Source organism: Arthrobacter sp. T2-23 (assembly GCF_055398325.1).
Map to the genome: position 1 here is coordinate 3,318,472 of NZ_AP027917.1, position 56,739 is coordinate 3,375,210.

General features: G+C 68.5%; 47 protein-coding genes, 4 tRNA genes and 2 pseudogenes (2 of these 53 cut by a window edge). 35 read left to right on the forward strand and 18 right to left on the reverse strand.

Annotation, left to right across the window (positions count from 1 at the left end; genetic code table 11):
- The 5 genes in view from ACZ5Z0_RS15490 to ACZ5Z0_RS15510 are tightly spaced (at most 8 nt apart) and all read left to right on the forward strand, a layout consistent with a single transcriptional unit that may run on beyond the window.
- Nucleotides 1-572: the 3' portion of an NUDIX hydrolase gene (locus tag ACZ5Z0_RS15490; RefSeq protein WP_464110802.1), read on the forward strand. Its footprint begins 145 nt before the window's first position; only the last 572 of its 717 coding nucleotides appear in the window; its start codon lies beyond the left edge, outside the window; the stop codon is at nt 570-572.
- A complete protein-coding gene (gene nadA / locus ACZ5Z0_RS15495) occupies nt 569-1,879 on the forward strand; it encodes a quinolinate synthase NadA (RefSeq protein ID WP_464109188.1) in 1,311 nt (436 codons plus the stop codon). The genes ACZ5Z0_RS15490 and nadA overlap by 4 nt, the downstream gene beginning before the upstream one ends.
- Nucleotides 1,876-3,687, forward strand: a complete 1,812-nt coding sequence (locus tag ACZ5Z0_RS15500; protein WP_464109189.1) for an L-aspartate oxidase — start codon at nt 1,876-1,878, stop codon at nt 3,685-3,687. Before nadA ends, ACZ5Z0_RS15500 begins: the two co-directional genes overlap by 4 nt.
- Nucleotides 3,684-4,601 carry a carboxylating nicotinate-nucleotide diphosphorylase gene (nadC, locus tag ACZ5Z0_RS15505; protein WP_464109190.1) on the forward strand — a complete coding sequence of 306 codons (918 nt, stop codon included), beginning with the start codon at nt 3,684-3,686 and terminating at the stop codon, nt 4,599-4,601. The genes ACZ5Z0_RS15500 and nadC overlap by 4 nt, the downstream gene beginning before the upstream one ends.
- Nucleotides 4,602-4,609: 8 nt before the next feature.
- Nucleotides 4,610-5,764 carry a cysteine desulfurase family protein gene (locus ACZ5Z0_RS15510; RefSeq protein ID WP_464109191.1) on the forward strand — a complete coding sequence of 385 codons (1,155 nt, stop codon included), beginning with the start codon at nt 4,610-4,612 and terminating at the stop codon, nt 5,762-5,764.
- Between the two features lie 5 nt (nt 5,765-5,769).
- On the opposite strand, the gene ACZ5Z0_RS15515 is transcribed toward ACZ5Z0_RS15510, so the two are convergent.
- Nucleotides 5,770-6,258 (reverse strand): GtrA family protein, encoded by a 489-nt coding sequence (locus tag ACZ5Z0_RS15515; RefSeq protein WP_464109192.1) that lies wholly within the window; start codon nt 6,256-6,258, stop codon nt 5,770-5,772.
- Nucleotides 6,259-6,262: 4 nt separating this feature from the next.
- Nucleotides 6,263-6,939: pseudogene (locus ACZ5Z0_RS15520) on the reverse strand (DUF1684 domain-containing protein).
- 84 nt (nt 6,940-7,023) lie between these two features.
- Between ACZ5Z0_RS15520 and ACZ5Z0_RS15525 the strand changes: the two are divergent.
- The 3 genes from ACZ5Z0_RS15525 to ACZ5Z0_RS15535 all read left to right on the forward strand — a co-directional run bounded on the left by ACZ5Z0_RS15525 (nt 7,024) and on the right by ACZ5Z0_RS15535 (nt 10,137).
- Nucleotides 7,024-8,391 (forward strand): M20/M25/M40 family metallo-hydrolase, encoded by a 1,368-nt coding sequence (locus ACZ5Z0_RS15525; RefSeq protein WP_464109193.1) that lies wholly within the window; start codon nt 7,024-7,026, stop codon nt 8,389-8,391.
- Nucleotides 8,392-8,421: 30 nt separating this feature from the next.
- Nucleotides 8,422-9,246 (forward strand): hypothetical protein, encoded by an 825-nt coding sequence (locus ACZ5Z0_RS15530; RefSeq protein WP_464109194.1) that lies wholly within the window; start codon nt 8,422-8,424, stop codon nt 9,244-9,246.
- 84 nt (nt 9,247-9,330) lie between these two features.
- A complete protein-coding gene (locus ACZ5Z0_RS15535; protein ID WP_464109195.1) occupies nt 9,331-10,137 on the forward strand; it encodes a transglutaminase-like domain-containing protein in 807 nt (268 codons plus the stop codon).
- Between the two features lie 33 nt (nt 10,138-10,170).
- Here ACZ5Z0_RS15535 and ACZ5Z0_RS15540 read toward each other — a convergent pair whose 3' ends face one another.
- Nucleotides 10,171-10,632 (reverse strand): MarR family winged helix-turn-helix transcriptional regulator, encoded by a 462-nt coding sequence (locus tag ACZ5Z0_RS15540; protein ID WP_464109196.1) that lies wholly within the window; start codon nt 10,630-10,632, stop codon nt 10,171-10,173.
- Nucleotides 10,629-11,732 (reverse strand): LLM class flavin-dependent oxidoreductase, encoded by a 1,104-nt coding sequence (locus tag ACZ5Z0_RS15545; protein ID WP_138768955.1) that lies wholly within the window; start codon nt 11,730-11,732, stop codon nt 10,629-10,631. Before ACZ5Z0_RS15545 ends, ACZ5Z0_RS15540 begins: the two co-directional genes overlap by 4 nt.
- A gap of 225 nt (nt 11,733-11,957) precedes the next feature.
- Here ACZ5Z0_RS15545 and ACZ5Z0_RS15550 point away from each other — a divergent pair, with 225 nt between their 5' ends.
- Nucleotides 11,958-13,430 carry an MFS transporter gene (locus tag ACZ5Z0_RS15550; RefSeq protein WP_464109197.1) on the forward strand — a complete coding sequence of 491 codons (1,473 nt, stop codon included), beginning with the start codon at nt 11,958-11,960 and terminating at the stop codon, nt 13,428-13,430.
- A gap of 19 nt (nt 13,431-13,449) precedes the next feature.
- On the opposite strand, the gene ACZ5Z0_RS15555 is transcribed toward ACZ5Z0_RS15550, so the two are convergent.
- The 6 genes from ACZ5Z0_RS15555 to arsB all read right to left on the reverse strand — a co-directional run bounded on the left by ACZ5Z0_RS15555 (nt 13,450) and on the right by arsB (nt 22,754).
- Nucleotides 13,450-16,686, reverse strand: coding sequence for an efflux RND transporter permease subunit (locus ACZ5Z0_RS15555; RefSeq protein WP_464109198.1), 3,237 nt, complete (start codon nt 16,684-16,686; stop codon nt 13,450-13,452).
- 82 nt (nt 16,687-16,768) lie between these two features.
- Nucleotides 16,769-18,271, reverse strand: a complete 1,503-nt coding sequence (locus ACZ5Z0_RS15560; protein WP_464109199.1) for a malate:quinone oxidoreductase — start codon at nt 18,269-18,271, stop codon at nt 16,769-16,771.
- A gap of 79 nt (nt 18,272-18,350) precedes the next feature.
- Nucleotides 18,351-20,003: an ABC transporter substrate-binding protein gene (locus tag ACZ5Z0_RS15565; RefSeq protein ID WP_464110803.1), complete on the reverse strand. Its 1,653-nt coding sequence runs from the start codon at nt 20,001-20,003 to the stop codon at nt 18,351-18,353.
- 272 nt (nt 20,004-20,275) lie between these two features.
- Nucleotides 20,276-20,953, reverse strand: a complete 678-nt coding sequence (locus ACZ5Z0_RS15570; RefSeq protein WP_464109200.1) for a fasciclin domain-containing protein — start codon at nt 20,951-20,953, stop codon at nt 20,276-20,278.
- A gap of 258 nt (nt 20,954-21,211) precedes the next feature.
- Nucleotides 21,212-21,634 carry an arsenate reductase ArsC gene (locus ACZ5Z0_RS15575; protein WP_464109201.1) on the reverse strand — a complete coding sequence of 141 codons (423 nt, stop codon included), beginning with the start codon at nt 21,632-21,634 and terminating at the stop codon, nt 21,212-21,214.
- 22 nt (nt 21,635-21,656) lie between these two features.
- Nucleotides 21,657-22,754 carry an ACR3 family arsenite efflux transporter gene (arsB, locus tag ACZ5Z0_RS15580; protein WP_464109202.1) on the reverse strand — a complete coding sequence of 366 codons (1,098 nt, stop codon included), beginning with the start codon at nt 22,752-22,754 and terminating at the stop codon, nt 21,657-21,659.
- A 135-nt stretch (nt 22,755-22,889) separates the two neighbouring features.
- Here arsB and ACZ5Z0_RS15585 point away from each other — a divergent pair, with 135 nt between their 5' ends.
- Together ACZ5Z0_RS15585 and ACZ5Z0_RS15590 are read left to right on the forward strand one after the other, a co-directional pair.
- Nucleotides 22,890-23,240 carry an ArsR/SmtB family transcription factor gene (locus ACZ5Z0_RS15585; protein WP_464109203.1) on the forward strand — a complete coding sequence of 117 codons (351 nt, stop codon included), beginning with the start codon at nt 22,890-22,892 and terminating at the stop codon, nt 23,238-23,240.
- Between the two features lie 261 nt (nt 23,241-23,501).
- Nucleotides 23,502-23,741 carry a hypothetical protein gene (locus tag ACZ5Z0_RS15590; protein WP_464109204.1) on the forward strand — a complete coding sequence of 80 codons (240 nt, stop codon included), beginning with the start codon at nt 23,502-23,504 and terminating at the stop codon, nt 23,739-23,741.
- 36 nt (nt 23,742-23,777) lie between these two features.
- Here ACZ5Z0_RS15590 and ACZ5Z0_RS15595 read toward each other — a convergent pair.
- Both ACZ5Z0_RS15595 and bcp read right to left on the reverse strand, forming a co-directional pair.
- Nucleotides 23,778-23,859, reverse strand: a tRNA-Leu gene (locus ACZ5Z0_RS15595).
- Between the two features lie 136 nt (nt 23,860-23,995).
- Nucleotides 23,996-24,469 carry a thioredoxin-dependent thiol peroxidase gene (bcp, locus tag ACZ5Z0_RS15600; protein WP_464109205.1) on the reverse strand — a complete coding sequence of 158 codons (474 nt, stop codon included), beginning with the start codon at nt 24,467-24,469 and terminating at the stop codon, nt 23,996-23,998.
- A gap of 95 nt (nt 24,470-24,564) precedes the next feature.
- Between bcp and ACZ5Z0_RS15605 the strand changes: the two genes are divergently transcribed.
- From ACZ5Z0_RS15605 to ACZ5Z0_RS15615, 3 genes are all read left to right on the forward strand, one after another.
- Complete coding sequence (locus tag ACZ5Z0_RS15605) at nt 24,565-25,044, forward strand: MarR family winged helix-turn-helix transcriptional regulator (protein ID WP_464110804.1); 480 nt, start codon at nt 24,565-24,567, stop codon at nt 25,042-25,044.
- Nucleotides 25,045-25,170: 126 nt separating this feature from the next.
- Complete coding sequence (locus ACZ5Z0_RS15610) at nt 25,171-25,305, forward strand: hypothetical protein (RefSeq protein WP_464109206.1); 135 nt, start codon at nt 25,171-25,173, stop codon at nt 25,303-25,305.
- Nucleotides 25,306-25,383: 78 nt separating this feature from the next.
- The gene (locus ACZ5Z0_RS15615; protein WP_464109207.1) at nt 25,384-25,917 is read left to right on the forward strand and encodes a hypothetical protein; all 534 of its coding nucleotides are present in this window, start codon (nt 25,384-25,386) and stop codon (nt 25,915-25,917) included.
- 196 nt (nt 25,918-26,113) lie between these two features.
- Here the strand turns inward: ACZ5Z0_RS15615 and ACZ5Z0_RS15620 are convergent.
- The 3 genes and pseudogenes from ACZ5Z0_RS15620 to ACZ5Z0_RS15630 all read right to left on the reverse strand — a co-directional run bounded on the left by ACZ5Z0_RS15620 (nt 26,114) and on the right by ACZ5Z0_RS15630 (nt 28,376).
- A tRNA-Lys gene (locus ACZ5Z0_RS15620) sits at nt 26,114-26,189 on the reverse strand.
- 118 nt (nt 26,190-26,307) lie between these two features.
- A pseudogene (locus ACZ5Z0_RS15625) lies at nt 26,308-27,269 on the reverse strand (PQQ-dependent sugar dehydrogenase).
- A 180-nt stretch (nt 27,270-27,449) separates the two neighbouring features.
- Nucleotides 27,450-28,376: a sunset domain-containing protein gene (locus ACZ5Z0_RS15630; protein ID WP_464109208.1), complete on the reverse strand. Its 927-nt coding sequence runs from the start codon at nt 28,374-28,376 to the stop codon at nt 27,450-27,452.
- Between the two features lie 105 nt (nt 28,377-28,481).
- Between ACZ5Z0_RS15630 and ACZ5Z0_RS15635 the strand changes: the two genes are divergently transcribed.
- From ACZ5Z0_RS15635 to ACZ5Z0_RS15710, 16 genes are all read left to right on the forward strand, one after another.
- Nucleotides 28,482-29,420: a LysR family transcriptional regulator gene (locus ACZ5Z0_RS15635; RefSeq protein ID WP_464109209.1), complete on the forward strand. Its 939-nt coding sequence runs from the start codon at nt 28,482-28,484 to the stop codon at nt 29,418-29,420.
- Between the two features lie 139 nt (nt 29,421-29,559).
- A complete protein-coding gene (gene ilvD / locus ACZ5Z0_RS15640) occupies nt 29,560-31,281 on the forward strand; it encodes a dihydroxy-acid dehydratase (RefSeq protein WP_464109210.1) in 1,722 nt (573 codons plus the stop codon).
- 422 nt (nt 31,282-31,703) lie between these two features.
- Entirely contained in the window at nt 31,704-33,602 is a 1,899-nt protein-coding gene (locus ACZ5Z0_RS15645) for an acetolactate synthase large subunit (protein ID WP_464109211.1), read from the forward strand.
- A gap of 2 nt (nt 33,603-33,604) precedes the next feature.
- Nucleotides 33,605-34,117, forward strand: coding sequence for an acetolactate synthase small subunit (gene ilvN / locus ACZ5Z0_RS15650; RefSeq protein ID WP_138768975.1), 513 nt, complete (start codon nt 33,605-33,607; stop codon nt 34,115-34,117).
- Between the two features lie 88 nt (nt 34,118-34,205).
- Nucleotides 34,206-35,231, forward strand: a complete 1,026-nt coding sequence (ilvC, locus tag ACZ5Z0_RS15655) for a ketol-acid reductoisomerase (RefSeq protein ID WP_138768976.1) — start codon at nt 34,206-34,208, stop codon at nt 35,229-35,231.
- Nucleotides 35,232-35,361: 130 nt separating this feature from the next.
- Nucleotides 35,362-36,957 (forward strand): phosphoglycerate dehydrogenase, encoded by a 1,596-nt coding sequence (gene serA / locus ACZ5Z0_RS15660; protein ID WP_464109212.1) that lies wholly within the window; start codon nt 35,362-35,364, stop codon nt 36,955-36,957.
- 202 nt (nt 36,958-37,159) lie between these two features.
- The gene (locus ACZ5Z0_RS15665) at nt 37,160-39,949 is read left to right on the forward strand and encodes an ABC transporter permease (protein WP_464109213.1); all 2,790 of its coding nucleotides are present in this window, start codon (nt 37,160-37,162) and stop codon (nt 39,947-39,949) included.
- Nucleotides 39,946-40,713: an ABC transporter ATP-binding protein gene (locus ACZ5Z0_RS15670; protein WP_464109214.1), complete on the forward strand. Its 768-nt coding sequence runs from the start codon at nt 39,946-39,948 to the stop codon at nt 40,711-40,713. The genes ACZ5Z0_RS15665 and ACZ5Z0_RS15670 overlap by 4 nt, the downstream gene beginning before the upstream one ends.
- Nucleotides 40,714-40,722: 9 nt before the next feature.
- A complete protein-coding gene (gene metG / locus ACZ5Z0_RS15675; protein ID WP_464109215.1) occupies nt 40,723-42,282 on the forward strand; it encodes a methionine--tRNA ligase in 1,560 nt (519 codons plus the stop codon).
- A 176-nt stretch (nt 42,283-42,458) separates the two neighbouring features.
- Complete coding sequence (locus ACZ5Z0_RS15680; protein WP_138768982.1) at nt 42,459-43,511, forward strand: 3-isopropylmalate dehydrogenase; 1,053 nt, start codon at nt 42,459-42,461, stop codon at nt 43,509-43,511.
- A gap of 154 nt (nt 43,512-43,665) precedes the next feature.
- Nucleotides 43,666-44,778 carry a branched-chain amino acid aminotransferase gene (locus ACZ5Z0_RS15685; protein WP_464109216.1) on the forward strand — a complete coding sequence of 371 codons (1,113 nt, stop codon included), beginning with the start codon at nt 43,666-43,668 and terminating at the stop codon, nt 44,776-44,778.
- 131 nt (nt 44,779-44,909) lie between these two features.
- Nucleotides 44,910-45,284: a DUF1304 family protein gene (locus ACZ5Z0_RS15690; protein WP_464109217.1), complete on the forward strand. Its 375-nt coding sequence runs from the start codon at nt 44,910-44,912 to the stop codon at nt 45,282-45,284.
- A gap of 26 nt (nt 45,285-45,310) precedes the next feature.
- Nucleotides 45,311-46,102 carry an MBL fold metallo-hydrolase gene (locus ACZ5Z0_RS15695; protein WP_464109218.1) on the forward strand — a complete coding sequence of 264 codons (792 nt, stop codon included), beginning with the start codon at nt 45,311-45,313 and terminating at the stop codon, nt 46,100-46,102.
- Nucleotides 46,103-46,173: 71 nt separating this feature from the next.
- Nucleotides 46,174-46,950, forward strand: a complete 777-nt coding sequence (locus ACZ5Z0_RS15700) for a fumarylacetoacetate hydrolase family protein (protein ID WP_464109219.1) — start codon at nt 46,174-46,176, stop codon at nt 46,948-46,950.
- A gap of 119 nt (nt 46,951-47,069) precedes the next feature.
- Entirely contained in the window at nt 47,070-48,605 is a 1,536-nt protein-coding gene (gltX, locus tag ACZ5Z0_RS15705; RefSeq protein WP_464109220.1) for a glutamate--tRNA ligase, read from the forward strand.
- On the forward strand, nt 48,605-49,342 hold the full coding sequence (locus tag ACZ5Z0_RS15710; RefSeq protein WP_464109221.1) for an HAD family hydrolase: 738 nt from the start codon (nt 48,605-48,607) through the stop codon (nt 49,340-49,342). The genes gltX and ACZ5Z0_RS15710 overlap by 1 nt, the downstream gene beginning before the upstream one ends.
- Nucleotides 49,343-49,430: 88 nt before the next feature.
- On the opposite strand, the gene ACZ5Z0_RS15715 is transcribed toward ACZ5Z0_RS15710, so the two are convergent.
- Entirely contained in the window at nt 49,431-50,819 is a 1,389-nt protein-coding gene (locus ACZ5Z0_RS15715; RefSeq protein WP_464109222.1) for a hypothetical protein, read from the reverse strand.
- Between the two features lie 344 nt (nt 50,820-51,163).
- Here ACZ5Z0_RS15715 and ACZ5Z0_RS15720 point away from each other — a divergent pair.
- The 4 genes from ACZ5Z0_RS15720 (at nt 51,164) to ACZ5Z0_RS15735 (ending at nt 54,958) form a co-directional block, all read left to right on the forward strand.
- Nucleotides 51,164-51,235: transfer RNA gene (locus ACZ5Z0_RS15720), tRNA-Gln, on the forward strand.
- 142 nt (nt 51,236-51,377) lie between these two features.
- Nucleotides 51,378-51,453 (forward strand) — tRNA-Glu (locus tag ACZ5Z0_RS15725).
- A gap of 119 nt (nt 51,454-51,572) precedes the next feature.
- Nucleotides 51,573-53,345, forward strand: coding sequence for a dynamin family protein (locus tag ACZ5Z0_RS15730; RefSeq protein ID WP_464110805.1), 1,773 nt, complete (start codon nt 51,573-51,575; stop codon nt 53,343-53,345).
- Complete coding sequence (locus ACZ5Z0_RS15735) at nt 53,342-54,958, forward strand: GTPase (RefSeq protein ID WP_464109223.1); 1,617 nt, start codon at nt 53,342-53,344, stop codon at nt 54,956-54,958. Before ACZ5Z0_RS15730 ends, ACZ5Z0_RS15735 begins: the two co-directional genes overlap by 4 nt.
- Before the next feature lie 38 nt (nt 54,959-54,996).
- Here the strand turns inward: ACZ5Z0_RS15735 and ACZ5Z0_RS15740 are convergent, their stop codons facing one another.
- Nucleotides 54,997-55,542: a DUF1697 domain-containing protein gene (locus tag ACZ5Z0_RS15740; protein ID WP_464109224.1), complete on the reverse strand. Its 546-nt coding sequence runs from the start codon at nt 55,540-55,542 to the stop codon at nt 54,997-54,999.
- Between the two features lie 34 nt (nt 55,543-55,576).
- Nucleotides 55,577-56,296 (reverse strand): IclR family transcriptional regulator, encoded by a 720-nt coding sequence (locus tag ACZ5Z0_RS15745; RefSeq protein WP_138768991.1) that lies wholly within the window; start codon nt 56,294-56,296, stop codon nt 55,577-55,579.
- Nucleotides 56,297-56,454: 158 nt separating this feature from the next.
- Here ACZ5Z0_RS15745 and leuC point away from each other — a divergent pair, with 158 nt between their 5' ends.
- A protein-coding gene (gene leuC, locus ACZ5Z0_RS15750; protein WP_464109225.1) for a 3-isopropylmalate dehydratase large subunit crosses the window boundary here: on the forward strand, nt 56,455-56,739 show its 5' portion. Its footprint extends 1,170 nt past the window's final position; only the first 285 of its 1,455 coding nucleotides appear in the window; its start codon is at nt 56,455-56,457; its stop codon lies beyond the right edge, outside the window.

Here is a 56,739-nt window from a genome sequence, read left to right on the forward strand (position 1 = left end):
GCGAGCCCTTCAAGAACCAGTGGGCCCTCCCCGGCGGCCCGCTGACACATGCGGAATCGCTGCAGGACGCAGCCTCCCGCAACCTGCGCGAGACCACCGGGCTGGCGCCCAGCTACCTCGAACAGCTCTATGCCTTCGGCGGCCTGCACCGCTCGCCCACCCAGCGGGTGGTCTCGATTGTCTACTGGGCGCTGGTCCAGCCCACCGAGGCCGCGCTGGCCGACGAATCCGAAAATGTCCGCTGGTTCCGGGCGGGCCGGCTTGGCGACCTGGCGTTCGACCACAACGCAATCGTCGACTACGCGCTCTGGCGGCTGCGGAACAAGATGGCCTACGGCTCGATCGCCTACCACCTGCTCGGCGAGTACTTCACCCTCGCTCAGGTCCGCGAGGTCTACGAAGCAGTCCTGGACCGCGAACTGGATCCGGCCAACTTCCGCCGCCAGGTCAAGGCCACCCCGGAAATCGAAGAAACCGACGAATACCTCCAGGGCGGCAAGCACCGCCCACCCCGCCTCTACCGCTTCACCGGCCGCCCCGGCCTCGATCCAGACAACAGGAGCACACCATGAGCAGCGTCAACACGGCGATCCAGCTGATTACGCGCGAACAGGCCGCAGGCCAGGCACCAGCCGCCGCGGCAGGTTCCACCTGCAGCCCGGCCCTGGCCCGCGGCCCGTGGGACTTCGATCTCGCCGAGGCCCTGGCCGGCGTCCCGGCGTACGGCCCGGGCGCCTCCGTGGCCGACGTCGCCCCGGCCTCGACCCCGCGGCAGGGGCAGCTGCCGGAGGAATACCGCCTGGCCGGCGAAGCCGAACTGGACGCCCGGATCCGGGCGGCGAAGGCGGCGTTGGGTGACCGGGCCGTCATCCTGGGCCACTTCTACCAGCGCGACGAGGTGATCCAGTACGCCGACTTCGTGGGCGACTCCTTCCAGCTCGCCAACGCGGCCCTGACCCGGCCGGACGCAGAGGCGATCGTCTTTTGCGGCGTGCACTTCATGGCCGAGACCGCGGACATCCTCTCCGCGCCCGAGCAGGCCGTGATCCTGCCCAATCTCGCCGCCGGCTGCTCGATGGCGGACATGGCGGACATCGATTCGGTGACCGAGTGCTGGGAGCAGTTGGAGGAGCTGTTCGGCACCGAGCCCGATGCCGACGGCCGGGTCCCGGTCATCCCGGTCACCTACATGAACTCCTCCGCAGCGCTCAAGGGCTTCTGCGGCGAGCACGGCGGAATCGTCTGCACCTCCTCGAACGCCGCCACGGTGCTGGAATGGGCCTTTGAACGGGGCCAGCGCGTGCTGTTCTTCCCGGACCAGCACCTGGGCCGCAACACCGCCAAGGCGATGGGTGTGCCGCTGGAGCAGATGCCGATGTGGAATCCGCGCAAGGAGTTCGGTGGCAATGACGAACGCGCCCTGCAGGACTCGCGGGTGATCCTGTGGCATGGCTTCTGCTCGGTCCACAAGCGCTTCAACGTGGCCCAGATCGAGAAGGCGCGCGCCGACTTCCCGGGCGTGCAGGTCATCGTGCACCCCGAATGCCCCATGCCGGTGGTGGACGCGGCCGACTCGGCCGGCTCCACGGACTTCATCCGCAAGGCCATCGCCGCCGCCACCGAACCCACTGTCTTCGCCGTCGGCACCGAGATCAACCTGGTCAACCGGCTGGCCGCGGAATACCCGCAGCACACCATCTTCTGCCTCGACCCCGTGATCTGCCCCTGCTCCACGATGTACCGCATCCACCCCGGCTACCTGGCCTGGGTGCTGGAGGCCCTTGTCCGCGGCGAGGTGGTCAACCGGATCACGGTGGCGGACGACGTCGCGGCCCCCGCCCGGGTGGCCCTCGAACGCATGCTGGCGGCGCGGCCGTGACCAGGCGACTCGTCGTCGCCGGGAGTGGGATCGCCGGGCTGTATGCGGCGCTGCTCGCCTCCGAAGCGCCGGACGCCGAGGTGGTGCTGCTGACCAAGGGCTCGCTCGAGGCGAGCAACACCTTCTACGCCCAGGGCGGTGTGTCCGCGGTGCTGGCGCCGGGCGAGGCCGCGGCGGGGGACTCGGTCGAGGCCCACATTGCGGACACCCTCGCGGCCGGGGCCGGGCTGAACAATCCCGACGCCGTCCGGATCCTGTGCACCGAGGCCGTGCGGGACATCGCCGGGCTGCGTCGCTTTGGCGTGAACTTCGACGTCCGGTCGGACGGCGGACCGGCCCTGGGCCTGGAAGCCGCGCATTCGGCCGCCCGCATCCTGCACGCCGGCGGCGATGCGACCGGTGCCTGCATCGCCCGAGGCCTCGTGGCCGCCGTGCTGGAGCGCGCCGTCCAGGGTCGGCTCCGGGTTGAGACCGGCGCCTTTGTGACCGCACTGCTCACCGACGGCGACGACCCTGCGGGCGGCGCGGCTTCGGGGGCCGTCACCGGGGTCGCCTACCTGGCCGGCGGACAGCGGAGACGGCTGGAGGCCGACGCCGTGCTGCTCGCCACCGGCGGCGCCGGGCGGCTGTTTGCCCGCACCAGCAACCCCGCCGTTGCCACCGCCGACGGCCTCGCCCTCGCCTGGCGTGCGGGCGCAGCGGTCCGTGACCTGGAGTTCTTCCAGTTCCACCCCACCACGCTGGCTACCGCCGAGGCACCCGGCGGGCCGCCGTCGCTGCTGATCTCGGAGGCGGTGCGCGGTGAGGGGGCCATGCTGCTGGACGCCGCAGGCCACCGCTTTATGCCCGACTACCACCCGGACGCCGAGCTGGCCCCGCGCGACGTCGTCTCCCGCAGCATTGCCCTGCACCTGGCCGCAACCGGGCAGCCGGCGGACAGCCCGGCGTTCCTGGATGCCCGGGGGATCGAAGCGAGCCGCGGGGCCGGGTTCCTGGCCCGTCGCTTCCCGACCATCACCGCCCGGACCCGGGCGGCCGGCTATGACTGGACCGCCGAAGCGCTGCCGGTGTCCCCGGCAGCCCACTACTGGATGGGCGGGATCGCCACCGACCTCTGGGGCCGCACCTCGGTGCCGGGGCTCTACGCCGCGGGCGAGGCCGCCTGCACCGGGGCGCAGGGAGCCAACCGGCTGGCCAGCAACTCGCTGCTCGAAGGGTTGGTGTTCGGACGGCGGGCCGTGGAGGACTTCCTCGGGGGCGAAACTGGCTGGACGTCAGTTGGGGCGTCGTCCGACGCCGTTCCTCCGCGTGCTCCCCACGATCGCCCTAACCTCGCAAGCTCGGCCAGGGAACCCGGATCGTGTGGGCCCACGGCCGCAAGCGGCCTCCCCTTGACGCACGCTTCCGGAACGCCATCGAACGACGGTGGCCAGCCTTCCGTAAGTGCCAGCCGGGAACACCACCAGGCCAGCTTGCCCGATGGTGTTGGGAAGACTGGGTCGGGTCCCGGGTTGTTTTCTCGGGCGGCTCTGGGGCGGTTGATGACTCGGGCTGCCGGGGTGTTGCGCAGTGGCGTTGAGCTCGATGCTGCGGCTGCGCAGCTTGCCGACTGGGCCGATGTGGTCCGCCCTAGGACCGCGCCGGACTCGGAAGACCCGCGGGAGCACGAGGACCGCAACCTGCTGCTGGCTGCTCAACTGCTCGTGGAGGCCGCCCGGAACCGGACGGTATCCGTGGGCGCCCACCACCGGGCCGATACCGACCCGGCGTCCGCCCGAACCCCCTCCATGCAAAGGATTTCCTCATGACCACCACCACCCAGGACACCCCGGGGCTGACCGGCGTCGAGCTTGCCGGCTCCCTGCCGGCGGCCGCCGTCGACGCCGTGCTCCGTGCGGCCCTGCTGGAGGACGCCCCCTACGGCGACATCACCTCGCAGACCCTTATCCCGGCCGATGCCCGCGCCACCGCGGTGCTCGCAGCCCGGGTGCCCGGGGTGTTCAGCGGCGGGCAGGTGTTCGCCGCCGCGATGAAGCTGGCGGACCCGGGTGCCGCGGTGGAACTGCTCGTCGCCGACGGGGAAGCCTTCGACGCCGGCACGGCGCTGGCCCGGGTGACCGGCAACGCCCGCGGCGTGCTACTGGCCGAACGGGTGGCGCTGAACCTGGTCCAGCGGATGAGCGCGATCGCCACGCGTACCGCGCAGTTCGTCGCGCTGGTGGCCGGCACCGGCGCGCGGATCACCGACACCCGGAAGACGACGCCGGGGCTCCGTGTGCTGGAGCGCTACGCGGTCCGCTGCGGCGGGGGAGCGAACCACCGCTTCAGCCTCTCGGACGCGGTCCTGGCCAAGGACAACCACCTTGCGGTGCTGACCGGGGGAGACCCGGCGAAGCTCACCGCGGTGCTGCGCGGCGCCAAGGCCCGGCTGGGGCACACCACGCACTTCGAGGTGGAGGTGGACAGCATGGAGCAGATTGAGCCTGTGCTGGCCGCCGGCGTGGACACCATCATGCTGGACAACTTCTCACCGGAAGAACTGGCAGCCGGCGTCGAACTGGTCGGCGGGCGGGCCCGGGTCGAGGCCAGCGGCAACGTCAGCCTCGCCACCGTGGCCGGGGTTGCCGCCGCCGGCGTGGATATCATCTCGATTGGTGCCCTGACGCACAGCGTCACCGCCCTGGACCTGGGCCTCGACGTCGAGCTGGAACCGGCCGGCTGAGGCGCACCGTGATCTTCCTGGACGCCGCCGCCACGACGCCGGTCCGCCGTGAGGTCCTTGAGGCCATGTGGCCGTACCTCAGCGGGGACTTCGGCAATCCGTCGAGCCACCATTCGCTCGGCGACGCCGCCGCCGCGGCGCTCGCCGGTGCCCGGGAGACGACGGCGAAGGCCCTGGGTTGCCGCCCCGGCGAAGTCGTCTTCACCGCCGGCGGGACGGAAGCGGACAACCTCGCGGTCAAAGGCATCGCCCTGGCCCGCCGCGCGGCCGATCGGCGACTGGACCGGGTGGCGATCTGCGCCGTCGAACACCCGGCCGTGGAAGAATCCGCCAGGTACCTCGAACGCGTCCATGGTTTCGCCGTGGACGTGGTCCCGGTGGACCGCTACGGGCAGGTGAGCGAGGAAGCGCTCGCGGCCGTACTTCGGCCGGAAACCGCGCTGGTGAGCGTGATGTACGCCAACAACGAGGTGGGTACGGTCCAGCCGGTGGCCCGGCTGGCGGCACTGGCCCGGGGTCTCGGCATCCCGTTCCACACCGACGCCGTGCAGGCCGCCGGCTGGCTGCCCCTGGATGTGCGCGGGCTAGGGGTCGACGCGCTGAGCCTGTCCGGCCACAAGCTGGGCGCCCCGAAAGGCTGCGGGGCGCTGTATGTGCGCGGCCGGACCCGGCTGGAGCCGCTGATCCACGGCGGCGGGCAGGAGCGCGGCCGCCGCTCCGGTACCGAAAACGTGGCCGGGGCCGTGGCCCTGGCGACGGCGCTGGGCCTCGCCGGGCCGTCGCAGCGGGAGGCCTCGGCGCGGGTCGCCACCCTGCGTGACGACTTCATTGCCGAGGTCCTGGCCGGGGTGCCCGGCGCCTTCCTCACCGGCCATCCGGCGGACCGGCTCCCCTCGGTTGCATCGTTCTGCTTCCCGGGCACCAGCGGGGAATCGGTGCTGCTGGAGCTCGAACGCCAAGGAGTGATCTGCTCCAGCGGCTCGGCCTGCGCGGCTGGTTCCGACGAGCCCTCCCCGGTGCTGCTGGCCATGGGGATCGGCGCCGAGGTGGCGCAGACGGCCGTGCGCTTCAGCTTCGATTCGTCCGTCACGGCGGCCGAGCTGCGCGAAGCGGCAGCCGCGGTGCGCACCGCCGTCGGCAGCATCCGCACCCTCGGCGGCTGAATAGGCTAGCGGTGCCGGGCGCGGCGGAAGATCCAGTGCCGGAGCATGGTGAACCGCACGGCCGTGGCCAGGAAGCCGGATAAAGTGGTGGTCCAGAGCTCGTCCGCCACCGTCGCGTCGGGGTTGACCCAATGCAGCACCCCGAGGCTGCCGCCGGTGATCAGCAGCGCAACGGCGATCACTATCAGCCCGTTCAGGTGGTCGCGCTTCATCCGGTGGCGTTCGGTGATCTTGAACGTCAGCCGGCGGTTCAGGGCCGTATTCATCAGCGAGGTCATGATCAACGCCGCCGCGTTGGCCGGCTGGGATCCGATCCACGGCCGCATGAACGCATACAGCGCCAGTGAGGTCACGGTGCAGACGACGCCGACGCCGGTGAAACGCAGGAGCTGCCGGACCAGCGGATAGCGGAGCACGACCCGGTGGCGGCGGCGCGTGGCCGCGGGCGACAGGGACTGCGAGGTTGGCTGCGCTTGTTGTAGCTGCGACTCCATCCGGCTAGTACAGCTCGCCGACCGGGATGTCCACGGCCAGGCGGTTCGACGGCCCGGCCAGGGGGCAGGCCCACGCCTCGTTGTACGCGCAGGAGGGGTTGTAGGCGAAGTTGAAGTCCAGCACGAACTCGGCGGCGTCACACCGGAACCGGTGACGCCGTGGAAGGCGCCCTTGATGGTGTCCAGCAGGTAGCGGCCGGCGCCGTAGCTGCCGCCGGGCTGGCCGGCGGTGGCATCCCGGAACGGCACGAAAATCCCGCCGCCGTAGCCGTTGAGCTTCCAGACCGCCAACTGGCCCATCTCGGGCAGGTCGAAGGTGCCCAGCCGGACAAAGCGGACCATTCCGTCGGTCCCGGTCTCGACGTTCATCTCCCGCCCCGCGCCCTCTTTGGTGATCGGGACGTGGAAGCGGTAGATCGGGTCGTAGTCGGCGGTCTTCAGGCCGCCGAAGCTGGCTTTGGCCTCGTCGGTCAGCGGCGACGCCGGGTGCGTACCGAACATGCGGTCGCGCTCGTGCCGCCAGTAGGAGTGCGCTTCGGCCGGGCTGTCCGCGGCGATCTTCCGCACGGTGGCGTACAGCGCAAAGGTCCGGAGCCGCCAGTCCGCGATGTCGACGGCGGACATCCGCGCGACACCGTCCGGCTCGCCAAAGTCCGCTCCATCAAAGTGCTGTTCAGCCATCCCCCCAGCCTAGCCGGGTTTCGTTGCAGGAAATGCGGCGGGCCCTGCCGTCGGCTGCGCCAGACGGGCCGTAGGCTGTCGCGCATGCACACCAACGCCCCCGCAGGGTCCGCCCTCCGCGCCGCCACCTCGCTGGCAGAACTCGTCCGGTTCCGCACCGTGTCCTCCCGGGTTCCCGCCGAGGTGGACACCGCCGAGTTCGAGGCCTTCCTGGCCGCCCTGCCCCGGCTCTACCCCGCGGTCCATGCCGCACTGGAGATGGAACGCGTCAACGGGCTGGCAATCCTGTTCCGGTGGCCCGGCACCGGCACCGACGACTCCGACGCCGGGACCCGAAACCGTGCCGCCGTGCTGATGGCGCATTACGACGTCGTCCCGGCCGGGGACGGGGACGCGTGGACCCATCCGCCGTTCTCCGGCCACAATGACGGCACCCACCTGTGGGGACGCGGCACCCTCGACGACAAGGGCCAGCTGGTCGCCATCCTGGAGGCCGCAGAATCCCTGCTGGCAGCGGGCTTCGCGCCTGCAGATGACATCTACTTCTCCTTCGGCAACAACGAGGAAACTGCCGGTGACAGCGCCGCAGCCGCCGCCGGACTCCTCGCCGCCAGGGGAGTGCGGCCCTGGCTCGTGCTGGACGAGGGTGGCGCCGTCGCGGGAGACGCTTTCCCGGGCGTGAGCCGGCCGGCCGCCGTCGTCGGTGTGGCCGAAAAGGGGATCCTGGACGTGGAACTGCTGACCCGCGACCCCGGGGGACACGCCTCGACGCCGCCGCGGATGGGGGCGACGGCGCGGCTTGCCCGGGCCATCACCCGGATCGAGCGCAGCCCGTTCCCGCAGAGCCTGCCGGAGGTGACCGCGGAGATGCTCCGGCGCTTCGGCCCGCACGCACCGGCCCCGTTGCGGGTTGCCTTCGCGTACCTGTCGCTGCTCAGGGTCCCCATGACCTGGCTTTTCGGCCGGATGGGGAACGAAACCAACGCGATGACCCGCACCACGGTGGCGGTCACCACGCTGGAGGGCAGCGCCGGCGCCAACGTGCTGGCCGCGACGGCCAAGGCGAACGCCAACATCCGGGTCGCCGTGGGGGACACCGTGGCCGGAACCGTGGAGCGGCTGCGGAAGGTTATCCGCGATCCGAAGGTGGAGCTGCGGGTCGTGGAGGGCAACGAGCCCACACCGGTCAGCGACTTTGCGGGACCGCAGTGGGAGCTGCTGGAGGACTGTATTGCCGAGATCTTCCCGGAGGCGATCATCACGCCGTACATCATGATGGGCGGAACGGACTCGCGCCGCTTCACCGGGATCTGCGACGCCGTATACCGGTTTGCGCCCTTCGCCATGGACGCCGGGGACCGCGGCTCGATCCACGCCGTGGACGAGAAGATTTCACTCGAGACCCTGGGCCGGGGCGTCCGCTTCTACGAAACGCTGCTCCGGAAACTCTGAACCGCCACGGGCCCCGGCTACGCTGTCACCATGACTGGGACGGCTATCTCCCGCGCACTCCGGATTGCTGCTGCGCTGGCGCTCACCGCGGCGGCGCTCGCCGGCTGCAACGCCGACGGCAAAGGCACGCCGGCCTGGACGGCGGGGAGTCCGGGCGGAAGCTCGAAGGCGGACCCCTCCGCCGGGACCGCGCCGCCGGCGTCGCCGGGCGCCTCTGCCTCGGCGTCGGGGACCGCGACGGGCAGCCCATCCGCGGGCGCCTCCGCGGGCGCGACGGCGGCTGCCTGGAAGACCTTCACGGACCCTGCTAAGAACGTCAGCTTCGACCTGCCGCAGGAATGGATTGCCCAGTCGCTCACCCCGGCGCAGGGCACCCTGCCGGGGGCGCTCAAGATCGAGGTCAAAGATGCGGACGGCCGGTACCTGGCCACGCTGCAGACCGGACTGCCGGCCCAGGCGGCCGGCGCCTGCACGGGCGATGCCGCCAAACCGTACGTCGTGGTCAGCAGCGTTCCGGTGGAACTGCCGCACCGCGGCGGGGAGGGGGCCATCGACCCGCACGTGGTGTTCCGGGTCATCCAGGGCTACAAGTACTTCGGGTCCTACGGCATCACCAACGTGGTCGGGGGAGCGGAGGGCAAGTCCTGCTCCCTGCAGAACGTGGTGCGCGGGCCCGACGGCAAGGGCGACTATTCGTTCGGCGACCTCGCCGAACTCAAAGCGTTCGCCCCCGACCAGAAAGTCGCGCCGGCCAAGTCTTTTGACACGCTGGCCCAGGCGGACAAATACGTCAACGAGGGGTCGGAATTCGCCAATGTCCAGCGGATGCTAATGTCGCTGAAGATCAAAAACTAGTCCCGCCGCCGGCATCATCGCGGCTGGGGCGATTGCCCGCCCGCAGAGCACTCAGCGGCTTCGCTCGTACCCCTCCGGAGATCCATGGAACGCATCGTGACCGCACGCCTGGCCTTCAAGACCGTGGCCGACACCAAGGTCGCGATGGCGGTGGCCGTGGCCCGCAACCCCGGCTACAGCGGATTCGAGGAGTCGCTTTCCGTCACGGCCGGCGGCGAGGACGTGCCCCTGACCGAGCTGTCGGATTACCACGGCGGGCGCTTCCACTACATGGAGTTCGCCGAGCCCACCGAGGTCCTGGTCGAATACGGCGCCACCGTCACCGGGTCCGCGGCGCCTGAAGAGCCCGGACTGATGGAGCTCATCCGCTACGTGCGCCCCAGCCGGTACGCCGAATCCGACCGGCTTCTCCCGACCGCGTACGCCGAGTTCGGCGGCCTGCAGGGCGGGGAACTCCTCCACGCCGTGCGGGACTGGGTGTTCAGCGAGCTGCGCTATGTCAGCGGATCGTCGCGCGGCACCGACGGCGCCGTAGAGACGTTGCTGCACCGGCGGGGCGTCTGCCGGGACTTCGCCCACCTGGCGATTTCGCTGCTGCGGTCCAAGAACGTCCCGGCGCGCCTGGCCGCGGTGTACGCTCCCGGGCTGAGCCCGATGGACTTCCACGCCGTGGCCGAAGCCCACGTCAACGGGGCCTGGCACGTGATCGACCCGACCGGACTGGCGCCCCGGGAGAGCATGCTCCGGATTACCGCCGGCCGGGACTCCTCGGACACGGCGTTCTTGTCCACCGTCGGCGGCAGCCTCTCGTTGAAAGAACTCAAGGTCACCGCCACGGTCACCGGTGAACTGCCCGTAGAGGACCCGGCCGCGCTGGTCACCATCCGCTAGCTGCGCCAAAAGCGCGAGCGGGCCCGGGCCCCGCTAGCGCGCCTGGACTGCGGTCCGCAGCTTTTCCGTCAGGCGCAACAGCTCGCGCTGTTCCTCGTCGGTCAGGGCGGGGGCCACCAGGGCGGCAATGTCGCGGACGTGCTCTCGGCCGATCTGCTTCTGCAGGTCCCGGCCGGCGTCGGTAAGCCGGACCAGGACACCGCGGCCGTCGTCGGGGGCGGGCCGCCGTTCCACCAGCCCCCGCTTTTCCAGCCGCTCCACCAGCCGGCTCAGGCTCGACTGGCTCAAGAGCACGTGGTCGTTGAGTTCATTCTGGCGTAGCCAGCCGGAAGGGCAGCCGGAGAGCGTGAACAGCACGTCGTACTCGTTCACGGCCAGGGCCTTGAATGCGGGCCCGGACTGCAGCCTGCGCATCACGGCCACCTGGGCGCGGAACAGGGACTCCCAGGTTTCCGCGGCCAGGCGGACCGGCGATTCGGTCCTGGCTGACATCATGCCTCCTGGGGGGCGGCGTCCCGGGATGCCAGCGAGGCGGCGACACGGGCGGCGTGGGTCGGCGGTTCCGGGACGTGGGCCGGCGTCTTCTCGGCGTACTCCTTGCGGAGCACCGGCAGGACTTCCTCGCCAAACAGGTCCAGCTGTTCCAGCACGGTCTTCAAGGGCAGTCCGGCGTGGTCGATCAGGAACAGCTGGCGCTGGTAGTCGCCGAAGTACTCGCGGAAGGTCAGGGTCTTCTCGATGACTTCCTGCGGGCTGCCAACGGTCAGCGGGGTCTGGGACGTGAAGTCCTCGAGCGAGGGGCCATGGCCGTAGACCGGGGCGTTGTCGAAGTAGGGACGGAACTCCTTGACGGCGTCCTGTGAGTTCTTCCGCATGAAGAACTGGCCGCCCAGGCCCACAATCGCCTGGTCCGCCTTGCCGTGGCCGTAGTGCTCGTAGCGTTCACGGTAAAGGCCGATCAGCTGCTGGTAGTGCTCCTTCGGCCAGAAGATGTTGTTGGCGAAGAAGCCGTCCCCGTAGTACGCGGCGACTTCGGCGATCTGCGGCGTGCGAATGGAGCCGTGCCAGACGAAGGGGGCGACGCCGTCGAGCGGGCGCGGGGTGGAGGTGAAGTTCTGCAGCGGGGTGCGGTGCTTGCCCGACCAGTTGACCGTGTCCTCATCCCAGAGCCGGCGCAGCAGGGAGTAGTTCTCGATCGCGAGTTCGATCCCGTCCTGGATGTTCTTGCCGAACCAGGGGTAGACCGGGGCGGTGTTGCCGCGGCCCAGGACCAGGTCCACCCTGCCGTCGGCGAGGTGCTGGAGCATTGCGAAGTCCTCGGCGATCTTCACCGGGTCGTTGGTGGTGATCAGCGTCGTGGCGGTGGAAAGGATGATCCGTTCCGTCTGCGCCGCGATGTAGGCCAGCGTGGTAGTGGGGGAGGAGGAGAAGAACGGCCGGTTGTGGTGCTCGCCGATGGCGTAGACATCCATGCCGATCTCTTCGACCTTTTTGGCGATCGCCACCGAGGCCTTGATGCGCTCGTGTTCGGTCGGGGTGCGGCCCGTGGTGGGGTCCGTGGTGATGTCGCTGACGCTGAAGACGCCGATCTGCATGGTGTTCCTTTCCCTGGCCGGAAACTTCCGGTGCTGTTTCCACTATAGCCGATTTAGATGCATTTGCATCTATCGTCCGGTACAACGCCCGCCACGCCGGGATATTCCCTGTCCTCCGGGGAGCCGGCGGCGCCCGGCCCTAGGATGCAATCAATCGGCTGGCCGCCAGGTGTCCAGCCCGCCCGGAAGGTCCCCATGCGCCGCATCGTTGCTTTTCTGTGTCTGGTGGAACTCACCAGCGGAATCCTGCAGGGCTACTACACCCCCATCCTCACCGACATCGCCCGGCACCTGGGGATCCACGACGGCGACGTCAACTGGTTCGAGGCCGCCCAGTTGACGGTCAGCGCCCTGGCCGTGCCCGTGCTGGCAAAGCTGGGGGACCTGTACGGCCACCGCAGGATCCTGCTCGTCTCCACTGTCCTCACCGCAGCCGCCTCCTGGGGCGTGGCGCTGGCGCCGGATTTCTGGACGTTCCTCGCCGCATGGTCCCTGCAGGGCTTCTACGTGGTCTGGCTGCCGCTGGAGATCGCCCTGGTCTTCAGCCGGGTGCACGGACTGCCCGACGGCGCTGCCCGCACCCGCCGCGCGGCCGGCGTCCTCGTGGGGGCGCTGGAATTCGGTGTCATCGCCGGCGCCCTCGCGGCCGGGGCCCTCGTGGAAGTGTTCGCCGGGCAGCTGCAGCTGGTGCTGATGCTTCCGGCGCTGGCCGTGACCGCCTGCTGGTTCGCCATCCGCTTCGGCGTGCCAGAATCGACCGGGCGCGCCAGCGGCCGCGTGGACACCGGCGGCTTCGCGCTGCTCGCCGTCGGGCTGCTGCTGATCACCTCCGGGCTGACCTTCATGCGGCTCAACGGACCCGGCGCCTGGTGGGCCTGGGTGCTGGTCGCGGCCGGACTGCTGGTCTTTGTTCCCTTCGTCCGCGTCCAGCTGCGCCGCGAGGACCCCCTGGTGGACATCCGGATGCTGCGGTCCAAGTCCATGTGGCCCGTGCAGCTGACCGCGGGCCTGTTTGGCGTCTCCGTGCTGGGTGCCCAGGCCCCGCTTTCCACCTTTGCCCGGACCGATCACGCGCTCCACGGCTACGGGCTGGGGCTGCGTGCGGGCCAGGTTTCGATCATCATCGGTGTGTACGTGCTCGCCCTGCTGGTGGGGGCACTGCTCTACCCCGTGGTAACCCGCCGGCTTACCCCGCGCTGGACCCTCGTGGGCGCGGCGGCGCTTGTGGGCGTCGGCTACCTGCTGTTTTTGCCCCTGCACGGCAGCCTGGCCGAGGCGCTGGTCAACATGGCGGTGGCCGGCGTCGGCTCCGGGGCGCTGGTGGCGGCACTGCCTTCCGCTGCGGCTGCCGCGGCGCCGCTGAACCGGACCGCGATGGCCACAGGGCTGACGAACACCACCAAGACCATCGGGGGAGCCTTCGCTTCCGCGGTCTTCGGCATTGCGCTGCTCAGCCACGTCCTGGGCGACGCCGGTGCTGCCGCGGACGCGGCCCAGACCGCGGCGCCGCTGGCCGGCTACCTCACGGTATGGGCCGTCTGCGGGGTCACCGGACTGGCCGCGGCCGCCGCCCTAATGCTCGTGCCTCGGCTGGCGTTCTCCGACCCCGGCCCGGCCCCCGCTGAAACGCCTGCCGAAACCCCCGAGCTCGCTTCCGCCCCCAAAAGATCCGTCCCATCACCAACTAGCTCGCAATAGGTGTCGGGGAGGGCGGACCCTAGGTGCGGAGCGCCGGGGCCTCGTCCGGTTCGTCGGCCTCGTCATGCTGGTTCAGGCCGGCAGCCGTGCCCACCGTGCCCACCGCGTCCGCCGGTGCGGGCTGGGCGCGGCGGCCGTGGGCCGGCTTGCCACCGGCGGCCTTCTGCAGCGCCCTGCGTTCGCGCCGGCCCTCGACGAGCCGGTACAGCACCGGGACCAGGACCAGGGTCAGGGCGGTGGAGGAGATGAGTCCGCCGATCACCACAATCGCCAGCGGCTGGGAGATGAAGCCGCCGCCACCGGTGAGGCCCAGCGCCATCGGGGTCAACGCGAACACCGTGGCCAGCGCGGTCATCAGGATCGGCCTGAGGCGCTGCCTCGCGCCGTGCGTGATCGCCTCCGCCACGCTCATCCCGGGCTCGCCGTTGCGCGGCTGGCGGTACTGGTTGATCAGGTCGATCAGCACGATCGCGTTGGTCACCACGATGCCCACCAGCATCAGCATGCCGATCAGCGACGGAAGCCCCAGCGGGACGCGGGTCACGAGCAGCAGCGCGATGGCGCCGGTGGCTGCGAACGGGACCGAGACAAGCAGGATCAGCGGCTGCACGAGCGACTTGAAGGCGGCCACCATGATCACGTAGACGATGGCGATGGCGGCGAGCAACGCCAGCCCGAGCTGCCCGAAGGACTCGGCCTGCTGGGTCGTGGCGCCGCCGATTTCCGCGGTGACGCCCGGCGGGAGCTTGACGTTCTTGAGCCGGGCGGCAACCTCGGTGCTGACCGCGCCGAGGTTGCCGCCCGACGGCGTGATGGAGACGCGCGCGGTCCGCTGGCCGTTGCTGGCCGTGACGGAGACCGGAACGTCCACCTGTTCCACCGAGGCGATCGAGGACAGCGGAACCGGCCCGCGCGCCGTCGGCAGCGGAAGGTCGCGGACGGCGCCGATGCTGGTGAATCGGGTGCCCTCTCCGATCCGGACCGGGAAATCGGTGGTGCCAATGCGGACGGTGCCGGCCGGGATCGGGCTGATGGTGGAGGCCAGCACGCCGGCGACCTGCTGTTCGTTCAGGCCGGCCGCGACGGCCTTGGCACGGTCCACCTTGACCTGCACCACGGGCTGGCTTGCAGCCAGGTTGGTGCTGACCTCGGAGGAGCCGGGGACGCCGTCCATGGCCTTGACCATGGCGTCGCTGGCGGTGCGGAGGTCCGCGGAGCTGGCGGCCTTGAGCGTGATGTCCACCGTCGACGTCGTGCCGAAGCCGCCCTGCTGCGAGCCGACGGTGACCTTGCCGGCCCCGGAGATCTTGGCGAGTTCGCTGCGGACAGTGTCCTGCAGCTGGCCCTGGTTGAACTTCTCTTCGGTCACCACGGTGAAGCTGGAATTCGCCGCCCCGGTCGACTGCAGTGCCGAGAATCCGGTCTGCGCGTTGCCGGTGGTGACCTGGACGTCCTTGATCCCGTCGATGCCCCGCAGCACGGTTTCGACCTTGATTGCCGCGGCGCTTCCCTCGGCCAGGCTGGTGCCGGCCGGAAGGGCCTGCTTCACGGTCATGCTGTTTTCGCCGGAACGGCCCAGCAGGTCGGTGGCGAGCAGCGGCGTCATGGCCGCGGTCCCGCCGAGGACCAGTACGGCAGCGACCAGCGTTATCACGGGATGCCGCTGGGTCTTCGTGAGGATCGGGAGGTAGCCGCGCTGCAGGAAGCTGCGCTGTTCGGCTTCGTGAGCCTTTGCCGCGGTCTCGCGGGCCGAGGCTTCGGACACGGCGTTCCCGGCCTTGTCCGCAGGCGTCCGCAGGAACCAGTAAGCCAGCACCGGAACGATGGTCAGCGAGACCAGCAGCGAAGACACCAGGGCGATCGTGACCGTGAGCGCAAAGGGCCGGAAGAGCTCGCCGGCGAGTCCGGCCACGAAGGCGATCGGCAGGAACACCGCCACCGTGGTGAGCGTGGAAGCGGTGATCGCGCCGGCGACTTCCCGGATGGAGGTCAGGATGGCGGTGATTTTCTGTTCGCCGTAGCTGAGGTGCCGCTTGATGTTCTCGATCACCACGATCGAGTCGTCCACCACGCGGCCGATCGCGATGGTCAGCGCCCCAAGGGTCAGGATGTTCAGCGAATACCCGGTGGCGGAGAGACCGATGAACGTGATCAGCAGGGACAGCGGGATGGACACGGCGGTGACCAGCGTGGAGCGCACCGAAAGCAGGAACAGCAGGATGACGGCGACGGCGAAGCCCAGCCCCAGCAGCCCCTCGGTAGTGAGGTCCTTGATGGACTTCTCAATGAACGGCGCCTGGTCGAAGACCGGCGTGAACTTGGCGTTCGAGCCCAGCTCGGCCTCAAGCTGCGGGATGGAGTCCTTCACCGCATGCGAAATGCCGACCGTGTCGCCCTCCGGCTTCTTGGTGACCGACAGGGCCAGGGTTTCCTTGCCGTTGGTCCGGGTGATCGAGGTGCGGGCGTCCTCGGTGACGCTGACATCCGCCACGCTGCCGATGGTGGCGGCGTCGCGGGCACCTCCCAGCGGCAGGGCCTTGACCGCGTCGAGGGAGTCCACCGGACTGCCGATCTGCAGCGAAAGTGTCTTCCCCTGCTCCTCGATGCTGCCCGCGGGCACCAGCGAACCGTTGTTCTTCAGCGCGTCCGTAATGGAGGCGATGGTGGCGCCGGAGGCCGCCATGGCCTCGGGCCGCGGCAGGATCTTGATGTGCTGGGTGGCCCCGCCGGTCACCTCGGCTCCCCGGACGCCGTCGAGCTTCTGCAGCCGCGGCACGCTCAGGCGGGCCAGGTCCGCGTTGAGTTCGCTGAGCGGCTTGTCCGAGGAAACCGCGAGGTAAACGATCGGGAAGTCACTGATGCTGCCGGCGATCGCCTGCGGCTGGACGTCTTTCGGCAGCGCCTGCTTGGCGTTGGAGATGGCACGGTCGATCTGGTTCCGGGCCCTATCCAGGTTGGAGCCGTAGGTGAACACGAGCGTGATCTGGGAGACGCCGTTGCGCGAGGTCGACGACGTCGACTCCAGCCCCTCGACGCCGTTGAGCGCCGTCTCGAGCGGGCCGCTGATCTGCTTGTCCACGACTTCCGGCGAGGCCCCGGGCATCGAGGTGATGACCGTGATCTGCGGGAACTCGATGGACGGAATGAGCTCCTGCTTGAGCGAGGACATCGTGATCACGCCGAAGACGGAGGCGAAGACGGTGATCAGCGCGATCAGCGCCCGGTTTCCTAGCGAGAGCTTGGCCAGCCGGAACATCTCATGGTCTCCTGGTGGGTCGACGGACGCACGTCACAACATGACGTCAAAAGGAATAAACGTGCCGCAACCCCACAGGGTTTCAGCGGGTGGCGCTGACCGGTTCAAGCTGGAGGGCAGCGGCCGTCTCGGCCTCGAGCCGGGCGGCGAGTTCCGGGTTCTCGTTGAGCTTGACGCCGTAGCCGGGCATCATCTCCTTGAGCTTGGACTGCCAGCCCTTGAAGTTCTTCGGGAACGACTTCTGCAGGAGTTCGATCATGATCGGCACCGCGGTGGAGGCTCCCGGGGACGCGCCCAGGAGGGCGCCGATGGTGCCGTCGCGGCCGGCGATGACCTCGGTGCCGAACTGCAGCACGCCGCCCTTCTTCGGGTCCTTCTTGATGATCTGGACCCGCTGGCCGGCGGTGATGAGCTCCCAGTCGCCGTCCTTGGCCTCCGGGTAGTACTCCCGCAGGGCCTCCACCTTGGCGCCGTGCCGCTTGGCGACTTCCTTGACCAGGTAGGCGGTGAGATCCATGTTGTCCTTGGCCACGGCCAGCATCGGGATGATATTGGAGGGACGGATGGACAGCGGCAGGTCCAGGTAGGAGCCGTTCTTGAGGAAGTTGGTGGAGAAGCCGGCGTAGGGTCCGAAGAGCAGGGACCGCTTGCCGTTGACGAACCGGGTGTCCAGGTGCGGCACGGACATGGGCGGAGCGCCCACGGATGCCTGCCCGTAAACCTTGGCGCTGTGCTGGGCGGCGAGGGTCTCGTCGGTGCAGCGGAAGAACTGGCCGGAGACCGGGAAACCGCCGAAGCCCTTGCTTTCGGGGATGCCCGAGGCCTGCAGCAGGTGCAGCGCCCCGCCGCCGGCGCCGACGAAGACGAACTTCGCGTGGATCGAGCCGTGTTCGCCGGAGCGGGGGTGCTTGAGCGACAGGTCCCAGCCGCCGTCGGAGGCACGCTTGAGGTCGGTGACGTCGTGGCCGTAGTTGATTTCCACACCGTTGTTGCCGAGGTAGCCGGTCAGCTCGCGGGTCAGGGCGCCGAAGTCGACGTCGGTGCCCTCGGCGGCGCGGGTTGCCGCGATGTGCTGCTTCGGGTCGCGGCCCTTGACGATCAGCGGCGCCCACTTGGCGATCTGGGCGTGGTCCTCGGAGAACTCCATGGAGCGGAACAGCGGGTTCGGCTTGAGCGCTTCGTAGCGGGTCCGGAGGAACTTGGCGTTGGCGTCGCCGACCACGAAGCTCATGTGCGGCACCGTGTTGATGAAGCCCTTGGGGGAGCCGATCAGCGAGTTGGTGACCAGGTGGGACCAGAACTGGCGGGACAGCTGGAACTGCTCGTTGATGTGCAGGGCCTTGGCCGGGTCCACCGAGCCGTCCTTGGCCGCGGGGGAGTAGTTAAGCTCACACAGGGCGGCGTGCCCGGTGCCCGCGTTGTTCCACGGATCGGAGCTTTCCAGGCCCGGCCGGTCCAGGCGCTCGAACAGCGAAATGGTCCAGTTCGGCTCCAGCTGCTTGAGGAAGGCGCCCAGCGTGGCGCTCATGATGCCGCCGCCAATCAGGACGACGTCGGCATGTTGGGTCTTGGAAATGAAAGTCACAATCAGTCTCCGATAGCAGCGGCTCTGGCTGTCACAGAATATCCCTGCACCGCCCACTAACTGAAATTGGGTGCCTCCGTCAAGGCTTTAACACGACCTTGGTGAAAACTTCGTTCAGGACGGGCGAGGCCGGGTACTTCAGGACCCGGTCGGAGAGCGCCAGCGCCGAGATCGGGAACGCGATCGGCACGGCCGGGACGGTCGCGGCAATCTGGGCGTTGATGGTCTGGTACTGCTCGGTGCGATCCTTGCCGTCAGGCAGGCCGCGCGCCCGGGCGATCTTGGAGAACACCTGGGGATCCTGGTAGCCGAACTCGCCGGTGTTCTCGCCGAACAACGGGCCCACGAAGTTGTCCGGATCGGCGTAGGAGCCGTTCCAGCCGAGCAGGTGCAGGGCGTGGTCCCCGGGGGAGGTGACTTTCTGGAGGTAGCCGTCGGACCAGTCCACCGGAACCGGCTTGATGTTGAGACCGGCGGCGGTGAGCTGGCGGCTGATCTCGGCGTAGACCTTTTCCGGAGTCGGCAGGTACGGCCTGGCGACGTTGAGCGGGTAGTAGAACTTCAGTTCCTCGCCCTTGTATCCGGCCTCGGCGAGGAGTTCCTTGGCCTTGGCGGGATCGTGTCCCAGCGAGGGGGCATTGTTGTTGAAGCCGCTCAGCTTCGGCGGGACGAACTGGGAGGCCGCCGCGGTGTTGTCGATGAAGAACTTGCGGATCAGGGTGTCCTTGTCCAGGGCCATCTCGATCGCCTGCCGGACCTTGAGGTTCTGCAGCACGGGCACTTCCTGGTTCATGCCCAGGTACATGACCGAGAATGGATCACGCTGGATGATCTGCTTGCCGCGCTTGACCAACTGGTCAAAATTTCCCACCGTGACCGAATCGAAGGCATCGATCTTGCCGTCCAGCAGCGCCTGCAGCCGGGTCTGCGGGTGGTCGTAGCTGATGAAGTTGATGGTTCCGATCTGGCCCTTGTCGCCCCAGTAATCCTTGTTGCTGGTCAGCGTGACGGTGTTGTTGTCCCACGAGCCGAAAACGTAGGGGCCGGTGCCCACCGGGTGCAGGGCATAGGCGGACACGGCCTGTCCTTCGCGGGTCTGGGTGAGCGCGTCGGCGGACTGCGCGGCGAGGGCCTTAGGCGAAGAGATCGCGAAAGCGGGCAGCGTCAAGGCTTGGAGGAAGCCCGTGAACGGCTGGGTGAGGTCGATCCGGACACTGTTCGCGGCCAGGGCGGTGCAGCCCTTGTAGATGGACAGCGAGGCCTGGTCGGCGTGGGCCTTGAAGACCCCCTTGAAGGTGCTGCCCGTCGCCTGCTTCCGGAGGGCAGCGGGGAAGTTGAACCAGCGGTTGAAGTTGGTGCACACCGCGGCCGCGTCGAAGACCGTTCCGTCCTGGAATTTCACGTTCTCGCGGAGCTTGAAGGTGTAGGCGCGGCCCTCGTTGCTGTCGTTCCACTCCGTTGCCAGCAGGGGGGTGGGCTTGCCGCTGGTCTGGTCGACCCCGATCAGCCCCTCGAGTACCTGGCGGGTGATGCGGTAGGAGTCGACGTCGGAGACGAGCGCCGGGTCCAGGCCCAGTGGCCGCGAGGCGGTGCCGAAGTTGAATGTGGCGGTGGGGGCGGCGTCGGACGCGCTGGCGGTGGACGGCGACGGCGCCGGATCGGGTGTTCCGGTGCAGGCTGCGAGCGGCAACAGCAGCAGGACTGCACTGACACCGGCCGCGATGCGGCGCAACGTCCTGCGGGGGCCGGTCGTGGTCGGCGCGTTACTGCTGGGCACTGAAGGAATCACCTCTGGGGAACTGTAAGGCCGCCGGCTGCGGAACAGCCCCAGTCTAGTAGACCGGGCTGCGGATCCCGGCGCTGCCGCCGCGGCGGTGACCGGAAGCGAACCCGGTACACCGGCCCGCAACGGTCGAAGGCCCGCACCAACAGGTGCGGGCCTTCGTTTCTCCTCGTGGATCCAGGGAGTCAGTCTGGAGCCGGGCAGGAGGGTCTTGGGGTTGCCTACTTGGGCATCAGGACGGAGTCGACCATGTAGACCGTGGCGTTGGCCGTTTTGACGCCGCCGCAGACGACATTGGCGTTGTCGACCTTGAGCGCGTCCTTGGTGCCGGTGACGGTGACGGAACCGCCCTGGACCGTCTTGTGGGTGCCGACGATCTTGTCAGGGCTGATCTTGCCGGGCACCACGTGGTAGGTCAGGATCTTGCTCAGCAGGGCGTCGTCCGTCTTGAGCGCTTCGATGGTGGCGGGGTCGATCTTCTTGAACGCGTCATCCGTCGGAGCGAAGACGGTGAATTCGCTGCCGTTAAGGGTGTCCACCAGGTTGACCTTGGGGTTGAGCTTGCCGGAGACGGCGGCGGTCAGGGTGGTCAGGATCGGGTTGTGGGAGGCGGCCACGGCCACCGGATCCAGGGCCATGCCGGACACGGAGCCCGCACCGCTGGGAACCTTGGCGGCGTAGCCGGCGCAGCCGGGGCCGACGAGGTCCGCTGCCGGGTCCATCGCGGCGGCGGAAGAGCTCATGGACGGCGACGGCGCCATGCTCGAGGCGGACGGCGTGGAGGCCGGAGCCGAGGAGGAGCTTGAACCGGTGCTGGAACCGCCGCAGGCAGTGAGGCTGAGCATGGTTGCGGCAGCGATACCTGCAACGGCGAAAGTCGTGCGCTTGATGGTCTGCATTTCGAATCTCCTTTGTTGTGCCGATTTCGTTGCCGGCAGCGAACGTCTTTGCCGCTGTGGCCCTTATCCGACTGATGGGCACCGACCCTTGGTTGGTGTCTCAATGGGTATTCGGGGGTTCGGCGGAAAGGGATGGGTGGGATTCGAAATTCTTTTTTGGCGTGTCAGTTTTCCCCGGAACGGCCGTGTGCCAGTCCGGTGGTGTAGCCGGCCGGGCCGGACCCGTTGATGATCAGCTGTTCAGCCCTGGCCGTGCCCCTACTTGGCGGCGGGGGCGAGGGAGGCGATGAGGTCCTCGATCCGGGACTTGATCTCGTCGCGGATGGGGCGGACGGCGGCGACGCCCTGGCCGGCCGGGTCCTCGAGTTCCCAGTCCTCGTAGCGCTTGCCCGGGAAGATCGGGCACGTGTCGCCGCAGCCCATCGTGATAACGACGTCGGATTCCTTGACAGCCTCGGTGGTGAGGACCTTCGGGATTTCGGCGGACATGTCGATGCCGAGTTCGGCCATGGCCTCGACGGCGGCCGGATTGACCTGCTCGGCGGGCTGGGAGCCGGCGGACCGGACCTCGATCGCGCCGTTGGAAAGCGTGGTCAGGAAGGCGGCAGCCATCTGCGAACGGCCGGCGTTGTGGACGCAGACGAACAGGACGGAGGGCTTTTTGGCGGTTTCGGTGCTCACGGGTTTCTCCTGGAGGTTCTGGTTAGGCGGAAAGGGGGCCGGCGGCGAAGTAGCGTTTGCGGGCCCGGAGAGCCACGTAAACCAGTGCAACAAGGACGGGGACTTCAATCAAGGGCCCGACGACGCCGGCCAGGGCCTGCCCGGAGGTGACGCCGAAGGTGCCGATCGCCACCGCAATGGCGAGTTCGAAGTTGTTGCCCGCCGCCGTGAACGCCAGCGTGGTGGTCTTCGCATAGCCCAGGTTCAGCCCCTTGCCGACCAGCATGCCGGCGCCAAACACGACCAGGAAGTAGATCAGCAGGGGCAGCGCGATCCGGGCCACGTCCAGTGGACGGGACGTGATCGGTCCGCCCTGCAGGGCGAAGAGCAGGGTGATAGTGAACAGCAAGCCGTAGAGCGCCCACGGGCCAAGTTTTGGCAGGAACGTGTCCTCGTACCAGTCGCGGCCCTTGGTCTTTTCGCCGATTGTCCGCGTGAGGAAACCTGCGACCAGCGGGATGCCGAGGAACACCAGCACGGAGGCGGTGATGGCCCAGAACGAGAAGTCTGCGCTGGCGGTCGGCAGGCCTAGCCAGGCTGGCAGGAGTTCGAGGTAGAACCAGCCCAGCGCGCCGAACGCGATGACCTGGAAGACGGAGTTGATGGCCACCAGTACGGCCGCGGCCTCGCGGTCGCCACAGGCCAGGTCGTTCCAGATCATCACCATCGCGATGCAGCGGGCCAGGCCGACGATGATGAGCCCGGTGCGGTAGTCGGGCAGGTCCGGAATGAAAATCCAGGCGAGGGCAAACATGAAGGCCGGGGCCAGCACCCAGTTCAGTACCAGCGAGGTGATCATGAGCTTGCGGTCGCCGATCACGCGGTGCGCCTGGTCGTAGCGGACTTTGGCCAGCACCGGGTACATCATCACCAGCAGTCCGACGGCGATGGGCAGCGACACTTCGCCGACTTTGACGGCCTCAAGCGCGGTGTTCAGTCCCGGGATGACGTTGCCAAGAAGCAAGCCGATCACCATGGCGGCGATGATCCAGACGGGCAGGAAACGGTCAAGGGTGGAGAGCCTGGAGCCAAAGGCAACGCCGGCTTCGACGTCGGGCGGCTGGACTGTCTGGGTGCTCACGGGGCTCCTGCGCTGCGTTGGTGCTGCTCGGTCGTTGCTGCCGGGACGTTGCTGCCCGGCAGAAGATTGATGCTTGTCGATATGAAGCATTGCCAACTATATCGATGAATGTCAATGAGTGTGCATAATAGGCACATGAATTCCCTGCAAACGATTGAGCCGGCCGTCGACGAGGGCTGCTGTGCACCGTCTGACCAGGCTGTCCTCAGTGCAGCGGATGCCCAGCGCAAGGCCCAGGTGTTCAAGGCCCTGGCCGATCCCAACAGGCTGCGGCTGCTTTCCATCGTCAAGGGCGCCGGCGCCGGGGAGGCCTGCGTTTGCGATCTCACCGAACCGCTGGACCTCGGCCAGCCCACCGTGTCGCACCACCTCAAGATCCTGGTTGATGCGGGCCTGCTGCACCGTGAAAAGCGCGGTACGTGGGCGTATTACTCCCTCGTCCCCGGCGCGCTGGAGCACACGGCCGGCCTCCTCGCGTCCCTTTGACCCGGAGCCCGGTGACCCACAGTCCGAGGCCGAGGCGCCGGATTGGCCCCGTTCCAAAGCTTTGCGCTTTCCGTCCCACCGCCTGGTGGCGCAGGTGCTCCGGATTGCCCGGAGGGCCCACGGCCCTGCGGCCGGCCAGTGGCGGGACACGATTCTGATCGAACGGCGCACGGGGGTCCTTTAGTTCTTGTGCTGCCAACCCGCCGGCGTCGAAGGTAGGTCCTGTCAGCTGTCGATGCGACTGCAACCAAGGAGGGCGCCATGAGTGCCGAGACCCCCACCACCGAGGCCCGGCTGCTTGCCATGCTGGAAAACATCAGGACGGCCACTGCCAACACGCGGCAGGCGATGGAATCACCGGGCGACGAGGACTGGGTGCAGGACGGGGAGTCCGATGCCGAGTACCTGCGGTCGATCCAGCGGGACACGATCGCCAAATTGGACGCCACCGCCAAGGACATCGAAGCCCTGCTGGCTGGGCACCCCGACCGCTCGCAATAACGGAGGAACCCCGGTCCGAAGACCGGGGTTCCAAGGTGCGCAAGGGGGGACTTGAACCCCCACGCCCGAAGGCACAGGAACCTAAATCCTGCGTGTCTGCCAATTTCACCACTCGCGCGCGGCGCCGTCGTCCGGGAGTCCCGGGGGACCCGACGGCGGATGCCAGAAATTATTCTACATTCGGCTGCGCAGTGCGGGGGCCCGCGCCCGCGGGACGCGGCTGCCGGGGCTGGCGGGGCTGACGGGGCTGCCCGCTAGGCGTCCAGTTTCAGGTCGCGGCGCAACTTGGCGACGTGGCCGGTGGCGCGCACGTTGTACTGGGCCAGCATGACCTTGCCGTCGGGACCCACCACCACGGTGGAACGGATGAGCCCCTCGTAGCTGCGGCCATAGTTCTTTTTCTCGCCCCATGCCGCGTACGCCTCGGCCACGGTGTGGTCGGGATCGGAGAGCAGCGGGAAGCTGAGCCCCTCGGCCGCCGCGAAGCGGGCGAGCTTCTCGACGGGGTCGGGGGAGATGCCCACCACCTCGTAGCCTGCCCCCCGCAGGGCGGCGAGCGAGTCGCGGAAGTCGCAGGCCTGCTTGGTGCACCCCGGCGTGGCGGCCGCTGGGTAGAAGTAGACCACCGTGTTCTTGCCGCGGAAGTCCTGCAGGCCGACGTCGCGTCCGGCCGAGTCCTGGAGTCGGAAATCGGGTGCGTCGTCCCCGGGGGCGAGTCGTTCAGGCATGATGTTCTCCTTGACAAATTTGCGGATTTCCAGCCTAGTGAGCGCGGGGGCGGGCGGCGAATCGTACAGTCGTTATACTCTTTGGTATGCCTGATATGGATCGCTGGCCCACCGGCCGCCTATTGTCAACGGCAGCACGCCTTGTAGAACACGCTTGGAACGAGAAGCTCGGGGCCATCGGCTTGACCCACGCCGGTGTGATCGCGATGGAAGTGCTCTCCGCCCAGGGACCTATGACCCAAGCCCAGCTGGCGCAACTCGTCCGGGTCCAGGCCCAGACCATGGGGAAGACGTTGAGCCGGCTCGAAGCCCACGGCCACATTTCCCGGGAGCGTAGCGCCTCCGACCGCCGCAGCCATGTGGTGACGCTGACCGACCGCGGACGCGAGGCCGTGGCGGCCGCCGCGGACATGGAACGCTCAGTCCTTGCCGCGGCATCGATCGACCCCGATTCGCTGCGGCACGAACTGCAGTCCGTGGTCCGCGAACTGGCCAACAGGATATCCACGACGGAGGCCACTGCCCTCGTGATCGTGGAGCCTGCGGTCCCCGCCGAGGCGAACAACGTCAACTAGGGCCCGGGATGCGGGGGAGCCTTACGCCGTCGGCGAGCCAGCGCGCGAGGCGCGCCTTGCGCGGCAGGGCTGAGGCTTTCCGTGTCATGCCCGGTGCCCGGGGTCCGGCTCGCATAGGGTTTTCCTATGGAAACGGCGCCGCCACCCGAACTGGATGGGCAGACCTCGATCAACGAGCTGCTCGATGAGCCCGTCGGGGCCACGCCGCTCCAGCTTGCGCTTCCCATCCACTTTCAGCTGGCGGCGGCCGGCCACCGCTAGGGGCGTTCCGCGGAGCTGCCGGCCGAAAATCGGTCGAAATCCCCGGGCCCACTCGCGGCGGAACGTAGGATGTCTAGGATGAGAACGCGTAGGAGTGCCATAGTCGGCACGGCCCTGACCGCCCTCGCCCTGGCCGCCCTCGCCGTCGCGGCTCCTGCCGCCGCGGAGCCCTGCGGTCCGGTGGTGGTGGATCCGTTGGGCCTGTGCCAGTCGCCGGCCACACCGACCCCGAAGCAGTCCAACACCCCAACGCCGTCACGGACGGCCCTGCCAGCACCATCGGCCCCTCCGGCGGCGCCAGCACCCGCAGTTCCCCCGGCTCCTGTCCCCAGCGCCCCTGAAGCCTCTTCGGCTCCCGCCACGGTTCCGGCGTCGTCGGCCGCACCCGCCGGCGATTCGGCGTCGCGCCCCGCGCCGTCCTCCAGTGTCACGACGACGGCGACGCCCGCGCCCCCGGCTCTCCCGGCTGAGCAGACGGCCGACGCCGTCACCGGCCCGCGGGCCGCGGGGTCCGAAACAACGGCTGGAGCCGTCCTGCTGGCCATAGGCGGGCTACTGCTGACTGCGTCTGCTGCCCTGGGACTCAGCCGGCGCCGCGACCGGCTGTCCTAAGCCAGCGGCGCCTCCGGCCGCCCCTCACTCGGATCCTTCGGCCATCAACGCCCGAACGTACACTTGGGGCCCACTTCGGCGGCAAAAGCCGGGCCCCAAGTGGACGTTCGCGCCGATCGGGCGCGGCCACCTGTTTCGGGCAACGAAAAACCCCGCCCTGCTCGCTTTGCAGCCAGTCAGGACGGGGTTTTCTCTGTGGTGCACCCCCCGGGACTCGAACCCGGAACCCATTGATTAAGAGTCAATTGCTCTGCCAGTTGAGCTAGAGGTGCAGCTGTTGTTTTCGTTCCCCTCGGGCTTTTTATTTCCCGCGGTGTTCTCCGCAACGACATGAAACTCTACACGAGTTTTGATGCAGTGTGAAATCGGGGCGTGCACCCTTGGGTGGGGCTAGCCGCTGAGGCTTAAAACCAGCACAAAATCAGGGATTTGGCCGTTGCTGAGAGCCCAGAGGCGGCCGTCCGGAGCCAGGGAAACGTCGCGGATTCGGCCGTAGTCGCCTGTGAAATAGGCCACAGGATCTCCGGCAAACTCACCCCGCAAGGGGACGGCCCAAAGGCGCTGGCCACGAAGCGCCCCCAGATAGGCCGTGTCGCCGACTATTTCGAGGCCGCTCGGAGAGGACGACGCCGTCGAGGGCCAGACCACTTTTGCGTCCAGGAAACCCTCGCGGTGCGGCGCGCCGGTGACCTCGGGCCAGCCGTAGTTGCCACCCGGGACGATCAGGTTCAGCTCGTCGTCCACGTCCGGACCAAACTCGCTCGCCCAGAGCCGCCCCGCACTGTCCCAGTCGAGACCCTGGACGTTGCGGTGCCCAAGGCTGTAAACGGGGTTGTCGCCGAAGGGGTTGCCCGGGGCAGGTTTGCCGTCTGGGGTGAGGCGGAGGATCTTGCCACCCAGGGCGTTCCGGTCCTGCGGCTGGTCACGGCGTTGGGAGTCGCCGGTGCCGACGTAGAGATAGCCGTCGGGGCCGAAGCGTATGCGGCCGCCGTTGTGCGTTGAGGCCTTGGGGATCCCGCTGAAGATGACTTCGGCGGCCCCCAGTCCCAGCTGTGCGCCGCTGCCCTCAAGCCGGAAGCGGGCAATCCGGTTGTCGCCCTGCGCGGTGAAGTAGGCGTACAGGTACCGGTCTGCCGTGAAGTCCGGAGACAGCGCCAGCCCGAGCAAGCCGCCTTCGCCGCCGGGGACGACGTCGGGCACCTTGCCGATGGTTGCGGGGGCGATGGTGCCCTGGCCGTCGGCGGCAGGACCTTCAGCAGCGCGCTGTCCCGTTCCGAGATCACGGCGCTGCCGTCCGGCAGGAAGACGAGGGACCATGGCAGCGCCAGCCCGGCGTCGATGCGACCGACCATTTGCGGCGTCCCCGGGCGTGGGAAGTTCGGGCCTGTGGCGGTCGGGTTGCCGGCGGGCCGGCTGGTGGCGGGCTGGCTGGGAGCCGGGGGAGGGGTCGCGCTGCCGGTGCAGCCGGCCGTGCTGAGGGACACCGCAGCTGCCGCCAGGACAGCCCGCAGCAGCGACGGCCGCGGCACGGGCTACGACCGGGAGCGGCGCGGCGGCCGGAAGCCCGCCGCTTCGGCGTGGGCCGCGGACTGGAACCAGACCTCGGCGCGGGTTTCCTCGTAGGAGGGGCTGGTCTCGTCGTGGTAGATCATCGACGAGGCGTTGCCCTTGACGGTGAACCCCTCCGGCCCGCTGCCGTCGGCGGCCGGGGCCGCGGACCCCTCGCCGTAGGGGTCCTCGACCGCCAGGTGCCCGGCCGGCGGGGCGGTGTGGCTCGCTGAACCCTCGGAGGCCGCGGCCGAGGACGCCACCTGCGCCGTCTCCAGGTCGGCAGCCTCGGCCGCCGCGGATTCCGCGCCGGGAAGCGTAGGGGCGTGCGGCTCGGTGTATTCAGGGTGGTGGATCGGGGCGTGGTCGGCGGTCTGCGGCGGGATCTGCGCGGTGTGGGCCCCGTGGGGAAGGTCGTGGTGTGGAAGGTCGTGGTGCGTTGCGGTGTGCGCCTCGGCCGGCGGCGTTTCGGACCACTGCGTCTCCCACTCCGGATTGCCTTCCGCGCTTGCCTCAGCGCCGACACCCTCCGTGTGGCCACGCTCCGTCACCGCGCTCTCCATCGCCGCCCCCTCCGCCGCCGCGCCCTCCATCGGCGCGGTGGCTGCGGGGGCGCCCGCTGCCGCGGTGGCGTCGTCGGCGGTCGTCGGCGGCTCCGGCTCGGCGTTGCTGAAACCTGCGGCCGACGGTATCCCCGTGGTGGCGGCCGCGGAGGCCGATGCGGCGGCGGTCCCGCCGGACAAGGCGCCGTCGTGGCCTCCCCGGCCCGGGGTGGCCTGCGGCGCGGCGGCGGATCCGGCCCCCGTGGACGTCGATGTTCCGGCAGCGCTGCGGGAACTGTTGCGGTTCAACAGCCACCACACGACGCCGACAATCACCACGATGACGATGAGCCAGATAATCCAATCCATGGCCGAATCCTTCTGTCCGAGCGGCAGGGTTGCCGTTGCTTGACGTTACGTCCGGCCCAACGCGGCTGTCCAGCGTTCCGGACCCGCCGCGTGTAGCCTCGCAGCATGGACTTCAAGCGACTGCGGATTCTTCGCGAGCTGGCGGACCGCGGCACTGTTGGGGCCACCGCCGAGGCCCTGCGGGTGACCCCGTCGGCGGTCTCGCAGCAGCTCAAGACCTTGCAGGAGGAACTCGGCGTAGTCCTTGTGGAGAAGTCAGGCAGGGGAGTGCGGCTGACCGAGGCGGGGCTGGCCATGGCGGGCGCGGCGGCGGAGGTGTCCACCGCCATGGCCCGTGCCGAGGCCACCATCGACACGTACCGGCTCGGCTGGCAGACCCGGATTACGGCGGCGTTCTTTCCGAGCGCCGCGGAAATGTTCCTGCCCGGGCTGTTGCACCGGGTGAAGGAGATCGACGGTCTACGCTTCGAAGCACACTTCGAGGATCCCGGCGTTGCCGGCTTCGCCGCCCTGGCCGCCGACTATGACATCGTCCTGGCGCACAGCGTCGACGGGCCCGAAGTGTTCGCCCGCCAGGGCCTCCAGGTGATTCCCCTGCTGGACGAGCCGCTGGACGTGGCCGTACCGGCGGGCCACGCCCTGGCCGGCAAGACGACGCTAAGCGCCGAAGACGTGGTCGGGTTCCCCTGGATGGGGGTGCCCGACGGCTTCCCCTTTGACACCGTGCTGCGCCAGATTGAGACCCAGGCCGATTCCCCGGCCCTGCGGGCGCAGCTGTTCCCGGACCTCCGCGTCCTGGAGGCACTCGTCAGCGCCGGGCACGGGCTCAGTCTGCTCCCGCGCTACACCGCCCTGAAGAACCAGGGCAGAGGGTTCGTGCTCCGCCCGCTCCGCGGCGTCAAGGCCAGCCGAAGCATCGTAGCCCTGGCCCGCCCCGAGGCCGCCGCCCGGACCACCATCCGGCAGGTTCTCGGAATGCTCAAGGCAGAGGCCCGGGCCGTCGCCGAGGCCCCCGAACTGCGTGACGCGGCCCACAGCATCTGAACCTTACTCGGCGCCGCCCGGCCCGAACGTCCACGGAATGAGACAAGCGTCCACCATTCGGGCGAAATATTCCCGGTTTCGCGCTTAATGAGCCATTCCGGCTCGTTGCTGCCCGCGCCGGAGCCCTAGACTTTCACCCATGAGTGAGGACACCCAGACAGCGACAGCAACCACACCGGACATCAAGCCCCGCAGCCGGGTCGTTACCGATGGAATCCACGCGGCGCCCGCGCGCGGCATGTTCCGGGCGGTCGGCATGGGCGACGACGACTTCGCCAAGCCCCAGATCGGCGTGGCGAGCTCGTGGAACGAAATCACTCCCTGCAACCTCTCCCTGAACCGGCTGGCCCAGGGCGCCAAGGAAGGCGTGCACGCCGGCGGCGGGTTCCCGATGCAGTTCGGCACCATCTCCGTATCCGACGGCATCTCCATGGGCCACGAAGGCATGCACTTCTCCCTGGTCTCCCGCGAGGTCATCGCCGACTCCGTCGAAACCGTCATGCAGGCCGAGCGGATCGATGGTTCCGTGCTGCTGGCCGGCTGTGACAAGTCACTCCCTGGCATGCTCATGGCGGCCGCCCGCCTGGACCTCGCGAGCGTCTTCCTCTACGCCGGATCCATCATGCCCGGCTGGGTGAAGCTCGAGGACGGCTCCGAAAAGGAAGTCACCCTCATCGACGCCTTCGAGGCCGTGGGTGCCTGTGCCGCGGGCAAAATGAGCATGGAAGACCTGACCCGGATCGAAAAGGCCATCTGCCCGGGAGAAGGAGCCTGCGGCGGCATGTACACCGCCAACACCATGGCCTGCATCGGCGAAGCGCTGGGCATGTCCCTGCCCGGCTCGGCCGCCCCGCCCTCCGCCGACCGCCGCCGCGATGACTTTGCCCGCAAATCCGGCGAGGCCGTGGTCAACCTGCTGCGCAAGGGCATCACCGCCCGCGACATCATGACCAAAAAGGCTTTCGAGAACGCCATCGCCGTCACCATGGCCTTCGGCGGCTCCACCAATGCGGTCCTGCACCTGCTCGCCATCGCGCGCGAGGCCGAGGTCGAGCTGACGCTGGACGACTTCAACCGGATCGGCGACAAGATCCCGCACCTCGGCGACCTCAAGCCGTTCGGCCGCTACGTCATGACCGACGTCGACAAGATCGGCGGCGTCCCGGTGATCATGCGCGCGCTGCTCGACGCCGGCCTGCTGCACGGCGACTGCCTCACCGTCACCGGCAAGACCGTCGCGGAGAACCTCGAAGCGATCAACCCGCCGGACCTGGACGGCAAGATCCTCCGCGCCATGGACAACCCGATCCACAAGACCGGCGGCATCACGATCCTGCACGGCACGATGGCTCCCGAGGGCGCCGTCGTCAAGAGCGCCGGCTTCGACGCCGACGTCTTCGAGGGCACCGCCCGCGTCTTCGAGCGCGAACAGGGTGCCCTGGACGCGCTGGACCAGGGCCAGATCAAGGCCGGCGACGTCGTCGTCATCCGTTACGAAGGCCCCAAGGGCGGCCCGGGCATGCGGGAGATGCTCGCCATCACCGGTGCCATCAAAGGCGCGGGTCTGGGCAAGGACGTGCTGCTGCTGACCGACGGCCGCTTCTCCGGCGGCACGACGGGCCTCTGCATTGGCCACGTCGCCCCGGAGGCCGTCGACGGCGGCCCCATCGCCTTCGTCAAGGACGGCGACCGGATCCGGGTGGACATCGCGGCCCGCAGCTTCGACCTGCTGGTCGACGAGGCCGAGATGGAGTCCCGCAAGGTGGGCTGGGAGCCGCTCCCGGCCAAGTTCACGAAGGGTGTGCTCGCCAAGTACGCCAAGCTCGTCCACAGCGCCTCCACCGGCGCCTACTGCGGTTGATTCCCTAAGCGTGGGCGACCACGCTTAATAAGGGAGTCTCCTACCCCAAGCGAACGGCGCCCGCGCCGTCCGCTTGGGGTAGGAGACTCCCGCCTGCCGCCGAAGGCGGAAAGGTCACCAGGGGAACCGGGGGACCAAAAAGTGGACGCCGTTGTCCACATCGTGAGACAGGGGGCATCCTCGTTGACACCCGTCTCACGCAGAGGGAAAACTGAACGCATGACCGCATTCGTTACCACCGGCCGCGTTGCATACGAGAGTGCTGCAGGTGTATCCGTCGTCCTTACCAAGCGCGTGGCTCCATAGCCTCCACTGGTAACGAACCGTCACGCGCAAACCCCTCGAAGAGCCGCCAAGGCTGAGGGGTTTTTTTATTACCCGCAGTTCCACGATCACAGAAGATCCACCAAAGGAAGAGTCCGATGAGCAAAGGATCGCCGATCAGCCCCTCGCTGATGGCCACAAAGTCCGCTGGAGCCCACAAGGCTCCGGAACGCATCGAACGACCGGCCGACGCCGGCGTCGAGCATGCTGCTGCCTCTCCCGTCCTTGGGCCGAACAACGTCGTACCCCCGACGGTGATGACCGGCTCGCAAGCAATCGTCCGCGCGCTCGAAGAACTCGGCGTCGAGGACATTTTCGGTTTGCCCGGTGGCGCGATCCTGCCCACCTATGACCCCTTGATGGCCTCCAAAATGAACCACATTCTGGTCCGTCACGAACAGGGAGCCGGCCACGCCGCGCAAGGCTATGCCATGGTCACCGGACGGGTCGGCGTCTGCATCGCCACCTCGGGCCCCGGTGCCACCAACCTCGTTACCGCCATCATGGACGCCCACATGGACTCCGTGCCGATGGTGGCCATCACCGGCCAGGTCTCCAGCGGAGTCATTGGCACCGACGCGTTCCAGGAAGCGGACATCGTCGGCATCACCATGCCGATCACCAAGCACTCCTTCCTGGTGACCGACCCGAACGACATCCCGCACGTCATGGCCGAGGCGTTCCACCTGGCCTCCACCGGCCGCCCGGGCCCCGTCCTCGTCGACGTGGCCAAGGATGCCCAGCAGGGCCACATGACCTTCTCCTGGCCGCCCAAGATCGACCTCCCCGGTTACCGCCCGGTGCTCCGTGGCCACAGCAAGCAGGTCCGTGAGGCGGCCCGGCTGATCGCGGCCGCCAGCAAGCCGGTGCTCTACGTCGGCGGCGGCGTGGTCAAGGCCCACGCGTCTGCCGAGCTGCGTGAACTGGCCGAGCTCTCCGGTGCCCCGGTGGTCACCACGCTGATGGCCCGGGGCGTCTTCCCGGATTCCCACCCGCAGCACGTGGGCATGCCGGGCATGCACGGCGCCGTGTCCGCCGTGACCGCGCTGCAGCAGTCGGATCTGCTGATCACCCTGGGCGCGCGCTTCGATGACCGGGTCACCGGCATCCTGAAGTCCTTCGCCCCGAATGCCAAGGTCATCCACGCTGACATCGACCCGGCGGAGATCTCCAAGAACCGCACCGCCGACGTGCCGATCGTGGGTTCGGTCAAGGAGATCATCCCGGAGCTCAGCGAGGCCCTGCGCCTGCAATTCGAAACCGCCGGAACCCCGGACCTGACCAACTGGTGGGCCTTCCTGAACAACCTCAAGGAGACCTACCCGCTGGGCTGGACCGAACCCGAGGACGGCCTCAGCGCCCCGCAGCGCGTGATCGAACGGATTGGTGCCCTCACCGGGCCGGAGGGCGTCTACGTCGCGGGCGTCGGACAGCACCAGATGTGGGCCTCGCAGTTCATCAAGTACGAACGCCCGCACGCCTGGCTGAACTCCGGCGGCGCCGGCACCATGGGCTACGCCGTTCCGGCCGCCATGGGCGCCAAGGTGGGGGAGCCTGACCGGGTGGTCTGGGCGATCGACGGAGACGGCTGCTTCCAGATGACCAACCAGGAACTGGCAACCTGTGCGATCAACAAGATCCCGATCAAGGTCGCCGTGATCAACAACTCCTCGCTGGGCATGGTGCGCCAGTGGCAGACCCTGTTCTACGAGGGCCGCTACTCCAACACCGACCTCAACACCGGGCACGACACCGTACGGATCCCGGACTTCGTCAAGCTCGCGGACGCCTACGGCTGCGCCGCCTTCCGCTGCGAACGCGACGAGGACATCGACGCCACCATCCAGCAGGCCCTGGCGATCAACGACCGCCCGGTGGTCATCGATTTCGTCGTAAGCCCCAACTCCATGGTGTGGCCGATGGTCCCCGCCGGAGTCAGCAACGACCAGATCCAGGTTGCCCGCAACATGACCCCGGACTGGGAAGAAGAGGACTGAAGATGACCCGCCATACACTTTCCGTTCTGGTCGAAGACAAGCCCGGTGTGCTGACCCGCGTCGCCAGCCTCTTCGCCCGCCGCGCCTTCAACATCAACTCCCTGGCCGTCGGCCCGACCGAGGTTCCGGGCATCTCCCGGATGACGGTCGTCGTCGACGCCGACGGCGAGCTGATCGAACAGGTCACCAAGCAGCTGAACAAGCTGATCAACGTGATCAAGATCGTCGAGCTCACCCCCGAATCCTCCGTACAGCGAGACCACATCCTGGTCAAGGTACGTGCGGATGCCGCAACCCGGCTGCAGGTCACCCAGGCGGCCGACCTGTTCCGCGCTTCCGTGGTCGACGTCTCCACAGAGTCGGTGGTCATCGAGGCCACGGGCCACCCGGACAAACTCACGGCACTGCTTTCGGTGCTGGAACCCTTCGGCGTCCGTGAAATCGTGCAGTCCGGCACCCTGGCCGTCGGCCGCGGGTCCCGCTCCATGAGCGACCGGGCCCTGCGCTCCGCCTAAGCGGCGGACCGGCCCGCAGCAACACAGCAAGCACCAGCCAAATTTCCCCAGCCAACACCTAAAGAATCCATTCAAAGGAGACACCCCAGTGACTGAAATGTTTTACGACGACGACGCCGACCTGTCGATCATCCAGGGCCGCACCGTCGCCGTCATCGGTTACGGCTCCCAGGGCCACGCCCACGCCCTCAGCCTGCGCGATTCCGGTGTTGACGTCCGCGTCGGCCTGAAGGAAGGCTCCAAGTCCCGCGCCAAGGCCGAGGCCGAGGGCCTGCGCGTGCTCAACGTCGCCGACGCCGTCGCCGAAGCCGACCTGATCATGGTCCTCACCCCGGACCAGGTCCAGCGCCACGTCTACGCCGAGGACATCGCCCCGAACCTGCAGTCCGGCGACGCCCTGTTCTTCGGACACGGCTTCAACATCCGCTACGGCTACATCAAGCCGCCGGCCGACGTCGACGTTGCCCTGGTTGCCCCCAAGGGACCGGGCCACATCGTGCGCCGCGAATTCGAAGCCGGCCGCGGCGTGCCGGACCTGATCGCCGTCGAGCAGAACCCGTCCGGCAAGGCCAAGGAACTGGCCCTGTCCTACGCCAAGGCGATCGGCGGCACCCGCGCCGGTGTCATCGAGACCACCTTCACCGAAGAGACCGAAACGGACCTCTTCGGCGAGCAGGCCGTCCTGTGCGGCGGCGCCTCCCAGCTGATCATGTACGGCTTCGAGACCCTCACCGAGGCCGGCTACAAGCCCGAGGTGGCCTACTTCGAGGTGCTGCACGAGCTCAAGCTGATCGTTGACCTGATGGTCGAGGGCGGCATCGCCAAGCAGCGCTGGAGCGTCTCGGACACCGCGGAATACGGCGACTACGTCTCCGGCCCCCGTGTCATCACCCCCGAGGTGAAGGAAAACATGAAGGCCGTCCTGAAGGACATCCAGGACGGCACCTTCGCCAAGCGCTTCATCGACGACCAGGACGCCGGAGCCCCCGAGTTCAAGGCCCTCCGCAAGAAGGGCGAAGACCACCCGATCGAGGCCACCGGCCGCGAACTGCGCAAGCTCTTCTCCTGGATCAAGAACGAAGACGACTACACCGAAGGATCAGTAGCCCGCTAAGGCAACTGGCCGGCAGGGGAGCCGGACACCATTACTGGGGTCCGGCTTCCCTGCGTTGAGCATTACCGAGCATCACCCACGTTTCACCAAAATCCCCACCTGAATTACAAGAGAGCTAAAGAGGTCACCGGTGACAAGCACCAAACCTGTCGTACTCCTCGCTGAGGAACTTTCGCCCGCCACAGTCGAGGCCCTCGGCCCGGACTTTGAAATCCGCCAGACCGACGGCGCCGACCGTTCCCAGCTGCTCTCCGCGATCGCCGACGTCGACGCTATCCTGATCCGCTCCGCCACGCAGGTGGATGCCGAGGCGATCGCCGCCGCGAAGAACCTCAAGGTGATTGCCCGCGCCGGCGTAGGCCTGGACAACGTGGACATCAAGGCCGCCACCCAGGCGGGTGTGATGGTGGTCAACGCCCCGACATCGAACATCGTTTCCGCCGCCGAACTCACCGTCGGCCACATCCTCAGCCTGGCCCGGCACATCCCGCAGGCCTCCGCCGCGCTCAAGGACGGCGAGTGGAAGCGCTCCAAGTACACCGGGACCGAGCTGTTCGAAAAGAAGATCGGCATCATCGGCCTCGGCCGGATCGGCGCCCTCGTCGCGGCCCGGCTGAAGGGGTTCGACACCAAGATCCTCGCGTACGACCCGTACATCACCTCGGCCCGCGCCGCCCAGCTCGGCGTCCAGCTGGTGACCCTGGACGAGCTCCTGGCCCAGTCGGACTTCATCACGATCCACATGCCGAAGACGCCCGAGACCGTCGGCATGCTCGGCGCTGAGGCGTTCAAGAAGATGAAGAGCACCGCCTACGTCGTCAACGTCGCCCGCGGCGGCCTGGTGGACGAGGAAGCCCTCTACGCCGCGCTGGAGTCCGGCGAGATCGCCGGCGCCGGCGTCGACGTCTTCGTCAAGGAGCCCAGCACCGACCTGCCGTTCTTCAAGCTCGACAACGTCGTGGTCACCCCGCACCTGGGCGCCTCCACCGACGAAGCCCAGGAAAAGGCCGGCGTCTCGGTCGCCCGGTCCGTCCGCCAGGCCCTCGCCGGGGAGCTGGTCCCCGACGCCGTGAACGTCGCCGGCGGCGTGATCGCCCCGGACGTGCGCCCCGGCATCCCGCTGATCGAGAAGCTGGGCCGGATCTTCACCGCCATGACCCACGCCTCGCTCACCCAGTTCGACGTCGAGGTGGCCGGCGAGATCTCCTCGCTGGACGTGAAGGTCCTCGAACTGGCTGCCCTCAAGGGCATCTTCGCCGACGTCGTGACCGAGCAGGTCTCCTATGTGAACGCGCCCGTGATCGCCGAGCAGCGCGGCATCAACGTCCGGCTCATCACGACGCCGGACACGGAGTCCTACCGCAACGTCCTGACCCTGCGCGGGGCCTTGAGCGACGGCAGCCAGATCTCCGTCGCCGGCACCCTGACCGGACCCAAGCAGATCCAGAAGCTCGTCGGAATCAACGGCTTCGAGGTCGAAATCCCGATCAGCGAACACCTCGTGGTGGTGGCCTACTCGGACCGCCCGGGTGTGATCGGCACGATCGGCCACATCCTCGGCATGAACAACATCAACATCGCCGGCATGCAGGTGGCCCGGCAGGCGGAAGGCGGCCAGGTGCTCGCGCTCCTGACCATCGACAGTTCCGTGCCGCAGCAGGTGCTGGACGCGATCAAGGCCGGAATCGGCGCCGAAATGGTCCGCGAAGTCGACCTCGAGGACTAAAGCCCCACGTCGGACGCCTGCGGCGGCAACACCGCCGCAGGCGGCCACGAAGAAGCGGCCGGTCTGCGTACAATGGCTAGGTCCGAATTTCGGATTTGGCCGGCAGACCGGCCCTTACTTTTGCACACCCGGCCGGGGACGCCGTTATTTCCGCGCGGAATGAACAGTGGTGTGCGCACGCAATCCAGCTTTCAGGAGCCCAATGAACGCCGTCCAGAGGTTCATCAGAAGCAGAGTGCTTTTGCTGACCGCGTCCATTTTGATCGTGGCCATGTGCCTGTCCGTCCTGGTGCAGGGCCAGTCGCAGGCCGCCCTTAACCGCACCGTCGACCAGAACTCCCGCGGTCTCTATGACGTCCTCGTCCAGGCCAAGGCCGACGACAACGGCGGCCTGATGCAGCCCGAGATCGCCACCGGCCAGGGCGGGGTCAGCTTCGAGCAGCTGGACGCCATCCGCAAGCTTGCCGGCACCTCCGTCGCGGCTCCGATCAGCCTGGTATCCCGCGTCTCGCAGAACCTCGAGGCCCCGCGCCTCGACGCCACCGACTACCTCGGCTACAGCGCCGGCCTTGCCGGCACCGCCGGCGATCCCAGCGCCACCGATCCGTCCAAGTGGCCCGCCGCCGAGTCCGTGCTCAGCGACACCGCCAAGAAGTACCGCCTCACCGCCAGCGCAGTGAGCTCTGACGGTAAGTCCGAGCAGACCCTGTTCAAAACCACCGCCGAAGGAACCCTCGGCAAGGCCAAGCTGGTCGAAGAGCAGGTGGCCGGCGGCAAGAACGTGCGGATCGCCGGCCCGGCCGGAGAGACCGGAATCAAGTTCCCGGCCCCCGCCGGCGGCTCAGAGCACAACCTTTTCAATCTCTCTGTCTCCCTGCCCATGGCGCCGCAGGTGACCGAATCCGTCGTCGCCGTCGACCCGGTTTCGGAGCGCGCGCTCCTGGGCGGCGCCGGGGACTTCCTCGCGCCGCTGGAGAAGGCACCCCCTGCCGATGCCCGCAACGCCGGCGCGATCGGCCGCCACTTCGAGAGCCTGTTCACCAACGGCATCAGCATGGACCAGCTCAAGGAAGGCCCCGACTTCCTCGGCGTCAAGCTCAAGTACTGGGCGCCCCTGATGTCCCAGTACCAGCAGGCCAAGCGGGCCGGGCAGCTGACCGCCGACTCGCAGGCGATTCCGCTGATCGTCCGCTCGGGCACCTCCCTTGACCTGAAGTACTCGGTCAAGATCCAGGAAATCGACGCCGCCGGGAACGTGACGAAGGACGTCGGCACCGCGACCCGGTCGCTGGACAAGGACTACCTGCCGTTCGTTTCCAAGTCGCCGTTCGCCCTCGCCTGGCCCGGCTCCAAGGACTTCTCCCAGCTGATGGGCGACACCGGCAGCTTCGGCCAGGGCCTCTACAACCCCGCGACCTGGAGCACCGACTTCGCCGCCGCCCCCAAGTACAAGGACGGCGAGACCGCCGGCAACGGCGCCGTGGATAAGTCCGCGGTCCCGGGCGACTGGGTCACCGTCAACCGGCTGCCCGAGAAGGGCGCCAACGGCGCCCCCGTCGACCAGACGCAGCGCACGCCCGTCGACGAGCGCGCCTACCGCGAAAACCTCGCGACCGGCAAGAAGCCGGCCACGCCGCTCGCCATGGTCTACGGCACCTTCGACCCGGCCAAGGTCCAGGCGGCCGCCGGTGACGTCAACCGCCTGCCGCTCGGCGGCTACGACCCGACGCCGATGACCCTGAGCAAGGACGCCGCCGGCAACGACGCCGGGCAGACCGCGCTCAAGCCCTCGCTCAGCGGGACCGGACTGGTCAGCCAGTCGGCCGGCGCCATTACCGACTACTACGGCCTGGCCGCCGCCCGCGGCTACGAGAAGAACGCCTCCGTTATCGACGCCGTGCGTGTCCGCGCCAAGGTGGACGGCACCTGGAAGCAGGCGCAGCCAGAGGTTGAAAAGCTCGCCAACCAGATCCGCGACATGGGACTGCAGGCCACCGTCGTCGCCGGCTCCGCCCGCGAAGATGCCAACATCTTCGTGCCCGGCTACTCCAAGGACGACGCCGGCAAGGAATCGCCGCTGGGCACCGTGCAGCAGTCCTGGGTCCGCCAGGACGCCGCCGACGCCGTCTCAGGCTCGCTGACCGGCACCAACCTCACGCTCCTCTTCCTGACCCTGTGCGGTTCCGCGCTGCTCACCGGCGCCTCGACGGTCAGCTACGTCCGCAAACGCCGCCGCGAGGCCGGGACCCTGCGGGCCATGGGCTGGACGCAGCGCAAGATCCGGTCCTGGGTACTGGCAGAATTCGGTGTGGGCGCTGCCCTGCTGGCCGTCGCCGGGATCGCGCTGAGCCTGATCAGCTGGAACCCGGCCACCGCGATCGTCTCCGCCTCGGTCCTGGTCCTGTACTGCGGGGCCGCCTACTTCGCCGCGCAGCAGCTGCGCCACCGCGAGGTCATCGACCAGGAACCGCAGCACGATGAGCGCCTCATCCCCGTCGACTCGCCGCTGACCTTCGCCAGCCGGCAGCTGAGCACGAACAAGTTCAACACCGGCTCGCTGGCCGTCGCCGTCGGCGTCTTCGGTGCCGCCGTGGGCGGGCTCGCAGCGCTTCTGATCGACATCCCGCGGGCCGCCGGCGCCAGTGCCCTGAGCGGCCTGGCCGCGGCCAGCATCGCGCTGCCGAGCATCGTGCTGGGCGTGTCCGGGGTTGCCGTGGGGCTGCTGCTGACCATGGTCACCGGCCGCTTCGAGCTGGGCGCCAAACGCCAGTACCTGGGCACCCTGCAGGCCATGGGCTGGAACCCGGACATGCTGGGCCAGGTCCGCTTCTTCGAAAATGCCATGGTGGGGACCATCGCACTGCCGCTGGGTGTCCTGGGCGCCCTGGGCATCAGCCTGCTCCTCGCCCCCTACGCCGCCCTCTGGGCCGGAATCGCCGGACTCGTAGCGGTACTTTGCTGGATTCCGATTGCAACGAAAGTGGTCCAATGACTAACGAGCTGAACCTGACCAGGGCGGCCCGAAACCGGATGCCGGAGAGCACCGGGAACGGCGGCCACCAGACCCGAGCCAACACGATCGTGAAGGCCGCGGACCACGCCACGCCGCTGGAACTGAGCAACATCACGATCCACTACGGCGGAGGCAAGGGCGGCGCCGAGCCGGTCAACGTCGTCGACGACTTCAACATGACGCTGCATGCCGGCGAAATGCACTGCATCGCCGGCCGCTCCGGCTCGGGCAAAACCAGCATCCTCACCGTCGGCGCGGGGCTGACCTTGCCGACCTCGGGCCGGGTGTTCTGGGAAGGCGACTCGCTCGAGACCATGGGCGACGACGAAATCGCCGACCGCCGCCGCGCACTGATCGGCTACGTCGACCAGGGCGGCGCCCTGATCGACGGCATGAGCGCACTCGAGAACGTGCTGCTCCCGGCCGTGCCCGACGGCGAGGTCGAACAGCGCCGAGACATGGCCAAGGACTTGCTGGACCTCGTCGGCCTGGGCCGCCGCATGCGCCACCGGCCCGCACAGCTCTCCGGCGGCGAACGCCAGCGCGTTGCGATCGCCCGCGCCCTCATCCTCGGCACCCGGGTGCTGGTGGTGGACGAGCCGACCGCGAGCCTGGACCGCACCTCGGCCAACCGCATCATCAGCATCCTCAAGGACACGACGTCGGACGGCATCGCCGTCCTGGTGGCTTCACATGACCACGAACTCGTCCGCCAGAGCGATACCCTGACCGAACTGATCTAGGTTTATACCGTGACCCCTTCCGAAAAAACCCCGTTCTACATCACGACAGCCATCAGCTACCCCAACGGCGTGCCGCACATTGGCCACGCCTACGAGGTCATCGCCACCGACGCGATGGCGCGGTTCAAGCGGCTGGACGGCTACGACGTCTTCTTTATGACCGGCACGGACGAGCACGGCCTGAAGATGCAGCAAACGGCGGAAAAGGAAGGCATTCCGGTCAAGGAACTTGCCGACCGCAACTCGACGGCCTTCCGCCGGATGAGCGACGACCTGGGCATCTCGCTGAGCCGGTTCATCCGCACCACGGACCCGGACCACTACGAGGCCGCCAAGGCGCTGTGGCAGCGGATGGAGGCCAACGGCGACATCTACCTCTCCAAGTACGCCGGCTGGTACTCGGTCCGCGACGAACGCTACTTTGTCGAGGACGAGACCGAGGTCCGCGACGACGGACTCCGCTACGCCTCCGAGACCGGCACCGAGGTGACCTGGACCGAGGAGGAGAGCTACTTCTTCAAGCTCTCCGCGTACCAGGACCGGCTGCTGGCTCTCTACGCGGACCAGCCGGACTTCGGCGCGCCGCACAGCCGGTTCAACGAGGTCATCAGCTTCGTCAAGGGCGGCCTCGAGGACCTTTCGATCAGCCGCACCTCCTTCAACTGGGGCGTCCCGGTGCCGGGCAACCCGGACCACGTGATGTACGTCTGGGTGGACGCGCTGACCAACTACCTGACCGGCGTCGGCTTCCCGGACACGGAGTCGGAGAGCTTCCGGAAGTACTGGCCCGCCGACGTGCACGTGATCGGCAAGGACATCTCGCGGTTCCACGCGGTGTACTGGCCCGCGTTCCTCATGTCGGCCGGCTTGGAGCTGCCCAAACGGGTGATGATCCACGGCCACTTGCACAACCAGGGCGTCAAGATGTCCAAATCGCTGGGCAACGTGGTGGCGCCGGCCGACTGGGTGGCGCAGTACGGGCTGGACCAGGTCCGCTTCTTCCTGCTCCGTGAAGTGCCTTTCGGCGCCGACGGCAACTACAGCCACGACGCAATTGTTGGCCGGATGAACTCCGACCTGGCGAACAACTTCGGCAACCTTGCCCAGCGCTCCTTGTCCATGGTGGCGAAGAACTGCGAAGGCGCCGTCCCCGTTCCCGGTGGATTCTCCGCCGAGGACGCCGCGCTGCTCGGCCAGGCCAAGGGCCTGCTGGGCATCGCCCGCGCAGCATTCGAAAAGCAGGAGTTCAGCCGCGCGCTCGAGGCGATCTGGAACGTCCTCGGCGATACCAACGCCTACTTCGCGGAGCAGGCGCCGTGGGTGCTGCGCAAGACCGACGTCGAACGCATGAACACGGTCCTGTACGTGACCCTCGAGGTGCTCCGGACCGTCGCGATCCTGGCGCAGCCGGTGATGCCGGCGGCTGCCGGAGCCATCCTCGACAGCCTGGGCCAGGCCGAGGGGGCGTCCCGCGAGTTCGCCGCCCTGGAGACCCCGATTGGGGCCGGTACCGCACTGCCAGCACCTTCGCCGGTGTTCCCCAAGTACGAGGAACCCGCGGAAGCCTGACTGTGCCGACGTTTCCCCAGATCTTGCGCGGATTTTGCTGACGCTCCCGGACTTCCGAAGTGAAGGTGCGGGAGCGTCCGTGTTTTCCCGCGTGAGGTGCGGGAGCATCCGTGGCAAGGTGTTCGAATAATGAGACAAATTGACCAGCATGCGGATGGCTTGGCTACGCTGAAATCATGAGCGCATCCACGATTGATCTGGCAGTCATTCCCGGCGACGGCATCGGCCCTGAGGTCACCGCCGAAGCCCTGAAGGTCCTCGAGAAGGCCGCCGCCGCCGAGGGTATCGTGCTGCAGCAGACGCACTACGAGCTCGGCGCAGCGCACTGGCTGGCCACGGGGGAGACCCTGCCCGAGCACACCCTGGCCGACCTCCGCACCCGCGACGCCATCCTGTTCGGCGCGGTGGGCGCCGCCCCCGATGACACCCGCATTCCCTCCGGCATCATCGAACGCGAATTGCTGCTCAAGCTGCGCTTCAGCCTTGACCACTACGTCAACCTGCGCCCCTCCAAGCTGTACGCCGGCGTCGGCAGCCCGCTGGCGAACCCCGGCGAGGTTGACTTCATCGTGGTCCGCGAGGGCACCGAAGGACCCTACGTAGGCAACGGCGGGACGCTGCGCGCGGGAACGCCGCACGAGGTGGCCACCGAGGTTTCGCTGAACACCGCGCACGGCGTGGAGCGCGTGGTCCGGGATGCATTCCGCCGCGCCAACGAGCGCCCGCGCAAGAAACTGACCCTGGTGCACAAGCACAACGTCCTGGTCTTCGCCGGGCACCTCTGGAAGCGCACCGTGGAAGCCGTGGCACAGGAGTTTCCCGAGGTCAGCCACGACTACCTGCACGTCGATGCGGCCACGATCTTCATGGTGACCGATCCGGCGCGCTTCGACGTCATCGTCACCGACAACCTTTTCGGCGACATCCTCACCGACCTCGCCGCAGCCATCACCGGCGGCATCGGCCTAGCCGCCTCGGGCAACATCAACATGGACCGCACCGCGCCGTCGATGTTCGAGCCGGTCCACGGCTCCGCACCGGACATTGCCGGCCAGCAGAAGGCCGACCCGAGCGCAGCAATCCTGTCAGCGGCGCTGCTGCTGGACCACCTGGGCTACGCAGCGGCCGCCCGCAAGATCGAGGCAGCTGTCGCGGCCGACGTCGAGGGCAGGGACGGCAGTTTCCGCAGCACCGCCGCGATCGGCGACGCCATCGCAGCCGCACTCTAGGAAGCATGACCGGGACCGTCCGCCTGGAACGGCGGCGGTAACGCCCCGGGGGGCTGCGGCAACGGGCGTAAGCTTGTTTTCGAATCACCAACATGCTGCCGTGGTCCGAGGATGAACCACGTTCACACACCAGGCAGCCGACCGTGGAGGAACCATGACCCAGACTGCCCATGGCGTCGAATTCACCCAGCGGCTCTCGGCGACCCCGAAGTCCGCGCAAGAGCGTGAAGCCATCCTGGCCAACCCGGGATTCGGCGACTATTTCACCGACCACACCGCCATTGTCGACTACAGCGTCGATGCCGAGGGCAAGGGCGGCTGGCACGACGCGCGGATCGAACCCTACGGTCCCATCATGCTGGATCCGTCTGCGGCAGTCCTGCACTACGGCCAGGAAATCTTCGAAGGCCTCAAGGCCTACCGCCACGCCGACGGCTCGATCTGGACGTTCCGGCCCGAGGCCAACGCGGCGCGCCTGAACAAGTCCGCGCGCCGGCTGGCCCTCCCGGAGCTCCCGGAGGAATACTTCCTGGCAGCCATCCGCGAACTCGTCTCCGTGGACCGTGATTGGGTCCCCTCCGGCGACGGCGAAGCCCTCTACCTGCGCCCCTTCATGATCGCCACCGAGGCGTTCCTGGGGGTCCGTGCAGCCCGCGAGGTCTCCTTCCGCGTTATCGCCTCCCCGGCCGGCAACTACTTCGGCGGCGAGCTGAAGCCGGTGTCGATCTGGATTTCCCGAGAATATGCCCGCGCGGGGCGCGGCGGCACCGGCGCGGCCAAGTGCGGCGGCAACTATGCAGCCTCGCTGATCGCCCAGCAGGAAGCCGAGGCCCACGGCTGCAAGCAGGTCCTGTTCCTGGACCAGTTCAACGACAATGCCGTCGAGGAACTCGGCGGCATGAACGTCTTCTTCGTGATGAAGGACGGCTCGCTGGTCACCCCGGCACTGTCCGGCACCATCCTGGAGGGCGTCACCCGCTCCTCGGTGATCCAGGTGGCCCGCGACATGGGCCGCGAAGTGACCGAGCGCAAGATCACCCTCGACGAGTGGCGCGACGGCGTCGCCGCCGGCGACATCGCCGAGGTCTTCGCCTGCGGCACCGCCGCTGTGATCACCCCGATCGGCGTCCTGAAGGACAACACCGAATTCATCGGTTCCGAGGACGCCACTGCGGGGGAGACCACCATGGCCATCCGCGAACAGCTGCTGGGCATCCAGACCGGCACCGTCGAGGACACCCACGGCTGGCTGACCCGCCTGGCCTAGCCTGCGCCGACCCGCTGCGTTGAGGACGACGGCGGCCCGCACCCCGAGGGTGCGGGCCGCCGTCGTCGCCCGGCTGCGTCATGGTCCGGAAGTCCCTGTTCCGGCAGCACCGCCGGGGCCACACTGGACCCATGACTGGGCTGATACAGGTCTTGGGTGTGGTCTTCGGGGTGGTCCTGATTGCGGTCGGGGTACTCGAGTCCTTCTTCTTCCGCGACCAACGCTTCCACCGCCTCTTTCTGATCAAGCCGGAGGACGTGGCGGCGGTTCGGATGTGGACCTTCAACCTCGGCTTCTACAACATGATCTGGGGCGTTGGAGCGATCGTCGGCGCGCTGCTGCTGTCCGGTTCGCACTCGGATGCGGGCCGTGTGCTGTTGCTGTTCACGGCTGCCGGCCAGGTGATCCTCGGCGTGATCCTGGTCCTATCCGAGCGGCGGCTCTGGGCCAGCGCGATCGCCGAGGCACTGCTGCCTGCAGTGATTGTTGTCCTGTTACTCCTTTGAACGCCGCGCGGTGGGAAGATGGAAGAGTGATTCCCGACGATGACCGCGCCCTGGTCCGCAGCACCGAGCTGACGCGTTTCCGCCTGGCGCCGAACCCTGGCCCGATGAGCCTGCACGGGACCAACTCCTTCGTGGTGGCCGCCCCCGGCTCGCCCAAGGTCGTCGTCGTTGATCCAGGGCCCCTCGACGAGGAGCATCTTCGTGAGCTGGCCCAGTACGGCCCCGTCGAACTGATCCTCATCACGCACCGCCACGCCGACCACACCGCGGCCGCCGCGCGGTTTGCCGAACTCACGGGTGCGCCGGTCCGGGCTGCCGACCCCGCGCACTGCCACGGGGCCGAGCCGCTCCGGGAGGGCGAGGTTCTGCACGCCGCCGGGGTGGAAATCCGGGTGCTCGCGACGCCGGGCCACACCTCCGACTCCGTCTGCTTCCACCTGCCGGCGGACGGCGCCCACGGGGCCGTCCTCACCGGCGACACGATCTTAGGTCTAGGCACCACCGTCCTGGACTACCCGGACGGCACTTTGGGGGATTACCTCGACTCGCTGGACCGGCTGGAGAGCCTGGGCCCGGCCACGGTGTTGCCCGCCCACGGGCCCATGTTGCCCGCCCTGGACAGCATTGTGCGAGCCTACCGGGACCACCGGCAGGATCGCCTCGCCCAGATCCGCGCCGCCCTCGCCGAGCTCGGCGCGGAAGCCGGTGTTCACGACGTGGCGAATGCCGTTTACGCCGCCGTCGACCCGGCGGTTCGACCGGCGGCGGAATTGTCCGTCGCCGCGCAGCTGGACTACCTGCGCCGCCCACCCAACTAGCTGGCAGTTGCTGTCGTTTGCGCGCTCATAACGACAAAATGCGAGCCAGTTGGGACGGTAGGCTTGGAACCATGCGTATCGCCCGGTTTGTAGTCGATTCTGATCCCATGTACGGCATTGTTGAGGGCCAGCCCGGCACTGAGGAAATCACTGTCATCAACGGCGACCCTTTCTTCCACGGTGTGGAACGGACAGCCGCCAAGCACAAGCTGGAGGATGTCCGCCTCCTTGCGCCGATCATCCCTCGCAGCAAGGTCATCGGCGTCGGCCGCAACTTCGTGGAGCACGCCCACGAGCTCGGCAACGAGGTGCCGGCGCAGCCGCTGTTGTTCCTCAAGCCCAACACCTCGGTAATTGGGCCGAATGATCCCATCATCCTGCCGGAGTTTTCCGAGGAGGTCTCGTTCGAGGCAGAGTTGTGCGTCGTAATCGGCCGGATCTGCAAGGACGTCCCGGAGGACCGGGTCGACGACGTCGTCTTCGGCTACACCTGCGGCAACGACCTCACCGCCCGGGATGTCCAGAAGACGGACCTGCAGTGGGCGCGGGCCAAGGGCTTCGACACCTCGGCGCCGCTGGGCCCGTGGATCGAGACCGAGCTGGACACCGAGGACCTGCAGATCCAGGGCCGTCTCAACGGCGAACTCCGCCAGGACGGCAGCACGAGCCAGATGATCCGCGGCGTGCGCGAGCTGGTTTCCATCGTCTCGCACGCGTTTACCCTGCTGCCGGGCGACGTCATCATGACCGGCACCCCGGCCGGCGTCGGCCTGGTCCAGGCCGGTGACCGCTTCGAGGTCGAGATCGAGGGCATCGGACGCCTCTCCAACCCGGTGGTCCGCCGCTAACTACACCGTGACGGAAGAAACCGCGTCGATTTCGGACAGCCGCCCCGTGGATCCACGGTGCGGCTGTCCGGTTTTGTAGCGGAATCCGGCGCCGGGCACGCGGTAAAGTTGGTACCACTATGACTACTCCCACCGCGCCCGACGCCGTCTCCAGCACTGCCACCACGGAAATGACCCGTGAAGTCACCGCCGAAACCCCGGTCCGGGTCCGTTTCTGCCCGTCACCCACCGGCACCCCGCACGTCGGCCTGATCCGCACGGCCCTCTTCAACTGGGCGCACGCCAAGCACACCAAGGGCACGTTCGTGTTCCGCATCGAGGACACCGACGCGGCGCGTGACTCGGAAGAGAGCTACCAGCAGCTGCTGGAAGCCCTCAAGTGGCTCGGCATCAGCTGGGAAGAAGGCGTCGAAGTGGGCGGCCCGCACGAGCCGTACCGCCAGTCGCAGCGCCTGGACCTCTACAAGGACGTCGTCGCCAAGCTCATGGAGGCCGGCTACGCGTACGAGTGCTACTCCTCCCCGGAGGAGGTCGAGGCCCGCCACCGCGCCGCCGGCCGCGACCCCAAGCTCGGCTACGACAACTTCGACCGCGACCTCACTGAGGAACAGCTCACCGCGTTCAAGGCCGAGGGCCGCCAGCCCGTACTGCGCGTGCGGATGCCGGACGAGGACGTCACCTTCACCGACCTGGTCCGCGGCGAGATCACCTTCAAAGCCGGCAGCATCCCCGACTACGTGATCGTCCGCGCCGACGGCTCGCCGCTGTACACCCTGGTCAACCCGGTCGACGACGCGCTGATGGGAATCACCCACGTGCTGCGCGGCGAGGACCTGCTGTCCTCCACGCCCCGCCAGGTGGTGCTGATCCGCGCGCTCATGGACATCGGCGTCGCCAGCTACCTGCCGCTGTTCGGCCACCTGCCCTACGTCATGGGGGAGGGCAACAAGAAGCTCTCCAAGCGTGACCCCCAGTCCAACCTCTTCCTGCTCCGGGACCGCGGCTTCATCCCCGAAGGCCTGTTGAACTACCTGTCCCTGCTCGGCTGGAGCCTCTCCGCCGACGAAGACATCTTCACCGTGGATCAGCTGATCGAGAACTTCGACGTCAACGACGTGCTGGCCAACCCGGCCCGCTTCGACATCAAGAAGGCCGAAGCGATCAACGGTACGCACATCCGCATGCTGGCCCCGGAGGACTTCCGCGGGCGCCTGGTTCCTTACCTGCAGGCCGCCGGCCTCGTCGGGGAACAGTTGACCGCCCGCGACGAGGAGATCCTCTCCGAGGCGGCGCCGCTGATCCAGGAGCGCATCTCGCTGCTCGGCGAAGCCCCGGAGATGCTCGCCTTCCTGTTCAAGGCCGACGACGCGATCGACGTCGCCGATGACGCCCGCAAGGGCCTGCCGGAGAACCTGACCGAGGTTCTCGACGCCGCTTTGGCGGCGCTCGAGCCCGTCGCCGATTGGACCGCGGACAACATTCAGGCCGTCCTCAAGGAGGCACTCGTCGAGGGCCTCGGCGTGAAACCGCGCCTCGCTTTCGGACCCGTCCGCACCGCCGTCTCCGGGCGCCGGATCTCCCCGCCGCTGTTCGAGTCCATGGTCATCCTGGGCAAGGACTCGTCCCTGGCCCGCCTGCGCGCCTTCCGCGGCTGATGAACGGCGGGGCCGGCACCGGCAGCGGGGTCCTTGCTGCCGGTCTCGGTGGCATCCGAGGGGTGCTCTTCGACATCGACGACACCCTGGTGGACCTTGAGTTCGCGATGACGTCGGCGCTGCGCGGCGTCAGCGAGCACCTCCTGCCCGGCCTCGACGAGGCCGGCTGGGAGCGGTTCGGTCGGATCTTCACCCGAGAGACGACCCACTTCTACGACCGCTACCTGGCCGGCGAACTGACTTTCAACGAACAACGGCTGCTGCGCGGCCGGGCCGCGCTGGGGCACTTCGGCGTCGAACTCGAGGAGGGCGAACAAGCCCACCACTGGGTGAGCTCGTACGCCAGCCTCCAGCACAGCTACATCCGGGCATTCGACGACGTGGCACCGCTGCTGGACGCGCTCGACGCCGCCGGCGTCCCGTACGGAGCGGTCAGCAACAACGTGCACGACTACCAGCGGGTGAAGCTCGACGCCGCCGGGCTGCGCCGCATCGGCGTCCTGGTCGGCACGGACACGATGGGCGTGCCCAAGCCGGATCCCGCGATCTACCTCGAAGGCGTGCGCCGGCTGGGCATCGGCCCCGGCGAAACGCTGTACGTGGGGGACAACCGCCTGCTCGACGCGGAGGGCTCGACGGCGGCCGGACTGCTGGGCGTCTGGCTGAACCGCAGCGGCGAACCGGCCCCGGGCTTCGCCGGCCGCGAGGTCTCCTCGCTGCTGGAACTGCTGGCCTGACGCCGGAGCGGCTCGGCTCCAATCCATAAGAAGAGGCCCTGCCGGAGGAAAACTCCGCAGGGCCTCTTCTTATGGTGTTTGTTGTTGGCTAGGCCGTCTTCTCCGCCAGCCGGCGGTTCCGCAGGGCCAGGTACCCTCCGACGGCGCCGAGGGCAAGGAGTGCCACGAGGCCCAGGGCCACCGCGACGTCGGCCTTGATCATGTTCGACGGCGAGACAGCCGCGGCGCTGGAGTACAGCGTGCCGGTGCCCGCGGCAATCTTGGCGTTGCCGTCGGCCAGTTTGTCGGCGCCGGCGGACAGCTGCGATGAGCCGGAGGCCAGTTTGGTGTTGCCCTCCGAGAGCTGCGTTGCGCCGGATGCCAGCGCCGAGGAACCGTTCAGCAGTCCCGGGTTGGCCGGATCAGCGGGGTCGCCCTTGATGCCGGCGTTCAGGGCCAGCGTGCCGTCGGCGAGGCGCGAGCTGCCATCGGTCATCTTGGCCGTGGCCTTGAGCAGGCCAGGGTGCTCGGGGTCGCCCGGAACGCCGTCCATGCCGACCCGGATCTTCGAGGTGCCGTCGGCCAGCAGGGCGGTGCCCATGACCACGCCCGGGCTGTTGGGATCACGGCTGTTGAGCTTGCCCGCCAGGGTGTCGAACCCGGCCGTGAGCTTGCCGGTGCCAGCGTGGAGCTGGCCGGCTCCGGCGCTGAGTTTGGCAGCGCCGGCTTGGAGCTGGGATGCCCCGGCATCAAGGCGCTGGGCACCGGCGAGGATCTTCGCGATCTTGTCCTTGACCACGGCCAGCGGGACAGCCCCTTGGAGCGGATCGTTGGCCGCCGCGTAAAGCTGTTCGAGGGCCTGGGAGAGTGCCGCGGTTCCGGTACCCGCCGCCGGGTCGTTGTTCGCCCCGCGGTAGCCCTTCAGCTGGTCGGTGCCGGCCGCCAGCTGGGTGGTTCCAGCCTCCAGCTGCCCGGCCCCCGCGTCGAGCTGCGTGGCGCCGTCGGCCAGGTTGTTCTCGGCGTTGCCCGCGGCGGTAGGGGTGAGCGCGGCGGAGAGTTGAACGGCCCCCGCGGCCAGCTTTTGCGCGCCGTCGTCGACCTTGTACACGCCGGGGGCCAGCTTGTTGTTGACGTCCGCCTCGATCTTGACGGCGCCCGCGGCCAGCGCGCTGGCGCCTTCCTGGAGCCGGTCCGCGCCAGGGGCGAGTTTGCCGGCGATTCCGGCGCGGATCTTCTCGGCACCTTCCGAGAGCTTGCCCGCGCCGGTGTCGGCCTGTCCTGCGCCGGTGGCGAGCTTGCCTGCGCCGTCCTTGAGTTGCTGGGCGCCGGTTGCGGCCTGCCCGGCTCCGTCGTTGAGCTTCGCGGATCCGTCTGTGATCCTTCCGGTAACCAGGGTGTAGAACCCCAGCAGCGCAATCAGCAGCAGGGCCAGGACGGCGATGGCGATCTGTTGCGCACGGGTGCGGGTCGGGGCGGTGGCGGCACGACTCTGTGACACAGGTTCTTCCTCTCGACGATCTCGCCGGCAACGGCTCTGCTACCGGCCCCCCAATATGTGATGCAGCTAACATTCGAAATTGAACGTTGCTCCGCCCTCAACTGGGTGTGGGAGGAGTTGTTACTCATTGGTAACTTACCGAGCGTAAACTTGGCCGGGCCCGATTGGCAAGGGTTTTCGCGGATTAATCCCGAAAAGTGCCGCCCGGCGAGGAACTGCGGGGCCGGTGGGGCCAGCGGGAAGGCCCGATTTGTGCCGGAGAAGAGTCTCGGGTAAAGTAATTACTCGTGCTGAGGCGCTGGGAGCGCGGGTATGGACCTGCGAAACCGGCCCGAAAGTTCCATTGGGATATGGTGTAATTGGCAACACTACGGTTTCTGGTACCGTCATTCTAGGTTCGAGTCCTGGTATCCCAGCTCTGAAAAAACCGCGGATTTCCGCGGCGAATCAGGGGTTCCGAAGCGGCTGCGCCGATTTGGAACACATGCCGAGTTTATGAAATACTGACTTGGCTTGAACGGCAGAAATGCTGTTCGGAAGTGCAAGCTGGAAGTACACGGCCCCATCGTATAGCGGCCTAGTACGCTGCCCTCTCACGGCGGTAACGCGGGTTCGAATCCCGCTGGGGTCACCATCAAAACGGTCCCGGGCATCAGCCCGGGGCCGTTTTTCGTTGTCCGAAGGTGCGAACACTGCGGCCCTGAGCGCACCGGTACCGGCCGGTCCAACTGGCATGATGATGCTGTGAGCTCCATGGAAAGCGCCGGCCCCACCGGCCAACAGTCACAAGCCGCACGCCAGGGCGCCGCCGTCGAACTGCTCGAGGCGGTGCGGCGGGAGCTGTCCGCGGTGTCGCTCCCACTGGCCCTGCCCGGCGCCGACGCGGCCCGGCTCGACATCCGCCAGGCCCTGGCCCAGCTGGATGACTACATCCTGCCCCGTTACCGCAGCCTCGACGCCCCGCTGCTGGCCGTCGTCGGTGGGTCCACCGGCGCGGGCAAGTCCACCTTGGTCAACGGGCTCGTGGGGCACGCCGTCACCCGGGCCGGCGCCATCCGGCCCACCACCCGGCAACCCATCCTGCTGCACCACCCCGGCGACGCTGCCTGGTTCGAGGACCAGCGGGTGCTGCCGAGCCTGAGCCGGATCCGCGGAACCGTGGTCGACGTACCACTGCCCGCCAACCAGGCCGGCCCCACCCCTGACGCCGGCGCCATCACCTCGCTCGTACTCGCCGCCGACCCGGCCGTGCCTCCGGGCATCGCGCTGCTGGACGCCCCCGACGTCGACTCCATCTCGGATGACAACCGAAGGCTCGCGGGACAACTGCTGGCCGCCGCGGACCTGTGGGTGTTCGTCACCACCGCCAACCGCTACGCCGACGCCGTGCCCTGGCGCCTGCTGCTCGACGCCGCCTCCCGGGACATCATGGTGGCCGTGGTGCTTGACCGCGTGCCGGGGGCCGCTGTAGCCGAGGTGAGTGCCGACCTGCGCTCCATGCTCGGCCGCGAGGGCCTGGGCTCTGCCCGGCTCTTTGTGGTTCCCGAGGTGGCGCTGGATGCGATGGGCATGCTGCCCGCCGACGCCGTGGCCCCGCTGCGCCAGTGGCTCCAGGACCTCGCCGCCGATGCCGCCGGCCGTGCGGCGATTGCCCGCCGGACCCTGAACGGCACGGTCAAGGCGCTGGGCGGCCGGGTGGGGGCCGTCGCGGAGGCTGTCACGGCCCAGTCCCGTGCGGCCGAACTGCTGGGCAGTGACGCGAGCGGCGCCTACGAGCAGGCCGTCGGCAGGATCCTCGACGCCACCCGGGACGGCGCCCTGCTCCGTGGTGAGGTCCTGGCCCGCTGGCAGGACTTCGTGGGTACGGGCGAGTTCTTCCGTGTCATGGAGCAGAACATCGGCCGGCTGCGGGACCGGATGGGCGCCTTCTTCCGCGGCGAACCCACCCCGGCCGTGCGGGTGGAGACGGCCATCGAGACCGGCCTGCAGGCGGTCATCCTCGATGAGGCCGCCAACGCCGCCGAAGAGGCAGACCAGCGCTGGCGGTCGGACCCGGCCGGGCGACAGTTGCTCGGCACCGACGACCTCTCGGGCACCAGTGAGGGCTTCGCCGACGCCGTCGCCGCCGAGATCCGGGCGTGGCAGGGCAGCCTGATGGAGCTGATCCGCACCGAAGGCCAGGGCAAGCGCAGCCAGGCACGCTGGCTCTCCTTCGGCATCAACGGCCTGGGTGCGGCGCTGATGATTGTCGTCTTCTCGATGACCGCCGGCCTGACCGGCCTCGAGATCGGCGTGGCCGGCGGCACCGCCGTCGTCGGCCAGCGCGTGCTCGAAGCCGTCTTCGGCGAGGACGCCGTGCGCCGACTGGCCAAGACTGCGCGGGACGACCTGCAGGCCCGCTGCCAGCGGCTCCTGCGGGCGGAAAGCCGACGCTTCCTGGACCGGCTGGAGGCATCCGACGGGGTTTCGCCGGCCGCCCTCGCCGGGCAGGCAGAGGCCCTCGGCCGGCTGGCGGCCGCGGCATGAACCGGCACGGCGCCGCCCGCGAGGCCTCACAGCTGCACCGCCGGCTTGAGGCCCTGGACGAGGCCCGGCAGCTGGCTGCGGGCGCGCTGCCCGAGGAAACCCTGGACGAGGTGCTCCGCGTCCTGGAGCGGGCAAGTTCCCGCCGCTCCCTCTCGGCCGACCACACCGTGGTGGGGTTCTTCGGCGCGACTGGAAGCGGCAAGTCATCGCTCTTCAACGCCGTCAGCGGGGTCGAAATCGCGACCGCGGCGGCGCGGCGCCCGACGACCTCCGAACCGCTCGCCGGCATCTGGGGCGCCGAGGGCAGTGACGCGCTGCTGGACTGGCTCGAAGTCCGCAGCAGGCACCACGCCGCCGCCGTGCCCGGGTTCGCCGACGAGACGACCGGGCTGATCCTGCTCGACCTGCCCGACTTCGACTCGACGCGCGCGGAAAACCGGGAGATCGTGCAGCGCATGGTGGGGCTCGTGGACGTGCTGGTCTGGGTGCTGGACCCGCAGAAATACGCCGACGCCGCGGTGCACAATGACTTCCTGGCCCCGCTCGCCTCGCACGCGGCCGTGACACTCGTGGTGCTGAACCAGGTGGACCGGCTGCCCGAGCACGAGATCCGCCCGGTGCTGGAATCGCTCAAGGCCATCCTGGCGCGGGACGGGCTGGGCAAAGTCCAGGTGCTGGGCGCCTCCGCCGTCGTGGGCACCGGCGTGGACAAGGTCCGCGCCGCCATCCGGCAGGTGGCCATGCAGCGCCTGGCGCTCTCGCAGCGGCTCGCGGCGGATGTGGACCGGGCGGCGCGACGGCTCGCCGAGGCGTCGGGCGCGGGCGAGGCCGCCGGCGTCAAGGCGGACACCCGGGACCGGCTGGCCGGCGAGCTGGCTGCGGCGGCGAACGTTCCGCTGGTGGTCGACGCCGTCGCGCGCTCCTACCGGCAGGAGGCCACCCGCCGCACCGGCTGGCCCGTCACACGCTGGCTGGTCCGGTTCCGTCCCGACCCACTGCGGCGGCTGAACCTGCGCCGGGAGGGGGAGCGGCCGGAGCTGAACCGGACGTCGCTGCCGCCCGCAGGGGCCCCGGAAAGGGCCCGCACCGACGCGGCGGTGCGCCAGTTTGCCGACGCCGCGTCCGACGGCGCGCCCGGACCCTGGCGCGCGGTCATCCGCGGCGCCGCCCGGGAGGGCCGGGAGCAGCTCCCCGATGCCCTGGACCAGGCCGTTGCCGGTACCGATCTCAAGGCAGGGCGCGGCTCGTGGTGGTGGACGGCCTTCAACGTCATCCAGTGGCTGGGCCTGCTCACCGCACTCGGGGGCCTCGGCTGGCTCGGAGTGCTGGCGGCCCTGGCGTACTTCCAGCTGCCGGTGCCGGAGGTTCCGCGGGTTCAGGGCTGGCCGGTGCCGACCGTCCTGGTGGCCGGGGGAGTGCTGCTGGGCATCGTGCTGGCCCTCGCGGCGAGGTTCATTGCCGGCGCCGCGGCGCGTGCCCGCGCCGCGGCGGCCCGCAGGCGGCTGCGCGCCTCGGTCGCCGCCGTCGCGGAGAGGCTCGTGGTCGACCCGGTGGAACTGGAGGTCAGCCGTCTCCGGTCTTTCAACGCCGCACTGAAGTCGGCCGCGGGCTGAAGTTCCCGGCGACGCCGGCGCCTAACCTGCGTCGGCGCCTAACCTGCGTCCGGCCGCTTTGCGGCATCGCGGACCTTGAGCATGGTCCGCAGGTTCCGGGTGGTGGTGCTGGCTTTGTAGCGGGCCTTGGAGGAGAGCTTGCTGAACGGGCTGTCGAGGGTGCCGCCGGCGGGGGCCAGCCAGGCCACGGCTTCCGGGCCCAGCCGGGTCAGTTCCACCCCGTCGAGGGCCCTGCCGGCGTCGTACAGTTCGGAAAGGATGTCTGGATCCGAGGACAGCGTGATGTAACTGTGGGTGGCCTTGTCGTCCGCCGGGTAGGGACAGGCCTCCACGAGTGCCGCCACTTGAGCAGCGGTCAGCACCACCACCCAGGCCTCATAGCCGAAGGATTCCCGCAGGCAGGCCTCGACCTCGGTTTTCACCCTGGCGGCCGGAAGCTCGCTCGCCAGCACCACGTTGCCGCTGGCCAGGAGTGTTGCCACGGCCGAAAAGGGGCGTGACTCCAGGGCCGCCTTGAGTTCGGCCATCTTGATGTTGATGCCGCCCACGTTGACGCCGCGAAGGAAGACCGCATAGCTGTTCATGGCCACAGCCTAGCGCCGCAGCTGAACGCCCGGCTCAGTCGTTGGTCTTGCGCAACGCCTCGGTCAGGACACGGGCGGCATTGCAGACCACCTCGGCGTGCAGGCGGCCGGGCTGGCGGGTCAGGCGTTCGATCGGGCCGGAGATAGAGACGGCGGCGATCACCCGGCCGGAGGGCCCGCGGACGGGCGCCGACACGGAGGCGACCCCGGGCTCGCGCTCGCCAAGGCTCTGGGCCCAGCCCCGGCGTCGTACCCCGGCCAGGACGGTGGGCGTGAAGCGGGCCGCCTGGAGGCCCTCCAGCAGGCGGTCGTGGTCCTCCCAGGCCAGCAGCACCTGAGCTGCAGAGCCGGCCTTCATGGAGAGCTGGGTGCCGACCGGGATGGTGTCGCGGAGACCGATGGGGCGTTCGGCGGAGGCCACGCAGACGCGCCAGTCGCCCTGGCGGCGGAAGATCTGGGCGCTTTCGCCGGTGGCGTCACGCAGCTGCATCAGGACGGGCCCGGCGGTGGCGATGAGCCGGTCCTCACCCGCAGCCGAGGCGAGTTCCACCAGCCGGCTCCCAAGGACGAAGCGGCCCTGGATGTCACGGCTGACGAGGCGGTGGTGGACGAGCGCCAGCGCGAGGCGGTGCACCGTGGGGCGTGCCAGCCCGGTCGCGGCTACAAGCTGCGCCAGGGTGGTGGGTCCGGCCTCGAGTGCGTCAAGCACATGGGCCGCTTTATCGATGACACCGACGCCACTAGAATTGTCCATGTAATGATATTGCCGTCTCAATATCTGAGATGCAAATCATTGCGCTGGCGCATCCGACGGTTGTGCTGATTCAGTGGAGAGCATCAACCCGCGAGACCGGGACCAAGCGCGGCAACGAAGATAGACACTCGTCGAAGAAGCAGTGAAGGGAGCAGGCCGTGGCAAAGACATTGGCCGAGAAAGTCTGGGACGCCCATGTGGTGCGCAAGGGGGACGGCGACGGCGCCAACGCCCAGCCTGACCTCCTCTTCATCGACCTCCACCTGGTGCACGAGGTGACCTCCCCGCAGGCTTTCGAGGGCCTGCGGCTTGCCGGCCGCAAGCTGCGCCGGCCGGACCTCACCATCGCCACGGAGGACCACAACACTCCCACGCTGGCCATCGACAAGCCAATCGCGGACCTCACCAGCCGGACCCAGATCGAGACCCTGCGCAACAACTGC

Excerpts from the sequence above, each read along its gene's own strand:
- ACZ5Z0_RS15735 (WP_464109223.1), top strand. The coding sequence starts at position 53,342 with ATGAACCGGCACGGCGCCGCCCGCGAGGCCTCACAGCTGCACCGCCGG.
- gltX (WP_464109220.1), top strand. The coding sequence starts at position 47,070 with ATGACTACTCCCACCGCGCCCGACGCCGTCTCCAGCACTGCCACCACG.
- bcp (WP_464109205.1), bottom strand. The coding sequence starts at position 24,469 with ATGCCTGAACGACTCGCCCCCGGGGACGACGCACCCGATTTCCGACTC.
- ACZ5Z0_RS15700 (WP_464109219.1), top strand. The coding sequence starts at position 46,174 with ATGCGTATCGCCCGGTTTGTAGTCGATTCTGATCCCATGTACGGCATT.
- ACZ5Z0_RS15730 (WP_464110805.1), top strand. The coding sequence starts at position 51,573 with ATGGAAAGCGCCGGCCCCACCGGCCAACAGTCACAAGCCGCACGCCAG.
- ACZ5Z0_RS15540 (WP_464109196.1), bottom strand. The coding sequence starts at position 10,632 with ATGATGTCAGCCAGGACCGAATCGCCGGTCCGCCTGGCCGCGGAAACC.
- ACZ5Z0_RS15745 (WP_138768991.1), bottom strand. The coding sequence starts at position 56,296 with ATGGACAATTCTAGTGGCGTCGGTGTCATCGATAAAGCGGCCCATGTG.
- ACZ5Z0_RS15665 (WP_464109213.1), top strand. The coding sequence starts at position 37,160 with ATGAACGCCGTCCAGAGGTTCATCAGAAGCAGAGTGCTTTTGCTGACC.
- ilvD (WP_464109210.1), top strand. The coding sequence starts at position 29,560 with ATGAGTGAGGACACCCAGACAGCGACAGCAACCACACCGGACATCAAG.
- ilvN (WP_138768975.1), top strand. The coding sequence starts at position 33,605 with ATGACCCGCCATACACTTTCCGTTCTGGTCGAAGACAAGCCCGGTGTG.
- ACZ5Z0_RS15525 (WP_464109193.1), top strand. The coding sequence starts at position 7,024 with ATGCACACCAACGCCCCCGCAGGGTCCGCCCTCCGCGCCGCCACCTCG.
- ACZ5Z0_RS15530 (WP_464109194.1), top strand. The coding sequence starts at position 8,422 with ATGACTGGGACGGCTATCTCCCGCGCACTCCGGATTGCTGCTGCGCTG.
- ACZ5Z0_RS15515 (WP_464109192.1), bottom strand. The coding sequence starts at position 6,258 with ATGGAGTCGCAGCTACAACAAGCGCAGCCAACCTCGCAGTCCCTGTCG.
- ACZ5Z0_RS15685 (WP_464109216.1), top strand. The coding sequence starts at position 43,666 with ATGACCCAGACTGCCCATGGCGTCGAATTCACCCAGCGGCTCTCGGCG.
- ACZ5Z0_RS15590 (WP_464109204.1), top strand. The coding sequence starts at position 23,502 with ATGAGTGCCGAGACCCCCACCACCGAGGCCCGGCTGCTTGCCATGCTG.
- ACZ5Z0_RS15630 (WP_464109208.1), bottom strand. The coding sequence starts at position 28,376 with ATGGATTGGATTATCTGGCTCATCGTCATCGTGGTGATTGTCGGCGTC.
- ACZ5Z0_RS15680 (WP_138768982.1), top strand. The coding sequence starts at position 42,459 with ATGAGCGCATCCACGATTGATCTGGCAGTCATTCCCGGCGACGGCATC.
- ACZ5Z0_RS15615 (WP_464109207.1), top strand. The coding sequence starts at position 25,384 with ATGAGAACGCGTAGGAGTGCCATAGTCGGCACGGCCCTGACCGCCCTC.
- ACZ5Z0_RS15555 (WP_464109198.1), bottom strand. The coding sequence starts at position 16,686 with ATGTTCCGGCTGGCCAAGCTCTCGCTAGGAAACCGGGCGCTGATCGCG.
- ACZ5Z0_RS15605 (WP_464110804.1), top strand. The coding sequence starts at position 24,565 with ATGGATCGCTGGCCCACCGGCCGCCTATTGTCAACGGCAGCACGCCTT.
- ACZ5Z0_RS15535 (WP_464109195.1), top strand. The coding sequence starts at position 9,331 with ATGGAACGCATCGTGACCGCACGCCTGGCCTTCAAGACCGTGGCCGAC.
- ACZ5Z0_RS15710 (WP_464109221.1), top strand. The coding sequence starts at position 48,605 with ATGAACGGCGGGGCCGGCACCGGCAGCGGGGTCCTTGCTGCCGGTCTC.
- ACZ5Z0_RS15690 (WP_464109217.1), top strand. The coding sequence starts at position 44,910 with ATGACTGGGCTGATACAGGTCTTGGGTGTGGTCTTCGGGGTGGTCCTG.
- ACZ5Z0_RS15635 (WP_464109209.1), top strand. The coding sequence starts at position 28,482 with ATGGACTTCAAGCGACTGCGGATTCTTCGCGAGCTGGCGGACCGCGGC.
- ACZ5Z0_RS15645 (WP_464109211.1), top strand. The coding sequence starts at position 31,704 with ATGAGCAAAGGATCGCCGATCAGCCCCTCGCTGATGGCCACAAAGTCC.
- ACZ5Z0_RS15545 (WP_138768955.1), bottom strand. The coding sequence starts at position 11,732 with ATGCAGATCGGCGTCTTCAGCGTCAGCGACATCACCACGGACCCCACC.
- ACZ5Z0_RS15670 (WP_464109214.1), top strand. The coding sequence starts at position 39,946 with ATGACTAACGAGCTGAACCTGACCAGGGCGGCCCGAAACCGGATGCCG.
- nadA (WP_464109188.1), top strand. The coding sequence starts at position 569 with ATGAGCAGCGTCAACACGGCGATCCAGCTGATTACGCGCGAACAGGCC.
- ACZ5Z0_RS15570 (WP_464109200.1), bottom strand. The coding sequence starts at position 20,953 with ATGCAGACCATCAAGCGCACGACTTTCGCCGTTGCAGGTATCGCTGCC.
- ACZ5Z0_RS15740 (WP_464109224.1), bottom strand. The coding sequence starts at position 55,542 with ATGAACAGCTATGCGGTCTTCCTTCGCGGCGTCAACGTGGGCGGCATC.
- ACZ5Z0_RS15610 (WP_464109206.1), top strand. The coding sequence starts at position 25,171 with ATGGAAACGGCGCCGCCACCCGAACTGGATGGGCAGACCTCGATCAAC.
- nadC (WP_464109190.1), top strand. The coding sequence starts at position 3,684 with ATGACCACCACCACCCAGGACACCCCGGGGCTGACCGGCGTCGAGCTT.
- ACZ5Z0_RS15585 (WP_464109203.1), top strand. The coding sequence starts at position 22,890 with ATGAATTCCCTGCAAACGATTGAGCCGGCCGTCGACGAGGGCTGCTGT.